This window comes from Porticoccaceae bacterium LTM1, assembly GCA_030252795.1.
Lineage (GTDB): Bacteria > Pseudomonadota > Gammaproteobacteria > Pseudomonadales > Porticoccaceae > SCSIO-12696.
In genome coordinates, this window is the sequence record CP127080.1 from 1,728,259 (window position 1) to 1,785,929 (window position 57,671).

36 protein-coding genes, 1 tRNA gene and 5 riboswitches (2 of these 42 only partly in view) are annotated in these 57,671 nt (G+C 49.6%); of the genes, 12 read left to right on the forward strand and 25 right to left on the reverse strand.

The genetic code is table 11. The annotated features are described in order from the left end of the window. The 3 genes from QP938_07555 to QP938_07565 all read right to left on the reverse strand — a co-directional run. Positions 1 to 27 carry the 5' end (the start) of a paraquat-inducible protein A gene (locus QP938_07555; GenBank protein ID WIO73168.1) on the reverse strand. The gene continues 459 nt to the left of window position 1, outside the view, so only the first 27 of its 486 coding nucleotides appear in the window; the start codon lies at positions 25 to 27; its stop codon lies beyond the left edge, outside the window. After that, positions 27 to 677, reverse strand: coding sequence for a tRNA isopentenyl-2-thiomethyl-A-37 hydroxylase MiaE (miaE, locus tag QP938_07560; GenBank protein WIO73169.1), 651 nt, complete (start codon positions 675 to 677; stop codon positions 27 to 29). Before miaE ends, QP938_07555 begins: the two co-directional genes overlap by 1 nt. A gap of 221 nt (positions 678 to 898) precedes the next feature. Continuing rightward, entirely contained in the window at positions 899 to 1,549 is a 651-nt protein-coding gene (locus QP938_07565) for a glutathione S-transferase family protein (protein WIO73170.1), read from the reverse strand. 473 nt (positions 1,550 to 2,022) lie between these two features. Between QP938_07565 and acnB the strand changes: the two genes are divergently transcribed. Both acnB and QP938_07575 read left to right on the forward strand, forming a co-directional pair. Beyond that, the gene (gene acnB / locus QP938_07570; GenBank protein WIO73171.1) at positions 2,023 to 4,641 is read left to right on the forward strand and encodes a bifunctional aconitate hydratase 2/2-methylisocitrate dehydratase; all 2,619 of its coding nucleotides are present in this window, start codon (positions 2,023 to 2,025) and stop codon (positions 4,639 to 4,641) included. Between the two features lie 829 nt (positions 4,642 to 5,470). After that, positions 5,471 to 7,666, forward strand: a complete 2,196-nt coding sequence (locus QP938_07575) for an Ig-like domain-containing protein (protein ID WIO73172.1) — start codon at positions 5,471 to 5,473, stop codon at positions 7,664 to 7,666. Positions 7,667 to 7,809: 143 nt separating this feature from the next. Here QP938_07575 and QP938_07580 read toward each other — a convergent pair whose 3' ends face one another. After that, complete coding sequence (locus QP938_07580; protein WIO73173.1) at positions 7,810 to 10,032, reverse strand: hypothetical protein; 2,223 nt, start codon at positions 10,030 to 10,032, stop codon at positions 7,810 to 7,812. A 1,026-nt stretch (positions 10,033 to 11,058) separates the two neighbouring features. Then, positions 11,059 to 11,142, reverse strand: a riboswitch (cyclic di-GMP riboswitch). A gap of 715 nt (positions 11,143 to 11,857) precedes the next feature. On the opposite strand from QP938_07580, the gene QP938_07585 reads away from it, so the two are divergent. Beyond that, positions 11,858 to 14,530: an Ig-like domain-containing protein gene (locus QP938_07585; protein WIO73174.1), complete on the forward strand. Its 2,673-nt coding sequence runs from the start codon at positions 11,858 to 11,860 to the stop codon at positions 14,528 to 14,530. Positions 14,531 to 14,621: 91 nt separating this feature from the next. Here QP938_07585 and QP938_07590 read toward each other — a convergent pair whose 3' ends face one another. Both QP938_07590 and QP938_07595 read right to left on the reverse strand, forming a co-directional pair. Continuing rightward, positions 14,622 to 19,220 carry an Ig-like domain-containing protein gene (locus tag QP938_07590; protein WIO73175.1) on the reverse strand — a complete coding sequence of 1,533 codons (4,599 nt, stop codon included), beginning with the start codon at positions 19,218 to 19,220 and terminating at the stop codon, positions 14,622 to 14,624. A 1,220-nt stretch (positions 19,221 to 20,440) separates the two neighbouring features. Then, positions 20,441 to 20,537: riboswitch (cyclic di-GMP riboswitch) on the reverse strand. A 198-nt stretch (positions 20,538 to 20,735) separates the two neighbouring features. Then, positions 20,736 to 23,879, reverse strand: a complete 3,144-nt coding sequence (locus QP938_07595; GenBank protein ID WIO73176.1) for an Ig-like domain-containing protein — start codon at positions 23,877 to 23,879, stop codon at positions 20,736 to 20,738. A gap of 182 nt (positions 23,880 to 24,061) precedes the next feature. Between QP938_07595 and QP938_07600 the strand changes: the two genes are divergently transcribed. After that, on the forward strand, positions 24,062 to 24,214 hold the full coding sequence (locus QP938_07600; GenBank protein WIO73177.1) for a hypothetical protein: 153 nt from the start codon (positions 24,062 to 24,064) through the stop codon (positions 24,212 to 24,214). A gap of 609 nt (positions 24,215 to 24,823) precedes the next feature. Next, a riboswitch (cyclic di-GMP riboswitch) is annotated at positions 24,824 to 24,920 on the reverse strand. A gap of 538 nt (positions 24,921 to 25,458) precedes the next feature. After that, a riboswitch (cyclic di-GMP riboswitch) is annotated at positions 25,459 to 25,549 on the reverse strand. 136 nt (positions 25,550 to 25,685) lie between these two features. On the opposite strand, the gene QP938_07605 is transcribed toward QP938_07600, so the two are convergent. The 15 genes from QP938_07605 to gspE all read right to left on the reverse strand — a co-directional run bounded on the left by QP938_07605 (position 25,686) and on the right by gspE (position 46,029). Further along, on the reverse strand, positions 25,686 to 26,576 hold the full coding sequence (locus tag QP938_07605; protein ID WIO73178.1) for a general secretion pathway protein GspB: 891 nt from the start codon (positions 26,574 to 26,576) through the stop codon (positions 25,686 to 25,688). After that, entirely contained in the window at positions 26,576 to 28,309 is a 1,734-nt protein-coding gene (locus QP938_07610) for an AAA family ATPase (protein WIO73179.1), read from the reverse strand. Before QP938_07610 ends, QP938_07605 begins: the two co-directional genes overlap by 1 nt. A 170-nt stretch (positions 28,310 to 28,479) precedes the next feature. After that, positions 28,480 to 29,274, reverse strand: a complete 795-nt coding sequence (locus tag QP938_07615) for a hypothetical protein (GenBank protein ID WIO73180.1) — start codon at positions 29,272 to 29,274, stop codon at positions 28,480 to 28,482. A gap of 371 nt (positions 29,275 to 29,645) precedes the next feature. After that, a complete protein-coding gene (locus tag QP938_07620; GenBank protein WIO73181.1) occupies positions 29,646 to 34,979 on the reverse strand; it encodes a hypothetical protein in 5,334 nt (1,777 codons plus the stop codon). A gap of 226 nt (positions 34,980 to 35,205) precedes the next feature. Further along, positions 35,206 to 35,291: riboswitch (cyclic di-GMP riboswitch) on the reverse strand. A gap of 336 nt (positions 35,292 to 35,627) precedes the next feature. Next, complete coding sequence (gene gspD / locus QP938_07625; protein ID WIO73182.1) at positions 35,628 to 37,772, reverse strand: type II secretion system secretin GspD; 2,145 nt, start codon at positions 37,770 to 37,772, stop codon at positions 35,628 to 35,630. Positions 37,773 to 37,794: 22 nt separating this feature from the next. Then, the gene (locus QP938_07630; GenBank protein ID WIO73183.1) at positions 37,795 to 38,370 is read right to left on the reverse strand and encodes a hypothetical protein; all 576 of its coding nucleotides are present in this window, start codon (positions 38,368 to 38,370) and stop codon (positions 37,795 to 37,797) included. After that, on the reverse strand, positions 38,370 to 38,984 hold the full coding sequence (gene gspM, locus QP938_07635; protein WIO73184.1) for a type II secretion system protein GspM: 615 nt from the start codon (positions 38,982 to 38,984) through the stop codon (positions 38,370 to 38,372). The genes QP938_07630 and gspM overlap by 1 nt, the downstream gene beginning before the upstream one ends. Continuing rightward, positions 38,977 to 40,110 carry a PilN domain-containing protein gene (locus QP938_07640; GenBank protein ID WIO73185.1) on the reverse strand — a complete coding sequence of 378 codons (1,134 nt, stop codon included), beginning with the start codon at positions 40,108 to 40,110 and terminating at the stop codon, positions 38,977 to 38,979. Before QP938_07640 ends, gspM begins: the two co-directional genes overlap by 8 nt. Next, positions 40,107 to 41,057 carry a type II secretion system protein GspK gene (locus tag QP938_07645; protein ID WIO73186.1) on the reverse strand — a complete coding sequence of 317 codons (951 nt, stop codon included), beginning with the start codon at positions 41,055 to 41,057 and terminating at the stop codon, positions 40,107 to 40,109. The genes QP938_07640 and QP938_07645 overlap by 4 nt, the downstream gene beginning before the upstream one ends. Beyond that, positions 41,054 to 41,773, reverse strand: a complete 720-nt coding sequence (locus QP938_07650; protein WIO73187.1) for a type II secretion system protein — start codon at positions 41,771 to 41,773, stop codon at positions 41,054 to 41,056. Before QP938_07650 ends, QP938_07645 begins: the two co-directional genes overlap by 4 nt. Further along, positions 41,770 to 42,171 (reverse strand): prepilin-type N-terminal cleavage/methylation domain-containing protein, encoded by a 402-nt coding sequence (locus QP938_07655; protein ID WIO73188.1) that lies wholly within the window; start codon positions 42,169 to 42,171, stop codon positions 41,770 to 41,772. The genes QP938_07650 and QP938_07655 overlap by 4 nt, the downstream gene beginning before the upstream one ends. Next, positions 42,164 to 42,625 carry a GspH/FimT family pseudopilin gene (locus QP938_07660; GenBank protein ID WIO73189.1) on the reverse strand — a complete coding sequence of 154 codons (462 nt, stop codon included), beginning with the start codon at positions 42,623 to 42,625 and terminating at the stop codon, positions 42,164 to 42,166. The genes QP938_07655 and QP938_07660 overlap by 8 nt, the downstream gene beginning before the upstream one ends. An 8-nt stretch (positions 42,626 to 42,633) precedes the next feature. After that, entirely contained in the window at positions 42,634 to 43,050 is a 417-nt protein-coding gene (gspG, locus tag QP938_07665) for a type II secretion system major pseudopilin GspG (GenBank protein ID WIO73190.1), read from the reverse strand. A gap of 57 nt (positions 43,051 to 43,107) precedes the next feature. Continuing rightward, positions 43,108 to 44,319, reverse strand: coding sequence for a type II secretion system F family protein (locus tag QP938_07670; GenBank protein WIO73191.1), 1,212 nt, complete (start codon positions 44,317 to 44,319; stop codon positions 43,108 to 43,110). Beyond that, positions 44,320 to 46,029: a type II secretion system ATPase GspE gene (gene gspE, locus QP938_07675; GenBank protein WIO73192.1), complete on the reverse strand. Its 1,710-nt coding sequence runs from the start codon at positions 46,027 to 46,029 to the stop codon at positions 44,320 to 44,322. Positions 46,030 to 46,169: 140 nt separating this feature from the next. On the opposite strand from gspE, the gene QP938_07680 reads away from it, so the two are divergent. From QP938_07680 to yegQ, 3 genes are all read left to right on the forward strand, one after another. Continuing rightward, positions 46,170 to 47,426, forward strand: coding sequence for a DUF819 family protein (locus QP938_07680; GenBank protein ID WIO73193.1), 1,257 nt, complete (start codon positions 46,170 to 46,172; stop codon positions 47,424 to 47,426). A gap of 54 nt (positions 47,427 to 47,480) precedes the next feature. Next, complete coding sequence (locus tag QP938_07685) at positions 47,481 to 48,380, forward strand: DUF3667 domain-containing protein (protein WIO73194.1); 900 nt, start codon at positions 47,481 to 47,483, stop codon at positions 48,378 to 48,380. 81 nt (positions 48,381 to 48,461) lie between these two features. After that, on the forward strand, positions 48,462 to 49,814 hold the full coding sequence (yegQ, locus tag QP938_07690) for a tRNA 5-hydroxyuridine modification protein YegQ (GenBank protein WIO73195.1): 1,353 nt from the start codon (positions 48,462 to 48,464) through the stop codon (positions 49,812 to 49,814). 295 nt (positions 49,815 to 50,109) lie between these two features. On the opposite strand, the gene QP938_07695 is transcribed toward yegQ, so the two are convergent. Together QP938_07695 and QP938_07700 are read right to left on the reverse strand one after the other, a co-directional pair. Continuing rightward, positions 50,110 to 50,583, reverse strand: coding sequence for a DnaJ domain-containing protein (locus tag QP938_07695; GenBank protein ID WIO73196.1), 474 nt, complete (start codon positions 50,581 to 50,583; stop codon positions 50,110 to 50,112). A gap of 47 nt (positions 50,584 to 50,630) precedes the next feature. Next, the gene (locus QP938_07700) at positions 50,631 to 51,410 is read right to left on the reverse strand and encodes a methyltransferase domain-containing protein (GenBank protein WIO73197.1); all 780 of its coding nucleotides are present in this window, start codon (positions 51,408 to 51,410) and stop codon (positions 50,631 to 50,633) included. A gap of 310 nt (positions 51,411 to 51,720) precedes the next feature. On the opposite strand from QP938_07700, the gene QP938_07705 reads away from it, so the two are divergent. From QP938_07705 to QP938_07725, 5 genes are all read left to right on the forward strand, one after another. After that, a tRNA-Arg gene (locus QP938_07705) sits at positions 51,721 to 51,797 on the forward strand. A gap of 504 nt (positions 51,798 to 52,301) precedes the next feature. Further along, positions 52,302 to 53,783 carry an aminotransferase class III-fold pyridoxal phosphate-dependent enzyme gene (locus QP938_07710; GenBank protein ID WIO73198.1) on the forward strand — a complete coding sequence of 494 codons (1,482 nt, stop codon included), beginning with the start codon at positions 52,302 to 52,304 and terminating at the stop codon, positions 53,781 to 53,783. Between the two features lie 217 nt (positions 53,784 to 54,000). Further along, positions 54,001 to 54,627: a GIY-YIG nuclease family protein gene (locus QP938_07715; GenBank protein ID WIO73199.1), complete on the forward strand. Its 627-nt coding sequence runs from the start codon at positions 54,001 to 54,003 to the stop codon at positions 54,625 to 54,627. 91 nt (positions 54,628 to 54,718) lie between these two features. Further along, positions 54,719 to 55,432, forward strand: a complete 714-nt coding sequence (locus QP938_07720) for a 16S rRNA (uracil(1498)-N(3))-methyltransferase (protein WIO73200.1) — start codon at positions 54,719 to 54,721, stop codon at positions 55,430 to 55,432. A gap of 78 nt (positions 55,433 to 55,510) precedes the next feature. Further along, complete coding sequence (locus tag QP938_07725; protein ID WIO73201.1) at positions 55,511 to 55,930, forward strand: CBS domain-containing protein; 420 nt, start codon at positions 55,511 to 55,513, stop codon at positions 55,928 to 55,930. A gap of 41 nt (positions 55,931 to 55,971) precedes the next feature. Here the strand turns inward: QP938_07725 and QP938_07730 are convergent, their stop codons facing one another. Both QP938_07730 and QP938_07735 read right to left on the reverse strand, forming a co-directional pair. Beyond that, positions 55,972 to 56,373: a GFA family protein gene (locus tag QP938_07730; protein WIO73202.1), complete on the reverse strand. Its 402-nt coding sequence runs from the start codon at positions 56,371 to 56,373 to the stop codon at positions 55,972 to 55,974. Positions 56,374 to 56,614: 241 nt separating this feature from the next. Next, positions 56,615 to 57,671, reverse strand: partial view of a hypothetical protein gene (locus tag QP938_07735; GenBank protein ID WIO73203.1) — the 3' portion only. The gene runs 308 nt beyond the window's last position; 1,057 of the gene's 1,365 nt are visible here — the last part of the coding sequence; its start codon lies off the right edge, out of view; its stop codon occupies positions 56,615 to 56,617.

Sequence of the window (57,671 nt, forward strand, 5' to 3'; positions counted from 1 at the left end):
CTCAGCCCTGGAAGGAAGACAGGCCATTAGAAATCTACTGGACCGGAGTGAAAGCGAAACTCCACATCGGGGGTTTCAATCAGCTCGCGTTCTCTTTCGCGAACCGCTTCAATGCGATCTTCAATATCGCATTCGGCCACTTTACGGGCGAGGGTCAAATAGTCCTTGTAGTGACGCGCTTCGGATTTCAGCAGCGAGTTGTAGAACTTCTCCAGTTCCGGGTCGAGGTGCGGCGCCAGCTTGGCAAAGCGCTCACAGGAGCGAGCCTCGATAAACGCACCGATAATCAGTGTATCGACCAACTTATCCGGCTCCTGGCTGCGCACCAGTTTGCGAAGACCCGCGGCATAACGTGCAGCTGAGAGCTGTGTATATGGAATATTGCGATCTTTCATGATCGCCAGAACTTGCTCAAAGTGGCGCAACTCTTCCCGAGCCAGCTTCGACATTTTGTTGAGTAGCTCAAAGCTTGCTACATAGTGCCCTTTCTTTGGCACAAAACCTTCGGCTGGCGCACTGCCATACTTCCAAATCAAAGCCTGCGCTGACTGCGCTGCCTTCAGCTCGCAATTGGCGTGATCCACCAGCAGGATTTGCGGATTTTGGAGTGCTGCCTCAATCCAGGCGTCCGGGGTTTCACAGGGAAGAAAAGCTAACAGGTTTTCGAGATCGGTCATTTACAGGCTCTGGCGATATTCACAACAAGGCGCGCAGTTTACCCGTAATCGACCGATCCGTTAACAGGCTGTTGAAATTCTATCTGCGTTGCTTCTGCGGCGTTAAAAATGGCCTCAAGTCGGTCATTTATTTCAATAAACTCCCTCTTTTCGTTCATTTTTTCCTTGCAGGAGCTGCCTCGAAAACAAATTTCAATAGCCTGTTAATCGGTAGACTTACTTCAGGATTTATTGTCAAAGAAGGTTTTCATCGTCTCGTGCATACAGGTATCCACCTCCTGAACTTTCGGCCGTTGACGCATCACTGCCAGCCAGTCGCTGTAGCCTTCCACTTCAAGCATACGATCTGTCCCGTACACTTTTTCTGTCATCATAGTTACCAGAATTCCAGTGTAGTAACAGACAATATCAGCTGCCGTAAATGTCCCTCCTGTTACATAAGGGGAAAATTTAGCCGCACGCTGAAGAGCGGGAAGCGACCGGTCGAGTGCTTCCTGAACTTCCTGTCGAGTGTAATCTGCAAGATCACCACCAAAAAACACATGGTTTAACAATCTGCGCACTGGCATTTCAACATACAAGACAAGCAACTGTACTAATTGCCTGACTTTGCCAGATTCAAAAGCATCTAATGGATATAGCGGAGGTTCCGGGTCAAGGTCTTCCAGATACTCGATAATGGCAACCGACTCGGACAGAAAGCCATTGGGCGTTTCGATGCAGGGAATCTTCCCCAACGGGCTCATCTGAAGAAATTCAGGCTCTTGACTGGGTGGGGTGCGTACTTCTTCGAAATCGATCCCTTTCTCCAGCAGCGCCAGCTTAACCATGCTGTAGTAGTTACTTACTGCAACGCCATGTAGTTTCAGCACATTAACCTCCCGGCTAGTAATCCGTGTGGAGAGCCAACTATAGCCAGTGTCTACTGAAAGCGCACACATTAATTATTTGCTAACTACCCCTGGTATGACTTCAGCCCCAAGTGGTGTTGCGATATTCACCGCTGAAATAACGGCTATTCAACCAGGCAATCTATTTGTATGGCATCAAACGTTTTAACAATGAAGAAATCACACCACCTTAAATATATATCTATTTGTTTTTGTTGTACTTTTCGCAAAAAAAATCATGCTAGACGAATGCAGAAACCCAACCTGTGCAATATCATTGAAACAAATTGTGACTACACCTAAATACACCACTACCCTGTCTTGTGAGGCGCATTTTTAGTAGAATCGGCTCCCTCAAAAACACAAATTCCAGTGGTCGAGTCAGCTCGACTGCTCAGTTGCCAGAACCCTTGGCAGCTTTCGATTACAACTGACGATACTAAAGGAGCGCTATCGTGCTTGAAGCCTATCGCGAACACGTCGCTGAACGCGCCGCAATGGACATTCCACCCAAACCGCTGAACCCGGAGCAAGTGGCCGACCTGGTCGAGCTGCTGAAAAACCCGCCGGCCGGTGAGGAAGAGTACCTGCTGGACCTGATCACCAACCGCGTACCACCCGGTGTGGACGAAGCGGCCTACGTGAAAGCCGGCTTCCTGTCTGCCATCGCCAAAGGCGAAGCCAACTCTCCGCTGATCAGCCAAACCAAAGCCGTTGAACTTCTGGGCATGATGCTGGGTGGTTACAACATCGCCACTATGGTTGAACTGCTGGACTCCAGCGAGCTGGGTGAAGTTGCAGCCGAGCAGCTGAAAAAGACCCTGCTTATGTTCGATGCCTTCCATGATGTGGAAGAAAAAGCCAAAGCCGGCAACGATTACGCAAAAGCCGTAATCCAAAGCTGGGCAGATGCCGAGTGGTTCACCAGCCGCAACAAGGTACCGGAAAGCATCAAGGTTGCCGTTTTCAAAGTGACCGGCGAGACCAACACCGACGACCTGTCCCCTGCCCCGGATGCCTGGAGCCGCCCGGACATTCCGCTGCACGCACGCGCCATGTACAAAATGACTCGCGACGGCCTGGAGCCGGAAGAGCACGGTGCTACCGGACCGATGCAGCAAATTGCTGACATCCAGAACAAAGGCTACCCGGTTGCTTTCGTGGGTGACGTTGTGGGTACCGGTTCTTCCCGTAAGTCCGCCACCAACTCCGTACTGTGGTTCTTCGGTGAAGAACTGCCGGGTGTTCCCAACAAGAAAGGCGGTGGTATCTGTATCGGTGGCAAAGTAGCCCCGATCTTCTACAACACCATGGAAGACGCCGGCGCACTGGTATTTGAAGCGCCTGTAGACGACCTGAACATGGGCGACATTATCGAAATCCGCCCATACGACGGCAAAATCCTGTCTGAATCCGGTGAAGTTATCTCCGAATTTGAACTCAAGTCCGACGTACTGCTGGACGAAGTTCAAGCCGGTGGCCGTATCAACCTGATCATCGGTCGTGGCCTGACTGCCAAGGCGCGTGAATCACTGGGTCTGGAAGAGTCCGACCTGTTCCGCAAGCCTGTTGCTCCGCAAGACAGCGGCAAAGGCTTCACCCTGGCTCAGAAAATGGTTGGTAAAGCATGTGGCGTTGAAGGTATTCGCCCCGGCACCTACTGCGAGCCGAAAATGACTACTGTTGGCTCTCAGGACACCACTGGCCCGATGACCCGCGACGAGCTGAAAGACCTGGCTTGCCTGGGCTTCTCTGCCGACCTGACCATGCAGTCGTTCTGTCACACCGCCGCTTATCCAAAGCCGGTAGACATCGACACCCAGCACACCCTGCCGGACTTCATCATGAACCGTGGCGGTGTTTCCCTGCGTCCGGGCGACGGCATCATTCACAGCTGGCTGAACCGCATGCTGTTGCCGGACACCGTTGGTACCGGCGGTGACTCCCACACCCGTTTCCCGATGGGCATCTCCTTCCCTGCCGGTTCCGGTCTGGTGGCTTTCGCTGCCGCTACCGGTGTAATGCCTCTGGATATGCCGGAGTCCGTACTGGTTCGCTTCAAAGGCAAAATGCAGCCAGGCATCACCCTGCGTGACCTGGTACATGCGATTCCTTACTACGCGATTCAGGAAGGCCTGCTGACTGTTGAGAAGAAAGGTAAGAAGAACATCTTCTCCGGCCGCATCCTCGAGATCGAAGGTCTGGAACACCTCACCGCCGAGCAGGCGTTTGAGCTGTCCGACGCCTCTGCAGAGCGCTCTGCCGCAGGTTGCACCATCAAACTGAGCGAAGACTCCGTTGCCGAATACCTGCGTTCCAACATCACCCTGATGCGCTGGATGATTGGCGAAGGCTATGGCGATGTTCGCACCCTGGAGCGCCGCGTTCGCAAGATGGAAGAATGGCTGGAAAACCCGAGCCTGATGGAAGCCGATGCCGACGCCGAATACGCTGCCGTCATCGAAATTGATCTGGCCGAAGTTACCGAGCCGGTTGTTTGTGCACCTAACGATCCAGACGACGCACGTCTGCTGTCTGAAGTAGCTGGCGACAAGGTAGACGAAGTGTTTATCGGTTCCTGCATGACCAACATCGGTCACTTCCGCGCTGCCGGTAAGCTGCTGGATCAACACGCCAAAAACGGTACCCCGACCCGTCTGTGGATCTGCCCGCCCACCAAAATGGACGAGCACACCCTGATGGAAGAAGGCTACTACAACATCTTTGGTCGCGCCGGAGCTCGCACCGAGATGCCAGGCTGCTCCCTGTGTATGGGCAACCAGGCTCGTGTGGCGCCAAACAGCACCGTGCTGTCTACCTCCACCCGTAACTTCCCGAACCGTCTGGGCGATGGTGCCAATGTGTACCTGACCTCTGCAGAACTGGCTGCCATTGGCTCTGTTCTGGGCAAACTGCCGACTCCGGCCGAATACCTGGAATACGCCAAGGACATCGACTCCATGGCCAGCGAAATCTACCGCTACATGAACTTTGACCAGATCGAGTCTTTCCAGAAAGGCGCCGAAGAAGGCAAGCGCATCGCCGCGGAGCAGATTGTAGAAGTTGTGGCGTAAGCCTCCCTACTCTGCACAATATTCCCGCTTCGGCGGGAATAAAAAGCCCCGCTTTTGCGGGGCTTTTACGTTTTAGGTGTCGCCGCCACGAGCCAACAATACGCCCTTTACCCACCGGAACAGGCCAGCCCTCATATACCCACAAATCGGGCAAACCTGTTCCGGTAGGTAAAGGGCTCGCTTGGGTGCTATTGGGCGCTCATCATCCCGCCCAAAGTAGCGCTTTCCCTGACCTGACAGGTCACGACGATTTGTCAGTATTATGAGGAGTGGCCTGTCAGGTCAGGGAAAGAGCGGGCTCGCTATTCAACAACTCATAACACAATAACCAAGATTGTCGCCTTCGACACCTAACGCGCTTTGCGCTTGAGTCTTCGTTCTGGTTTGATAATGGCGACACCATGCTGGTGCGGTTTCAGTATCGAACCCAACTCCACATATACTCATAAATGGTTGATTTAGCCTTAACAAAGAACCATTTGTTCTAACAGCAACAAAAATGAGACATGGGTCTCAAAACACCCCACCCTGATCACTTTTTGTCCAATTGGTCACCGTAATCACCCTACTATCGTTTACTTATCCACAGGCAACTGGTTAATATTCGACCACCTGATCGACTTGCAGTGATCAGGATTCTGATTTTGGGGTCCATGCCCCGCTGTTGTAATTCAGAAAAAAATGCAAAACGAAGTTGCTCTCTCGACGTAGCCATCTGGCAAAAATGTTGTGCCTCCACTCCTTTAAAGAGTCATGGGCGCCAGATGGAAAGAGATGAAGCTGTTGTATGCAGGTCAATACCTGCCCGATGTAGCTTGGGGTGTTATACATGAAAATTCGATCTGGCCTTTTGGCGGGCTGGCGCGCGGCTGCACGCCTGGTTTCCGCAAATGTTGTTCGCAAAACCTCTGTTTCAATATTTTCACTCGCGTTGCTCGCGCCTGCGGCACAAGCTCATGACCACGAACATGAGCAAAACGGCGTCGATTTCCGCTCTCATGTGATCAAACACTTCAGCGAGTCCAGCACTCTACAAAAGAAGCTGGTTGCCAAAAAGCTGACCCAAGGCAATGGTCGTTGGGCTGAGTTGAATGGCACTATAGAAGTGTTTTACGAAGATCACAGCGATCAAAGCCACTCGCGTCTGGTTCAGTTTTTAACAACAGACCAAGGCGAGCGCATTCAGATTCTCACCAGCGATGAACACCCCGCGTTTGCCAACGGCACTCAGGTAAATGCTCGCGGACTGCAGGTTGAAGATACAGATCAGGACCTGATCTACCTGGCTCTGGACCCGGAGTCCAGCAGCACAACCAGCACCTCAACGTCTTCCCTGGCCCAAACTACTGGTGATCAGAAAACCCTGACCATCATGGTGAATTTTAACGACAATACAAGTCAACCGTTTACCAAAGCACAGGTGGAAAACGCTATATACACCGAGGTAAACCAGTACCTGTACGAAAACTCCTTCGGCAAACTGTCTATCAGCGGTGCAGTTACCGGTTGGCACACCATCAATGTTTCCAGCACCAACTGCGACACCAATACGATTCGCAGCGCTGCCAATACTGCCGCCACAAACAGCGGATATAACATCGCCAATTATCAGCGCATCATGTACCTGTTCCCCAAGAACAGTTGCAGCTGGGCTGGCTATGCATCCGTTAGCGGCTCACCGTCGTATGTCTGGCTGAACGGAAAGATTGACATGCATACTGTCGGACACGAAATTGGCCACACTCTCGGTCTGATGCACGCTCATGCCCACGAAGCCGACAACGAGGTAATCTCAAACAACGGTGTTACTTACGAATATGGTGACACCCTGGACATCATGGGTACCAAGCCAACCAACCTTAATGCTTTCAATATGGAGCTGTTGAACTGGTTTGATAACGGTGATGTCCAGCCAATTACCAACACCGGAAGCTATCAGCTGGATTCTTATGGCACTACCAGAAGCGGTCTGCCAAAAGCACTGCGCATCTCCCGTGGTACTGACGCATCTGGTGCCGAACAGTGGATGTACCTGGAATATCGCACCGCTGTTGGCTACGACAGCATCATGGACAGCGACATCAACTACGACAGCGCCAACTACAACAACGGTGTAGTGCTGCGTCTCGGTACCAATGGCAACAGCAACAGCAGCTTCCTGCTGGATGCTACGCCAAACAGCTCTTCTTTCTACGATTGGACAGACACTGCCCTGGAAGCTGGAAACAGCTTTACCGACCCAAAAACCGGCACCACAATCACCGTAGTATCTGCTGATGGCAACCGCGCCACTGTTGATATCAACCTGGGCAGTAGCAACCCGGATCCACTCCCGGTTTGTGAGCGTGCAGTACCGTCTGTATCCCTGCAAGCTATCAGCGGGACTACCGCTGCACCTGGCCAGGCACTCAGCTACCGCCTGACTGTTACCAACAATGACAGCTCAGAATGCAGCAATGCACAGTTCAATCTTGGCGCCGCCGTTCCATATGGCTGGAGCAAATCGCTGTCAAGCTCGCAAGTGACCCTTGCGCCGGGCAGCTCTTCAAATATTACTCTGTATGTAACCTCTTCCAGCACAGCACTGGATGGTGCCTACTCAATCAGTGGTAACGCTACACACAGCACTACTGGCAGCACTCGAACTGCAAGTGCCACTTACACTGTGAAGGCTCCTGTTACTTCAACAAACAGCGCGCCGACAGCATTAAACGACTCAGCAAATACTCCGGAAAAAACTGCAGTGACAATTACTGTACTCGCTAACGACAGTGACCCGGATGGCGATGCAATCTCTGTAGTTGGCGTTAGCCAACCAAGTAAAGGCAGTGTTTCCATTAATTCAAATGGTACAGTGACCTACGTGCCTCCAAGAAAATTCACTGGTACGCAAACCTTCAGCTACACCATCAGTGATGGCAAAAAACAGGCAACCGCATCAGTAACGGTAACTGTTGCAAACTCCAGTGATGGATCTACTGGTGGTGGCGGCAAAGGTGGCGGCGGAAAAGGCGGTCGTAAATAATTACATCAATCAAAAAAAACAGGGCGACTATTCAGTCGCCCTGTTTGCATTCCTAAAGTTTAAGAAAACTTCAGCTCCTTACTGACCGTAACTTTCTGTCAGTAAGGAGCATATTTCCTGCTCAAAAGAGCAGCCTACATCCATCAGTTGGCTGGCTGCTGTTCGCAGTCCGGACAGGCCGGGCAGATCGGGCAACTGGCAGTATTGTCAGTTTGATCTGAATCCGTGATTATAGTACCTCCGGTGAAGGTGGTTTTCGCACCAACACTGGCTGTATTCTGGAACTCCACGCTGCCTGGGTTAGTCAGGACATTGAGGATGTTGTTACCGTCCGGCAGGTAAGACTGCTTGAAGGTAGCACTTTCACCAACACCCAAACTACCGGTACAGGATGTGCCAGCCGTGCAGTCAAATGTCGGACCGGCAGTTTGTACTAGCTGCATCACATCGCTGTCACCTACCAGAACTTCGCTTAATGCGGTGTCACCGGTATTGCTGACAGAGATAATGTTATGCACTCGAACAACTACCACTCCGCCCTGCTGGATCAACTCTACACCAGTTCCGCCACCAAAGTTGTCATCACACACTTTGTTCAACGTTACTGCAGGCGCAGGTGCAAATCCGCAATTGGCTGTTGCCATGGCAGAGACTGTATCAGAGGCGTTAAAGACATTGGCGCCACTGGCAGTCACTGTATTGGAGTGGGACGTTGAAGTTGTACTGGTAGTACTACCAGAGAAGATCACCCGATGTCCCGGAGCCAGGACGTTGTCAAATGCAGCATCCACGGTACCGTTCTTATCGTGGTCCTCACCAGCGATGGTCAGTGAAATAACCGTATCACTTAACATCACATTATTGAGAGCCACATTACCGGTATTCTCGGCATAACCTGAATCATCGCCACCGACTCCATCGAAGTCCTGATCAATACTGAATGTTGCTGTAGTACCATCAAAACTGGCTGTACAAGCCTTAAATACCGCTATTCCCGGTGTGCCAACTGCCGAGCAATCCGCTGTTGCTGTAGTACTGGCAACTGCTGGCTCATTAGTATCCAGGAATGTATCGACGGTAATGGTGTCACTGAAGTCAAAGCCGGGAACCGATGTGGTATCCGACAAAGTCATGGTCGAATACATACCATCGAAAGACACGGTAACTCCTGGCCCATGAGTGAATGAAATCATTCCCGTACCAATGCCGGTTAAGTCATCTGGAGCACCTGCGACTAACGCAATATCACCAGAGTCATCACACAGCAGGTCTGGATCATTGTCTTCATTCACATCAATACATGCAGCAGTAAAGGTACTTCCCGCTTCACTGTCGGTTACTTGAGTAGTAACTGTCAGCGACCCGGAATTGGTAGTTGTACCATTGAAAACAATATTGGCACCATCACCTGATGAGTTGATTGCTGCAGAGCAGCTTTTCGATGCAGCAACACCACACAGATTGAATCCGCCACCGACAAAGTCTTTCAACACCGCATCCACGGAGTGAGAAGAACGGGTTTCAGCGAGGAAGCTGGAGAAACAGCCAGACGCTTCCGGGAACAGCTCAGTGATATTAATACCGCCTTCAAACAAACCATTAATTAAAATATCACTACCGCCACCTTTTGATACACGCGGCCAGAATGGAGTAACCAAACCAGAGTTTGAAACAGCACAGGCAAGATCGTCCGCACCATTACATTCACCAAACTGACCAACAAATCTCAGGTTGGTATTGGCTGAGCCACCTTCTTCAGGATCCACAGTACCGTTGCCTTCATCCCAAACCCAAACATCCACATCAGGTATTGCACCACCTTGAGTGAACTCGGCAAGGATTAAAATGTCACCATTTTGGTGTTGTCCGGAGAAGCTTCCGTAATCTGGATCCTCTGGGTCATCAACGGGACCTACATCATCCTGGAAGAACCAGAAGCCCATTTGGGCAGTACCATTCACTGCAAAGCGATCTGCCATAAAGTAAATGATCAAATCGCCATCAGCATTTTGATATGCAGCCGCTGCGGCATCCGTCAAGTCATCCTTGGGCGGAACCGAACCGGTAGTAAATTGCCAACCTGGGATATCCAAATCATCCTTCGAGCCGCCACCAGTGAAAATCATATCGATCGAATTATCAATCGGGTCCGAGATTATCCCACCGGGGGATCCATCTGTAACAGCATTGGCACTATCTGTTCCATTGGCAATATTTTCCCAGTCATCTGGCAATCCAGCTGGACTATCAGCAGCATTACCTTCCAACTCGAATAAGCCTTCATCATGCACCGCCCAGACTAATCCGGCCAACATACAGATGGCCAGCACATAGGGCGTGCTTGATATAAATCGTTTAAGGCACATAACTAATTACCTCTTGTTAAATTGATTCCTTCCAACTAAAACCAGATTCTTTCCTTGCCAACCGTCACCAAACCTGAAATACAGCATTAGTGGCGGCTTATCCCGATCGAAAGCAAGTCAAATACAACATGGTCAAAAACCTCATATTTTGAGTGTTCTTAAATGGTTTACTGACAAGTTGCAGAACCACCAATCACAGGACCGAAACTACTGCATCCCTTGGATCAACCACTCCGACCTGACAGCTGACTGGTGGCCTGCACATACCTGTTTTTGGGGAGATGAAATGATGAGAGAGGGCTCTGAACGCGAACCTGGAAATGCTGTCCTATACTGAAGAAGCAGCCGCCCCTCCCGGCCCAAATTAAATCGGGCTGGGGATATTTATATCGCGACCAACGATCACTATCTGGCAGGATTATGAACCGTTAAAGCAGGGTGTCGGCTGCGACCTTTCTCAGTAATTCAGGAATCCAATCTTCTGCTGATTACCGATTTAACTGCACAGTGGACAAATTTTTTAAAATCTATTCACTGAATAAATCAATGTAGAATCAGGCCCTCTCTATCACTAACACTCTCCTTCAGCCCAAATACCAGGCTGAACACTTTTAATGTGTACTGGGTGTCGATTTATTTTCAGGAATAAAAAGAAAGCTTTCGAAAGTGACATCGGACAGTAAGGCCGAAATAACACATGTAACCGAAAACGCTACTCATCCAGTGAAACTAAATCCACAACCGTTAATTGCATCCCCATCGCATCAACAACTATGCGTAATTCACGTGATACATATTTCTTAACAATTTTTCTTCACTGGATCTGACTCAATGTTTCCGGTCGATTTCTGCAGGCCGAACGAGGGCAGCTTTTGATAACTGTATAAGTCACAAAAGTTTGTGATTACGGGGTGAGAAACTAACAGAAAGAACGAATTATCTGTTGGAACCTCACTGCTGCCTTACTCATCCATGATTCTGCCAAATGGCAATGGATGCAAAATCTACATTGGGTAGATCCGATCCAACGGCAGCTCGGCCAGCTTACGACAAATGTGAGGCCCCGGAGCTTTGTGCCCCTGGCTTTAGCCAGGTTTACCTTTTTCGGTTGATCGACTTAGTTATAGCAGTGGATTTAAATTTTTGCTCACAATTTCATGCTATTCAGTAAAAAAAAATGACCGGTCATCCTATCTGAACAGGGATAATTTAGTTTCAATGTAAACAGGATTTCTAAAGGAGTTTGATAGTGAAAAAGCAACGGAGATCACGCTTAAGCGGAGCTATTTAGGTCATAATCCAAAGGGCCGGGTGATAGCGAAATGCTGGAAGCCCTCCACTACCCGCCACGTATCTAATCCAATTATCTGGGCATACCAGTTTCCACATAACACCGGTATATGTGTGGCATTCAGCCGTGAATTTCAATCCACTTATACCCGGAATATTGCAAAATTGCCCAAATCAAGAACCAATTGTTCTAAAAACGCCAAAAATGAGACATGAGTCTCAAAAACACCTAATTTGGTCGTTTTTTATCCAACTGGTCACGGGAACAGGCCTATCTTCGTTTACTTATCCACAGGCAACTGGTTAATATTCGACCACCTGATCGACTTGCAGTGATCAGGATTCTGATTTTTGGGGTCCATTCCCCGCTGTTGTAATTCAGAAGAAATGCAAAACGAAGTTGCTCTCTCGACGTAGCCATCTGGCAAAAATGTTGTGCCTCCCCTCTTTTTAAGAGGTATGGGCGCTAGATGGAAAGAGATGAAGCTGTTGTATGCAGGTCAATACCTGCCCGATGTAGCTTGGGGTGTTTTACATGAAAATTCGATCTGGCCTTATGGCAGGCTGGCGTGCGGCTGCACGCCTGATTCCGGCAAAACCAGTCTCACTTAAATCCACCGCTATTGCGTTCGTCGCTTTACTTTCTATCGGCAATGTCCAGGCACATGATCATCACGATCATGGTGCTGTCGACAATCCTGGCATCGAGCAAAGCTCGAATGTTCAGGACCAAACCAAATCGTTGGTCGCCCTTCAAAAGCAATGGTTAGCTGCTAAAGGTTCGCGAAAGCAGGCCATTCAAAAGCAAATGATCGTTGAGGCTAAATCCCGCAGGGCAGAGCTTCAGGAACTAATGGCTCACGATCCCGCTGGTGCAATGCGTGCAGCAATTCCACACCAGAAACAACTCGGCATGCCTGCTGAAGTACAGGATCTGCTTGAGCAACGTCTCCAGCTTAACGGCACCGTCGAAATGCGTTACGAAGAGTATGAAGGTGGTACTCACAAGCTGCGTCACTTCCTGAATACACCAGCCGGTGACCACCTTGAACTTAAAATCAATGGTAAAACTCCTGAATTTAAGCCCGGTCAATCTATCTCTGTGAATGCCCTGGTTCTTGGCAGCGATTCGGTTGAGGATGACAGCGACGGTACTATCGCTGTTGACAGCGAAGGCTTAACGCTGGAGCTGGGCACCAGCTCTGACGGTGGCTCCAACTACGGTACGCCCTCTATTCCGGCAAACACCCTGGGTGAGCAACGCACTTTGGTGATTCTGGTGAACTTCCAGGATAAGCAGGAGCAGCCTTACACCAAGGCTTATGCCCAAGACGTTATTTTCAACCAGACCAGTGATTTCTTTATGGAAAACTCCTTCGGTCAAACCTGGCTGACGGGTGACATCACTGGCTGGCACACCATTCCGGTAAGCAGCACTTCCTGTAACACTCTGGATATTGCCAGCTACGCAAACCAGGCTGCGCAAAACAGTGGTTACAATCTCTCCAACTACACGCGCCTTGTCTATGCATTCCCTGAGAATGCCTGTGGATTCTGGGGCACTGCTACCGTTGGCCAGAACCCATCCAAGGCCTGGTTAAAAGGCAACATCGAAGTTGAGCTGGTTGCCCATGAAATGGGCCACAACCTGGGACTCCACCACTCTCATGCACTGGACTGCTCCGGCAAAACCATCGGCGATAACTGTAAATCCGTCGAATATGGCGACAGCCTGGACATCATGGGTTGGTCCCCTTCGGCTCACTACGGTGCATTCCCTAAGGAATACCTGGGCTGGTTGAACAATGGCAGTTCCAAAACCATTAAGGATGTTACCCAGTCCGGTACTTATCAGCTGGACGTGTATGCCAGCCAAACCGGCACCAAGCCTAAAGCCCTGAAAATTCTTAAGGGCATAGATGACTTTACCGGAAAACAGGTTTTCTATTACGTGGAATACCGTCAACCGGTTGGCTTTGACAGCACAATTGGCGGCAGCTGGATCGGCGGCAATATGCTCAATACCGCCAATGTTCTGAATGGTGTAATCATTCGTACCGGTTCACCGGAAGAAAGCAGCAACACAAGTTACCTGCTGGATATGACCCCGGAAACCTACCAGCTCTATCCGGAAGATCCGGCGCTGACCTTTGGAAAAAGCTTCACTGACCCGGAAGCAGGCGTCACTATTCAGGCCGACTGGGGTGATAGTTCAACTGCTTCGGTTACCGTAACTTACGGCAGCACTCAGCCATCAACCTGTACACGCGCTAACCCTACCTTAAGCCTGACTCCGAACCAGAGCCAGTGGGTACAAGCGGGTACTGCGGTTACCTTCAGCGTTACCGTAACCAACAATGACAGCAGCAGCTGCAGCAATAACAGCTTTAGCCTGTCGAACTCGGCTCCTACTGGCTGGGGATACAGTTGGTCTAAAAGTAGCTTGTCACTTGCTCCGGGCAGCAGTGCAACAGCCAGCTTGACAGTCACTTCCAGCAGCAGTGCCATCGATGGTTTTTACAACATTCCGATTACTGCCAGCAGTGGCTCATACAGCGCCAGCGGTAGTGTTACCTATGTGGTTGATAATCCGACTTCTGTCAACACAGCGCCGATTGCAAAAAATGACAGCAGCTCTACCCAACAAGGCAGCTCTATTACCATTCCGGTGCTAAATAACGACAGTGACGCTGATGGTGATACCCTGCGTGTAACCTCAGTAGCCGGCGTAAATGGCAGCGCAGTTATTAACAGCAACAACACCATTACCTTTACACCTGCAAACGGCTACAGCGGTACTGAAGTATTTAGCTATACCATTTCCGATGGCAAAGGTGGTACTGCATCTGCAAGCGTATCGGTATCGGTTGCAGCCACGTCAAATAACTCCGCACCAGTCGCTGTAAACGACTCCGCGAGCATGAGCTCAGTGAGCAATATTACTATCCCGATATTGAGTAACGACTGGGATCCAGATGGTGATGCAATTAAAGTCTCTTCCGTAACACAGGGAAGTAAAGGTTCTGTTGTTGTTAATAGCAATAACACAATTACCTACATTCCTGCCAAGAGCTTTAAGAGTAGCGACAGCTTCACTTATACCATCAGTGATGGAAGTAAAACGGCTACTGCGACAGTTCAGGTTTCATTGTCCGGTGGTTCCAGTAGCACGGGTGGTGGCAAAGGCAATGGCAAAGGTAAGCGATAAAACGCCAATGCTATAAGCTAAAAAGAAGGGCAATGAATTTTCATTGCCCTTCTTCGTTTCTGTTACAAATGTTTTGTAACAGAGTCTTTACCTAGAAAGAACTGTCATTTGGCAATTCACATCCAAGGTTGTTATCGGCATCCAGGTCAGAGGCCAGAGCTAAAATGGTTGCTCTGTCTTTGGTCGCCAGTGCCGCATTCACTTCGTTGATCACTTGCATGTAGGACCATGGGAAATCAACGTCTACATGTGTTGCGTTCAACAGTGAAGCTACCGCTGCTCGCAGCAGTATTTCCGCTGCACCAAGCAGGTTATCACCACCACCATAATTCAGCGCATCCAACAGGGTGTCGCCACCCAGGTTGTTGTTAATGACGCCATTAGGCAGGGTAAACCATGCGGTAATTGGATCTGTCGGTTGTACCAATGGATCTGTATCAGCCCAACTTCCAAGACTGTTTTTCCAGAATCCGGGGGTGCAACCCATCTCACCTGAAACTACGGTAAATGGTTCACAGGCAGCTGGGCCGGATGGATCATAGATATCATCACCACCGTAGCTGGCACTGTAAGACCACTCGCCTGCACCCGGGAAGAAGCTTGGTGTTTTCGCAACACCGCTGCCATCCAGTGCAACGTCTACCTGACTCACCAAATTGCCATCGCAAGTGAGGTTATCGAACAGTACGAAAGTCACTGTTCCAGTAGGTGTTGCGCCAGCGCCGGTAACATACGCGGTATCGTGAACCTGCACATCGGTATCAATTATTTGACCAGTAATATCGATGTGGGCCGGATCGTGAACTTCGGTCCGGATATTGGACACCAGTTTATTCACCGTCAGAACTTCACAGCTGTGACTTGATCCGTTGTAGTTTGCATCACCACTATATGTTGCAGCGTAAGACAAACCACCAGCCGCGTTAGTTACAAACGCCGAGGACTCTTCCACACCACCGTCGCCATTATCCAGGCTTACCACTTCATTAACACCTGTACCGGTGCAATCAGAAGTCGCGTAGCGGGTAAAGGTGAGCGTACCGGTAGGATCTGGCAAGCCACCAGGATCGGTTTCAGTATTGGCGAGGGAAACGGTTCCCTGGTCATGTACTGAGGTGCCGATATTCACCGCGCCACCTTGAATATCAGTGACGTGATCGCTGCCCTGGTGAATGGCGGTTGCGGTCATGGTGTCGTATTTCACTACGGTCAGCGGTTCACAATCGGCCGCACCAGACGGATTGTAATAACCGTCACCACCATAGCTGGCACTGAACGCCAACACGCCTTCAGAAGTCACCATGGACTTGCTTTCAACTGCTGTGGAACCGTCATTACTGCCATCTGAAGAGATCGCAACCGAATCAAACACGACGGGCGTGGTTTGACATTCGAGGTCACTGAACAGACGGAAAGTCACGGTACCGGTAGGATCAGGGCCTGCGCCAGACACGATGGCCTGGTCGTGAATGGAAGTCAGCACTTTGATAGTAGTTCCCTGAATATCAGTGCTGTGATCACTGCCGGCGTGAATATGAGTCAAGATATTTGAATCCAGTTTATTCACGGTCAGCACTTCACAAGCATGGCTTGATCCATTGTAGTTGGCATCACCACTGTAGCTTGCCGCGTAAGACAATCCTCCAGCCAGGTTTGTTACAAAGGCCGAGGACTCTTCCACACCACCGTCACCATTATCCAGGCTTACGACTTCGTTAACACCGGTGCCGGTGCAATCAGAGGTCGCATAGCGGGTAAAGGTGAGCGTACCGGTAGGATCGGGCAGACCACCGGGATCGGACTCAGAGTTGGCCAGCGAAACGGTTCCCTGGTCGTGCACTGAGGTGCCGATATCCACCGCGCCACCTTGGATATCAGTGACGTGATCATTGCCCTGGTGAATGGCGGTTGCAGTCATGGTGTCGTATTTCACCACGGTCAGCGGTTCACAATCGGCCGCACCAGACGGATTGTAATAACCGTCACCACCATAGCTGGCACTGAACGCCAACACGCCTTCAGAAGTCACCATGGACTTGCTTTCAACTGCTGTGGAACCGTCATTACTGCCATCTGAAGAGATCGCAACCGAATCAAACACGACGGGCGTGGTTTGACATTCGAGGTCACTGAACAGACGGAAAGTCACGGTACCGGTAGGATCAGGGCCTGCGCCAGACACGATGGCCTGGTCGTGAATGGAAGTCAGCACTTTGATAGTAGTTCCCTGAATATCAGTGCTGTGATCACTGCCGGCGTGAATATGAGTCAAAATATTTGAATCGAGTTTATTCACGGTCAGCACTTCACAAGCATGGCTTGATCCATTGTAGTTGGCATCACCACTGTAGCTTGCCGCGTAGGACAATCCTCCAGCCAGGTTTGTTACAAAGGCCGAGGACTCTTCCACACCACCGTCACCATTATCCAGGCTAACCACTTCATCAACACCGGTGCCGGTGCAGTCAGAAGTCGCATAGCGGGTAAAGGTGAGTGTTCCGGTAGGATCGGGCAGACCACCAGGATTGGACTCAGAGTTGGCAAGGGAAACGGTTCCCTGGTCGTGTACTGAGGTGCCAATATCCACCGCGCCACCCTGAATATCAGTGACGTGATCATTACCCTGGTGAATGGCGGTTGCAGTCATGGTGTCGTATTTCTCAACGGTCAGTGGTTCACAATCGGCCGCACTGGACGGATTGTAATTGTCATCGCCACCGTAGCTGGCACTGAATGCCAACACACCAGCCGAAGTCACCATCGACTTGCTTTCAACCGCAGCCGAACCGTCGTCACTGCCATCGGCTGCAATCGCGACCGAATCAAACACGACGGGTGTGGTTTGACACTCGAGATCACTGAACAGACGGAAAGTCACGGTACCGGTAGGGTCAGGGCCTGCGCCAGACACGATGGCCTGATCGTGAATAGACGTCAGCACTTTGATGGTAGTTCCCTGTATATCTGTGCTGTGATCAGCACCTGCGTGAATATGAGTCAAAATATTTGAATCAAATTTATTCACGGTGAGAACTTCACATGCATGGCTTGATCCGTTGTAGAACGAGTCACCACTGTAACTGGCGGAATAGGACAGTCCTCCAGCCAGGTTAGTTACAAAGGCTGAAGACTCTTCCACACCACCATCACCGTTATCCAGGCTTACCACTTCATCAACACCGGTACCGGTGCAATCAGAGGTCGCATAGCGGGTAAAAGTAATGGTACCGGTCGGATCGGGCAGACCACCCGGATCAGACTCAGAGTTTGCCAGAGCAACTGTTGCCTGGTCGTGTACTGAAGTACCGATATTAACCGCGCCACCCTGAATATCCGTGGCGTGATCATTTTCTGCGTGGATAGCAGTTGAAGTCATAGTGTCGTATTTCTCAAACGACACCACTTCGCAGTGCTCTTCATCCACCGGCGGGAAGTTCTCATCACCACTGTAGGTAATTCCGTAGGAAATAGATCCTGCGGTATTTTTGGTGTATCCACCCACATTATCAGCCGTAGCCGTACCACCGCCTGCTGGTGTCAAATTGGCAGTGCCTGAGTCCAGAACATTACCATCACAAGTGGCGTTGTCATAAAGTGTCCAGTCTGCAGTTCCGGTGGGATCTGGCAGGTTGGGTACACCGCTACCAATGATATTGATAAAGTCATGAACACTGCTGCCCACTTTCAAAGTGGTATTTTGAACGTCAGTCAGGTGATTTGAACCAGCGTGGATTTCTGTATCAATTACGGCCTGACACAGTGGGAACCCACCCAATACAAAGTCTTTTAACTGAGCAGTTTCGGAACGGGATGAACGGGTTTCCGCCAGGAAGCTGTTAAAACAAGGAGAATTTTCTTCACCTACCATACGCATCAGGGCTGAAACGTTAATACCACCTTCGTAGAAACTTTCAAACGGGAATGTGCCCGCACTTCCTGCCTTAGGTGTGTAAGGCCAGGGAGAGGCTTCATCACCGGCATTGGTAATTGCGCAGGCAATTTTACCGCCACTGCCATCACACTCGGCATTCGATGCTGTTAATAACAACTTCAGGTGATCCGAAATATCGCCGCCATTGAAAACCCATTCGTAGACCTTGATCTCTGGAACGGCACCTGACGCTTGCGGGTATTCAACCAATACAAGCAAGTCTCCATCCATGTGGTTACCAGTGAACGCATCAATGCCATCCAGGCCGACTCGATCCCGGAAGAACCAGAAGCCAGCAAAGGCATCACCCTTGTTGGCATAACGATCCAACCCAAAATAGATGATTAAATCATCTTCCAAATGGATGCCATTCTCCGCACCATTGATATAGGCTGCCGCATAGGCATTGGTAATATCATCTTTGTCCGGCACGGCACCATCCTTGTAATTCCACTCCGAAACATCGTTGATATCCTTTGAACCACCTTGCCAATAAATGCTTAATGGGGATATATCATCCAAAACTCCGGTAAACGCAATCGGCGTACCGCCATCATTAGAACCCCCACTGTAAAGTGTTTCCCAGTCTTCACCCGGGTCTCCACTTTCAACTGCATTTCCATCCAGTTCAAATAAGTTCAAAGCGTCTACCGCCAGAACCACTGTTGCCAACAGTATACCTGTGGCAACGACAGCACCCATAAAGGTCGAATAAATTCGCCTTATCGTGCTGCTGGTATGTCGCCATAAGGATTTCATCTTGATATCCTCTGTTAGGGCCTGTCGACACTAATTGAATGCTTACTGCTGAAAGTCATTTTTTTGACCAGCAAGGCAGAAGGAGCGCAGTGTAGTCACTCTACATAAGCGACTGATAACGTAGCTGGGCGAAAAAATGACATCAGCCCATAGGGTTGCGGCTAAAAAAGCGCCACTCTGCGTTATTCGTCGTTTATTTGCCTTCCGTTTCAAAGAAAGTACCAAACCACTCTCTTCATGCCTTGATTGGCGCTTTTTTAGTCACAACAGTAAGTATTCAATTAGTGTCGACCGGCCCTTAGTTTCGCTCTCTGTGCCGGTCGTCGGCACGGTTACCTTTCACAGTGAGCTGTCACGAAGTTTTTACCCAACCCCACGACAGCGATTCTCGATCGTTCTTTCCGTTGGCATGCGCACATACTTCTTCCCTCGATTTCGGATGCATCAACGTCAGAACTCAATGACGGGCGCTATCCAGATAGTCATGAACACTGCACAAACGCAGCGAACAATTACCTGTTTTTGAAAACTAAAAATCAGAGGGAAGCGTTTAATCCAGGTATGGAGAAAACGCATAGTGAAGGACAAACCGGAAGGTTATACCCTATACTCAATAGGCGCAGCCGCCCCTATCGCGTTATTAGGATAACGCGAAGACTTAGTCTCGCAGGCCAACGAGTCGATCTTGCCGGATGACGCTCCCAGGTTTGCAGGGTGTCGGCTGCTGTTTGACTATGTTTTCAATCTGTTGCGGCTAAACGTTCCTGTTCTGTCCTTTCCTCCTGATTCTTAGTGCCAGCTCATAACTTTTTAACAGTCTTGAAAAAGGCTGACGCAGAGTAAATAGCTGTAGCGGTAAGAAATTCAGAACGAATTGGAGTTTGGCCTGGTGTTGTAAAACACCTAGAGAGGCAGTGGCAAATATTAACGCCCACTCCAAACGCTCATCTCACGCTCTGCGTCAGCCGATTCAGGACTCTTTACCATAGCCCTATCGATGATCGTATTAGCGATCAATAAACCTTTTCCATCCCCGTTTACAGCTCTCAAGAGGCGGATAATTCAAGATCTATTGGACAAGTTGTTGTAGGCTTCACGCCACTTTTAATCCATAGACACCATAACGTACGGATTTGCATGGGTGAGGATTTAGAGAAAATACTGGATAGACAGCTTTCAGATAACTCACCCGCTGCATCGCAAATTAATGCGACTTACCCTTCAGCAGCTCGGCGAGCTTTACCACCAGAACAGATCTGGTGAAGAGGCTCCGTGGCTTTGTGTCACCGCTTTTCAGCGGGTTTACTTTTTTCGGGAAAGCCCATTAGGTATAGCAGCCGTTTACACTCTATTCCAGAAATCATTTACCGATCTATCAGAAAAAATCGCCAGTCATCCGAATTAAACCGATAGAGGATTCCATCCTGAAGTACATCGGCCGCATAAAAAAGGGCAATGAAAAATTCATTGCCCTTCTTCGTTTCTGTCACAAATACTCTGCAACAGGTTTTTTACCTAGAAGGAACTGTCATTCGGCAATTCACATCCAAGGTTGTTGTCGGCATCCAGATCAGAGGCCAGAGCTAAAATAGTTGCTCTGTCTTTGGTCGCCAGTGCCGCATTCACAGCGTCAACAACTTGCTGATAGGTCCATGGGAAGTCAACACCACTGTGCGTTGCATTCAGTAATGAAGCTACCGCTGCCCGCAGCAATATTTCTGCTGCGCCAAGCAGGTTATCACCACCGCCATAATCCAGCGCATCCAACAGGGTGTCGCCACCCAGGTTGTTGTTAATTACGCCATTTGGCAGGTTAAACCATGCAGTTACCAAGTCAGTGGGTTGTACCAGTGGATTGGTATCTACCCAACTTCCAACGCTGTTTTTCCAGAATCCCGGAGTGCATCCCTCTTCACCAATTTCAATCACGGTGAAAGGTTCGCAAGCGGCAGGGCCAGATGGATCATAGATATCATCACCACCATAGCTGGCACTGTAGGACCACTCGCCCGCTCCCGGGAAGAAGCTTGGTGTTTTCGCAACACCACCGCCATCCAGGGCAACATCTACCTGACTGACCAAATTACCATCGCAGGTAAGGTTGTCGAACAGTACGAAAGTCACTGTTCCGGTTGGAGTTGCACCAGCGCCGGTAACATACGCGGTATCGTGGATTTGTACGTCAGTAGTCACTGTTTGACCAGTAATATCGACGTGAGCCGGATCGTGAACTTCGGTCCGAATATTGGACACCAGTTTATTCACAGTCAGGACTTCGCAACTGTGACTTGATCCGTTGTAGTTTGCATCTCCACTGTAGGTTGCAGCGTAAGATAAACCACCTGCTGCGTTGGTTATAAACGCAGAGGACTCTTCCACACCACCATCACCATTATCCAGGCTAACCACTTCATCAACACCAGTGCCGGTGCAATCGGAAGTCGCATAACGGGTAAAGGTGAGCGTACCGGTAGGATCTGGCAAGCCACCAGGATCGGTTTCAGTATTGGCAAGGGAAACGGTTCCCTGGTCATGTACTGATGTACCAATATTCACCGCGCCACCTTGGATATCAGTGACATGATCATTGCCTTGGTGAATGGCGGTTGCGGTCATGGTGTCGTATTTCACTACGGTCAGCGGTTCACAATCAGCCGCGCCAGACGGATTGTAATTGTCATCGCCACCGTAGCTGGCACTGAATGCCAACACACCTGCTGAAGTCACCATCGACTTGCTTTCAACCGCTGCGGAACCGTCGTTACTGCCATCTGCTGCGATCGCGACGGTATCAAATACTACTGGAGAAGTTTGACATTCGAGGTCACTGAACAGACGGAAAGTCACGGTACCAGTTGGATCTGGACCTGCACCGGATACGATGGCCTGATCATGGATGGAAGTGAGAACCTTAATAGTAGTTCCCTGAATGTCAGTGCTGTGATCGCTGCCTGCGTGAATATGAGTCAAAATATTTGAATCAAATTTATTCACAGTCAGCACTTCACATGCATGGCTTGATCCGTTGTAGAACGAGTCACCACTGTAACTGGCGGAATAAGACAATCCTCCTGCCAGGTTGGTGATAAAGGCTGAAGACTCTTCCACACCACCATCACCATCATCCAGGCTAACGACTTCATTGACACCTGAACCAGTGCAATCAGAAGTTGCATAGCGGGTGAAGGTAATTGTGCCGGTAGGATCTGGCAAACCACCTGGATCGGTTTCCGTATTAGCAAGGGAAACTGTGCCCTGGTCATGGACGGATGTGCCAACATTCACCGCACCACCTTGAATATCCGTGACGTGATCATTTCCTGCGTGGATAGCTGTTGATGTCATGGTGTCGTATTTTTCAAATGACACCACTTCACAGTGCTCTTCATCCACTGCCGGGAAGTTGACATCACCGTTATAGGTTATGCCATAGGAGATTGAGCCCGCGGAATTCTTGGTATATGAACCCACATTATCCACTGACGCTGTTCCATCTCCGTTTCCGGTTATGCCAGAAGTTCCGGATAACAGTACGTTGCCATCGCAAGTTCCGTTGTCGTACAGGGTCCAGTCAACAGTTCCTGTTGGATCCGGCAGGTTCGGCACGCCTGAACCAATGATATTGATAAAGTCATGAACTGCACTGCCCACTTTCAAAGTGGTATCCTGAACATCCGTTACGTGGTTTGTACCAGCGTGGATTTCTGTATCAATCACAGCCTGACACAGTGGGAATCCACCCAGTACAAAGTCTTTCAACTGAGCAGTTTCGGAACGGGATGAACGGGTTTCAGCCAGGAAGCTGTTAAAGCAAGGAGAATTTTCTTCACCTGCCATACGCATCAGGGCAGAAACATTGATGCCACCTTCGTAGAAGCTTTCAAACGGGAATGTGCCTGCACTTCCTGCCTTGGGCGTATAGGGCCAGGGAGAAGCTTCATCACCGTCATTGGTAATGGCACAGGCAATTTTACCGCCACTGCCATCACACTCGGCATTCGATGCTGTTAATAACAACTTCAGGTGATCCGAAATATCGCCGCCATTGAAAACCCATTCGTAGACCTTGATCTCCGGGACGGCACCTGACGCTTGCGGGTATTCAACCAACACAAGCAAATCGCCATCCATATGATTACCGGTGAACGCATCAATACCATCCAGACCAACTCGATCCCGGAAGAACCAGAAGCCGGCAAAGGCATCACCTTTGTTGGCATAGCGGTCCAAACCAAAATAGATGATCAAGTCATCTTCCATGTGGATGCCATTATCCGCACTATTAATATAAGCTGCAGCATAAGCATTGGTAATATCGTCTTTGTCCGGCACGGAACCATCTTTATAATTCCACTCCGAAACATCGTTGATATCTTTTGAACCACCTTGCCAATAAATGCTTAATGGGGATATATCATCCAAAACTCCGGTAAACGCAATCGGCGTACCGCCATCATTGCCACCGGAATTATAAAGTGTTTCCCAGTCTTCACCTGGGGCTCCACTCTCAACTGCATTTCCATCAAGTTCAAATAAGCCCAGGCCATCTACAGCCAGAACCACTGTTGCCAACAGTATACAAGTGGCAACGACAGCACCCATAAAGGTCGAATAAATTCGCCTTATCGTGCTGCTGGTATGTCGCCATAAGGATTTCATCTTGATATCCTCTGTTAAGGTTAAACTCTCTGTGCCGGTCTCGGCACAATTACCTTTCACAGTGAGCTGTCACGAAGTTTCTTGATTACAACCCCACGACAGCGATCACCGATCGTTCTCTCCATCTAGACTTGATCATGTAAATTCCCTTTGGATTTGGTTGTTCTTTCGATATGAACAACGTGACGAAATCCATCCAAGCAGTCGACAACGCCGGTAAATACAGCGAAGAATTACTTGAATCCCATGGACTAAGTCATCAGGAGAGAACATCTACACCGGTACGGCGTGATACTCTGGAGAAGGACAAACCGAACGGTTTTACCCTATACTGAAAAGGCGCAGCCGCCCCTATCGCGTTATATCAATAACGCGAAGACTAAAGTGTCGCAGGCCAACGAGTCGATCTTGCCGGATGACGCTCCCAGGTTTGCAGGGTGTCGGCTGCTGCTTAACTCTGTTTTCACTCTATTACGGCTAAACGTTCCTGTTCTGTCCCTTCCTCCTGATTCTTAATGCCAATTGATTAAATTCTCTATCAGACTGATAAAAGGCTGGCGCAGAAAAAATGCCTGTAGCGGTAAGAAATTCAGAACGATTTGGAGTTTGGCCTGGTGTTATAAAACACCTAGAGAGGCAGTGGCAGATATTAACGCCCACTCCAAACGCTCATCTCACGCTCTGCGCCAGCCGATTCAGACTCTTTACACAGTCCGATCGTTGATCGTATTAGCGATCAATAAACCTTTTCCATCCCCGTTTACAGCTCTCAAGAGGCGGATAATTCAAGATCTATTGGACAAGTTGTTGTAGGCTTACTCGCCACTTTTTAATCCATAGATACCTTAACTTACGGATTAGCATTGGTGAGAAAATAGAGAAACTACTGGAATTACAGCTTTTCAGGAAACTCACCCGCTGCATCGCAAATTAATGCGACTCCCTTCAGCAGCTCGGCGAGCTTTACCACCAGAACAGTTCTGGTGAAGAGGCCCCGTGGCTTTGTGCCTCCGCTTTTCAGCGGATTTACTTTTTTCGGGAAAGCTATCTATGTATAGCAGCCGTTTACTTGCGCTGCCAGAAAATAATCGCAGCTTAGCCAGCAAAAAGTACCAGTCATCCTTATTAAAAGGACAGTAAATTTAAAACAGCTAAATTTAGACATCGGCTTTTAAAAAGCAGAACTACTTCTCAATTACCAGGGGAGTTTTGTGCAAAAGTTAAAAGACTGACGCAGAGTTCGACCGGATGAACGTGAGAACTGCTAGACATCGGCTCAAGTACAGGGAGGTAGGACGTCCACTGGCGATGGGGGGTCGCCGGGACCAATCCCTGATTTGCTGATAGGGGTTGTCACTTGACACCGATGCCCTACTCACACTCTGCGTCAGTCTGAACCAATTAACCTTGCCTGTTTAAACGACTACTCATCTCCACCAACGGTATATAACCGAAAGTGTTTACAGGCGCGCTGATTATGACTGGATTACTTCGCTGATAATGGCAATTGCCATCAAGTGGCACAGTAAACCCGCACTAACAAACGCTGCATAAAGTTCAGTTGACGTGCAACTTATCCTTCGGCAGCTCGGCGGGCTTTCCATGGTGAAAAGCTCCGTGGCTTTGTGCTCCTGCAGGAGTAACTTCCCACAGGGTTACTATTATCGGGATAGTCAAAGATATGTATAGCAGGCGCTGTTTTTATCGTCCAGAAAGTTTTAAAGAGTTCTTCAAAAAGAGAGACCATCAGTGAAACGACGGTCTCTTTTATGTACTTGATTTATGCATTTGAGCTAGCTGAAATTTCTAATTCACCGGAACCCTGAATTTATATTCCCTGTATTGAAAAACCGCCCCTTTTTCGGTAATTTCCAGAAGCTTTACTTCCGGGTAAACTGTACTTCCCTCTTTTCTTACCCAACCGTCAATTTTCACCATGCGGTTTTCAGGAGTTGGGGAATAAAGATGCACCGAGTAACGAATCTCCGGAATTTTTTGCTGAATCTCAAAAGGCAAAGCCCTGTAGTGTGGAATTGCTTCTACTACTAGTTCTTCGACTGTTTGCTCAGGAGGCTCACTGGAAACCACCTCGGAACCAGCTGTTTCCTGCCCAATAGAATCTACCTCATCTGACTGTTTGATTTGGTCTTGCTGAGGAGTTGTTGCAGGATTTATTGGTTCTTCAGTTTGAGCGATTTTCACCACTGGCGGAGTAACATCGCTTGGCACAGTTTCAGAAACAACTTCCTGCTCAACTTTTTCTGGCCCAACTTTCTCTGGCACACCAATGGTTTGCGTCTGGGTTGAGGTATCTTCAATTATCGGTTGTGTTGCTACCTCTATAGAATAAGTATCCGGAGTTGCTTGCTCCTCCGGACCTGAATCAATTGCAGTTGATCCAACGGTATCAGCTAATGACTGAACATCGTTTAAAGTGGAATCGGATTCAGTCACCCGAGTATCAGTAATAGAATTCATTGGTTCTGGCTGACCTTCCGGACTGTATCCGGCCAGCCACCACCCCCCTGCCATGGCAATTGCCAGCAAAGGTAAAACGATAACCACCCAGCGCTTACCGCCCGATTGCGGCTCCTCCGGTTGGGTATTACTGAGTACATGCACATTGTCCAAGCCGGGAACATCACTCTCTTCCCTTTGCTTTTGCGACTTTTCCAATGCGTCCAGAATGTACGACATTAATGCTGTTCCTTATCAAACAATTGGGGGCTATTTTCAGTGTGCTGGTTATTGAGAGCAATAATCGTCAGAGGGCCGACGACACCGTCCGGTATTAGACCGTGATCTCGCTGAAAAATTTTGACACGATCAACCATTGACTCATCATATCGCAAAGCTGGTGCTTCATCGCCAAGTGCGTTGCTTAACCACCCCACTGATTCACCCGCCGCCCCCTCTCTCAGAGGAAATCTGTATCCTGGAGGCAACCGCCACAAAACAAGAAAGTCGCCATACCACCAGCGCCGCAGCTCCTGCCAGGTGACCGTTTGAGGCTGACCATTAATCACCACTGTGGCAGTGCTATCAGTCATCCCAGCCAACGCTCCAAGATAAGAAGAACCGTCTTCTGTAAAGAGTGTAAGCAGTGCCGGGCGATTTATTTGTTTCAATGTCTCGGTATTACCCTGCTGGTAAAGGCAGGACACCCCCTGGGATTCTACAAAATCGCATAGACCAGCTGCCGTAGCTGGCATTTGCGGTAATTCCCAGAGGTTGAGAATCGTCTGGTGCGCTTGCTCCGTGACTCCGGGAGCCGTTGGAATCTGGGGGGCTAAGATATTGGTCGTTTGGATCTGCTTTGGAGGCGATTCAGATGCACTTAATGCATCATCTGTTTCCATTGACTCCTCTTCTAACGCTGGGCTCAAGTCTTGTTCAAATCCACTTTCGGATTTCTCTGGTTGATCCTCATTCACCTGATCAACAACATCAACAGGAGATTCCTGCTCAGAAATGGATTCGTCACCAAAATAGCGTTCTGTAAATGTCTGGCTTTCAAAATGATTAGCTCGATAGTAATAACTGGCCGCAAAAGCGCCAGCCACCAATAACAATGCTGCAATACTCCATCCCCATCGGGCAATATGATTTGGCTTAACCGCTTTTGTACCAAGAACCTCTGAGGCAGCTCTTTCAATTGTATTGCCTGTAGCCAGGTTGCCCTGGCCAACAAAAACTCCCAGCAATGCCCTGTCACAGATAACATTAATCAGCCTTGGTACACCCTTGGTGTATTGCCACAGTTTGCTGTAGCACTCCCTGCTGAATAGCTCGTTTTTCCCGCCGGCGACTTTCAGTCGATGATGAACATAGTCACGAATATCTTTTTTCCTGAGGGGACCAAGGTGAAAACGTGCTGTGATACGTTGTGCCATCTGCCGCATTCCCGGTAAGGCCAGTTTTTCACGCAACTCGGGCTGCCCTACCAGTATGATCTGCAACAGTTTCTTTTGGTTTGTCTCCAGGTTTGTCAGCAAGCGCAACTGTTCGATGAGGGACAAATCCAGGTTTTGGGCCTCATCCACCATCAGTACAGTATTGCGCCCTGCGCCATGAGACTTTAGGAGATGATGATAGATATGGTCCACAAGCTTCTTTAAGGACGCATTCTCGTCGTACTGAACACCCAGCTCATCACAGATGGCTGCCATAAACTCCAGCGTGGAAAGCTTGCTGTTAAGCACATAAGCAACATCAGTGTGTTCTGGAAGCTGTCCTAACAGGCAGCGACATACCGTGGTTTTTCCTGCTCCAATCTCACCAGTAAGCAATACGAAGCCCCCATTGCTGCTTACCCCATATAACAGGTGCGCCAAAGCTTCCCGGTGACTCTGCGTTAGATAGAGATAACGCGGATCCGGCGAGATTGAGAACGGTGGCTCTTTCAGTTTGAAGTAGGATTCGTAGTACATATCTTCTGTTATTGTGTCCGGTTAACAGAAGTCTAGTCTGCCTGTAAGTAAAGTTCCTTACAATTCAGGAAGCCGAAAAGTTATTTAGACCAGAGGATTAGAAGACAATTGAGACAGATAGGTAAAAGGGCTCCATCCATGATTGACAGAGCCCTGGCTTATGGTCGCCATTATTCGACTATATCTGCGTCGATTACACCACCTTTAGTGGCACGTACTTGTTGTGCTGTAACCATTGTCTTGCCCAAAAACGCTTTGGCATAGGCACTGGCTTCAACAGTACCACCTTCAGATACTGACAGCTCGTTAATATCTACTTTCGCAAGCGCACCAGTAACAAAGAAGGCAACCAGATTGTACTCACCCTGATCCATATTAGGCAGAACGAAGTTGAAGTGATGGGATGCCAAGGTAGACAGTGCCAACCCGATTTCTTCATCGGTAACCACACACTCTGTTGCCACATCTATAACACCGTCAGGCTCATCACCCAGTTCGCCACCGCCCAGAGTATCCTCACAAGATTCGATTACACCCCCCAACGTAGCGCTGAGTTCCTGAACACGTGCAGAGAGCATTACAGGTCCTGGAGCAGCGATTGCTGCTGTACCATTAGCTCCATCTACCGGAACGGCAAATACAACCACCGCTGCTCCACCACCGGCAATTGCTTTTGCATCACCGCCATTCCTGCCTTTGATAGAAGTATCGGTAACAATACCAACTTCTGATGAAACACCAATCAAAAGCTCTTTATCCTGAGGTACCTTCAGGGTAGCCAGTGTATAACCAGTACTCAGATCAAACACCAAGCTGTCCTGGGTGGCACCATCAATAACTACAACCGAGACTAGTGATGGCCTCTCATCGGTATAGGTCGCCGCAAATTTTGCTGCCGGTCCAGCATTTGCAAAATCAAATACCAGCATTCCTGCAATCAATAACACCCATTTAAGCCTTTTCATAAATCCTCCTGATTCCCCTAAAAGGTTCCGAACCAGGCGCCTACTCACCCGGAATACATCGAGAATTTTTAGGTGGATTAAATTAAATAATGCCGCGATTAATTCTTATTACAATCATGGCAATTCACTTGAAACAGCTCACCCCATCACCGAATTACGAATCAGGACTCATCAAGTGCAAGGAAAAAACTAGGACACATTTCACGGTATAACAATATTTATTTTGACTAAAAATAAATAAATATTTTTAAACTATATATTTTTTGCACGAGAGAAAATATTGCATAAAAATGCAATATAAAAGACTATTCTTTTTTAAATCAAAGGGTGCATCGGCATAAAACCGATGCACCAAAACTGCAAACCATTACTTATGGATTGGGTGGAGAAAGATTCCCCCCGCAATCAAGCAACGGATCATTCTCAACATATTGACCCAATATACCGTGGTAGTAGAGCGCATTTTCAGCGTCTTCTATAGTACCTTTACCCTGCTTAATGGCTTTGTTGGAGAGGTATTCTCCTGTTCCATCAAAGCCTATATTACCCAGCAGCATTTGTGCTGCTTCAGCTGCATCAGCCGCATAGTCACAGGGGTATGCACCAGCAGTCTGGTTTGCAATAAAGGCAAGCAGGTAGCGACCGACTTTATAGGCTGGGTCAGATGAGTGATTAACGGATTTATTTTTTCCACCTTTAGTCGCGTTTTGATCCGCAGAACTCAGTACAAGCACTGCTTCTTCGCAATCCGCGTCGGGCAGAGAGCCGTCATTCAGATACTGGTCATAAGCATTACCTGAAGAGTCACCGTCCAGTTGCAGCAAGCCGATGAATATACCGGTTTCATATACGTGGATCGGATTGATCGGATTTGGTGATCGACTGTAAGCCTCAGTCAGCACTTCATCCAGTGAATAATGACGTACATCTATAAAACCATTTTTGTTGTCTTCATACTCTTCAGCAGCCTTGCCGAATTGGTTGCCGCTGCTGCAGGAACTCCAGTTTTTCCAATAACCGGGAGTTCTTGCATCACCAAGAGGTGTGCGGTTGTCGACAACGAACAAGATGGAGCCATTCGGTTCAACCTGGAAGTCAACACAGCGATTACCCAAATCATCTGGTTCTGGCCCACCATTGTCATCAGGGTTGTATACCTCTAATAACGCTCCGGTTTTCTCTCCTACAAACGGGAGACTCATTCCATTGATTGACCAAAGCGATACGGCACCAGCTGCTATACCAGTTTCACAAATGGTGTAGGTTTGATTTGGAACCAGCCATTTTTCACCTGGAGGATTTGGGTGTCCAAAATCAATATCCGGAGTACTGCTATCCATCAGGTTATTGGCATCGGGACCGTTCAGGGTAAATGTGAAGGCTTGTGTGGTTTCAATACCTATCAACTTTTTAATCAGGTCCACATCACCTCGTTTAGTATTCACAAATCGACAGGTAATGGTTTCACCGGGACCAACATCAATGCTGTCGATGGTTTCACCGTTATCACAAGTGGCACTGGTCAAGTCCCACTCTGATGGTACGGTTTCAGTGATTGAATATGGGCCTGGAATGATCAAGCCGGAATCATCACTGGCAACACCTGGTTCTCCCACAACAGTGGTAGTTAAGGTATTACCGCTCAGCAAATTAAATCCAACCGGAACAAAGTCGAAGCTGCCAACATCACCGATTGTTTCTTTCTCGATAATGATCTTGCCGCGTTTGACGTTGTGGAAGGTGCAGGTCACCACTTCGCCCGGACCTACGTCGATGTTGTCCACCGGACTGCCGTCATCGCAAGTCGCGCTGGTCAAATCAAAGGCCGGGGTCGGGTCGCTTTCGCTGACGCTGTAGCCACTGCCCGGAACAACCAATCCACTGCTCAGGATATCGGCGTTCTGGGTCACACCACCCACGGTGGTAATGCTGCCGCTGACATTGCCGCTGAAGCTGAAAGTGCCATCACCGCCCTCGGTGGTTTTCACCACGAGGATCTCGCCGCGCTTGACGTTGTGGAAAGTACAGGTGACCACTTCGCCCGGTGACACGTCGATGTTGTCCACCGGACTGCCGTCGTCACAGGTCGCACTGGTCAGGTCAAACGCCGGGGTCGGGTCGCTTTCACTGACGCTGTAGCCACTGCCCGGAACAACCAAGCCACTGCTCAGGATATCGGCATTCTGGGTTACACCACCCACTGTGGTAATGCTGCCGCTGACATTGCCGCTGAAGCTAAAGGTGCCATCACCGCCCTCGGTGGTTTTCACCACACGGATCTCGCCGCGCTTGACGTTGTGGAAGGTACAGGTGACCACTTCGCCCGGAGCAACGTCGATGTTGTCCACCGGACTGCCGTCGTCACAGGTGGCACTGGTCAGGTCAAACGCCGGGGTTGGATCGCTTTCGCCCACGCTGTAGCCGCTGCCCGGCACGATGGGTCCGCTGCTCAGGATGTCGGCGTTCTGGGTGGCGCCACCCACGGTGGTGATACTGCCGCTGACACTGCCGCTGAAGCTGAACGTGCCGTCACCGCCCTCGGTGGTTTTCACCACGCGGATCTCACCGCGCTTGACGTTGTGGAAGGTACAGGTCACCACTTCACCCGGGCCGACGTCGATGTTGTCCACCGGGCTGCCGTCGTCACAGGTGGCACTGGTCAGGTCAAACGCCGGGGTCGGGTCGCTTTCGCCGACGCTGTAGCCGCTGCCCGGTACGATGGGTCCGCTGCTCAGGATATCGGCGTTCTGGGTGGCGCCACCCACGGTGGTGATGCTGCCGCTGACACTGCCGCTAAAGCTGAACGTGCCGTCGCCGCCCTCGGTGGTTTTCACCACGCGGATCTCACCGCGCTTGACGTTGTGGAAGGTACAGGTCACCACTTCGCCCGGACCTACGTCGATGTTGTCCACCGGACTGCCGTCGTCGCAGGTCGCACTGGTCAGGTCAAACGCCGGGGTCGGGTCGCTTTCGCTGACGCTGTAGCCACTGCCCGGAACAACCAATCCACTGCTCAGGATATCGGCGTTCTGGGTCACACCACCGACGGTGGTAATGCTGCCGCTGACATTGCCACTGAAGCTGAAGGTGCCGTCGCCGCCCTCGGTGGTTTTCACCACGCGGATCTCACCGCGCTTGACGTTGTGGAAGGTACAGGTCACCACTTCGCCCGGACCTACGTCGATGTTGTCCACCGGACTGCCGTCGTCGCAGGTCGCACTGGTCAGGTCAAACGCCGGGGTCGGGTCGCTTTCGCCAACACTGTAGCCGCTGCCCGGCACGATGGGTCCGCTGCTCAGGATGTCGGCGTTCTGGGTGGCGCCACCCACGGTGGTAATGCTGCCGCTGACATTGCCACTGAAGCTGAACGTGCCGTCACCGCCCTCGGTGGTTTTCACCACGCGGATCTCACCGCGCTTGACGTTGTGGAAGGTACAGGTCACCACTTCGCCCGGACCTACGTCGATGTTGTCCACCGGACTGCCGTCGTCGCAGGTCGCACTGGTCAGGTCAAACGCCGGGGTCGGGTCGCTTTCGCTGACGCTGTAGCCACTGCCCGGAACAACCAATCCACTGCTCAGGATATCGGCGTTCTGGGTCACACCACCGACGGTGGTAATGCTGCCGCTGACATTGCCACTGAAGCTGAAGGTGCCGTCGCCGCCCTCGGTGGTTTTCACCACGCGGATCTCACCGCGCTTGACGTTGTGGAAGGTACAGGTCACCACTTCGCCCGGACCTACGTCGATGTTGTCCACCGGACTGCCGTCGTCGCAAGTCGCACTGGTCAGGTCAAACGCCGGGGTCGGGTCGCTTTCGCCAACACTGTAGCCGCTGCCCGGCACGATGGGTCCGCTGCTCAGGATGTCGGCGTTCTGGGTGGCGCCACCCACGGTGGTAATGCTGCCGCTGACATTGCCACTGAAGCTGAAGGTGCCGTCACCGCCCTCGGTGGTTTTCACCACGTGGATCTCACCGCGCTTGGTGTTGGTATAAGTACATGTAACCTCTTCACCTGGTGCGAGGGTAATTGAAGATTCTCCAGTACCTTGGTTGGTAGTGATGTTACTGTCGTCAGTACCATCACCGCCATTGTCGGTAACTGAACAGCTGAGGCCTGTAAGATCCCAGCCGGTTTCTCCATCTTCAGTTACGGTGTAGGCACCTGGCATCAATACCTGCTCATTTGTGCCGCCAGCGTCAGTCAAACTGAAGCCACTATAACCACTACCTGTGGTAGTGAAGCTGAATGATTGTGGGTCCGCAGCTGGCAAGGTCACTTTATCGACAATAATTTTACTTAACTGTGTATTACCAAAATCGAGTGAAGCTGTTTTGCTGCCACTACTAATGGTGACCGGATACTCGCCTGTGCCACAATCAGCATTTGAGTCACTATCTGGCTGTGGTTGTGTCTGGATCCACTTATCTCCTTGACCTGTGCAATCCTCTTTAACGACGTAATCGCCATCAGGAAGATTTGCAAAAATGCCAAATCCTGGATCACTTAAATCATTATTGGCTGTAATCAATGAGGAAATCGGATTATTCAAATCGCTTGCAGAATAAAGATTAAATGTCCAACCATTCAGACCTACTTCCGGATCGCCATCAAACTGGCGGTTCGAATTCAAATCGTAGTATTTGAATACATCAATAAAGCACTCGATGGGAAGCGGCTCAGGACCAGACAGATCTTTAATATCAGCGGTCGGCGACAAAGAGGCTCGACTCTTGGCATGAACTGAACCAAACCCAGGACAACCCACTCCCTCTGGCATAAGAACCGCCAAATTAATAGCCGCCTCGAAGAATTCAAACTCTTCGATTACACCATCAGCTGTACCGCCTTCATCGTAAGAAATATAAGGATCTGGAAAGTCCGTTGCAATTTCTGTAAAGGCATCCGCATTCATTGTGGCAACACCATATCCCGAAGTTGGTAAAATGGCGGCATTCGCAAGGAAGCGATAGTAGAAACCAGTGAAATTATTATTTTCACCATAAGTTGGGCAAGGGTCAGTACCAATCTCAATCGTATCGTCTTCATTTCCTTGTCCAGGTGTTACCTTACAGACGTTATTATTCAATGAATTTTCAGGATCATAGATAGCAATCAGAACCTGCAGATCAGTTTGTGGGTCCGTGGGATTACCAGACAATTCAAATCCCACCAGAATGTCACCGACTGTTCTTTCCGGGCCTCCGTGACTGACTCCATTCTCGTCAATGATTCTGGCCCAGGGCTTTTGATTAATTTCAAAATCCAGTGCAAATGTACCTTCGTCTTTGGTTCTTTCGCCCGCAAGAAAAAGGAGTTCATCCGCTGGCACTCCAGGAGAGACATCACCCGGCGCAGCTGCCCAAGCAAGGATATTGGTCAATTCAACTTGCGCGCCACCTACCTGGGATTCACCAATAGTCCAGTTTTCAGGATCCTTAAACTTCCCTCCCTGTATGAACACGGTGGTGTCAGGCTGGGCATCTGAGTGTGGGTCTGCCAGGAATACTGCTTGATTATTCGAGGTTGTGTACGCATTGGACCAATCTATCAACCCCAAAACCGGAGGATCCCCCAAGGAGTCGCCTACAGCAATGTTACCTTCAATCTCAAATTTGGTCTGGGGCTCAAGATCCCCATGGGTTGCTATATGGTCTGCAACCGCAACAAGTGCAATTACCAGAAAAATGCCTAAAAGGGACATAGACATAACCATGTGTCTATGAACAAATCCTGCCACCCGCTTCATCTCAAAACTCCTTGGATCGTCCTGATCCGATACAGATACGTTTCAACCAATCAATCGAAGGCCGTGCGCATAAAAAACACACGCACAGAAACACATCGACAGATTCGCCGAGTTCAAAGTTACAAAGGGGTAAATTGCGTAATGCCGGTCGCCATTACCCCAAACATTGCGTTTGGATACCTGTGGCAACTCGGCCGCTTCAATTGAAGCCCGGAGCTTTGCGTGGTTAGCTAATCAAAAAATCAACTAACTTTGCCTTTTAACAAACAGGGAGTTTATATTTAGTTGAGATAAAAGATTATCACAAGATGGTTTTTTTAATTCCTTCAACTCCAGTCACTGACTTTGTATAAAAACCAACACCTCAATATGTAAGCCAGACCAACACCAAATTCACAACTCACTGAATATAAAGAACATTACAGAAGTCAACTTATATAAAATGACCTTAATATTTCATTTACTTATTATAAAAATACCGACGAACGGTTTCTAACACCAGCTGAAACTCACCTTAAAACTCCTATTTAAAACCCTACATTTTTTGTGCAAATAATAAAAAGGCCCGCAGTTGCGAGCCTTTTTGTTTACAGAAAGAAGGTACTACTTCAGTGAAGACAAATCCACATCCTTAAGCTTGGCCTTGTACTCCTCGGTTACATCACGAGCTTCTTTCGGGTTACTGATTGCTGTTGGAGTAATCATCACAACCAGCTCTGTTTTGCTTTTCGTTGTGGATTTACTGCTGAATAATAAACCAAGCCCGGGAATATCCTTAAGGAAAGGCACACCATTTTCAGAGACTTTTTTATCTTCACGTATAAGCCCACCCAGAACAATAGTTTCTCCACTCTGTACAGCCACATTTGTATTTATTTCGCGTTTGAGAATTGTAGGAGAGTCAATGTTTGAAGATGTTGTTGTGCTTACATCATCCACCTTCTGGGTGATATCCAGAACCACCATACCACCGGCATTTACCCTTGGAGTAACTTCAAGAGTCACGCCGGTATCCTGGTACTGAATCTGACTGGTGACATTGAGTCCAATATTGTCATTTATATTGGTGGTACTGCTTGTATTGCTGGTTTCAGACGTACGAATAGGTACCCTGTCACCAACTGTAATCAGCGCCTGGTGATTGTCCAAAACCATCAACGATGGTGAAGACAGTACATTAAGGCGTGAGTCTCCAGCTATAGCATTTAGTACTGCGCGAGTACCTACAGCGTCAAATACCGCATAAGTGAAATCTACAGGATCATCCAGAACACCATTCAGGGTACTGACTATATTGCCATCACTATCCCTGGTTACTACTCGGCCATTCGCAGGAATATTCAAACCTCCACGGCCGGTTTTGTCATCAAAACTGTTTTTGAAGAACCATTGCAACCCATATTCCAACCCCTCATCTAACGTCACTTCAACAATGGACGCTTCAACCAGTACCTGTAGGGGTTGAACATCCAGCTTGGTTATGGCTTTTTCAATTTCTTCATAATCAGAGGGTGTCGCCATGATCAAAAGAGAGTTGCTCTCCAGATCAGGGATAATGGTAACCTCACCAAGTTCCACACTGGACAGTTGCTGATTCTGTCGATCTCCCTGTTCTGCGGCGCCATCGCCCTCAGCATTTGGTTGTGGCCTGGCCGCTTCTCTTTGGGCAGCAGCTACTGCATTTCGCCTCCCCCCTTCGAATAACTGATTAAGCAGATCGGCAAGGTTATCGGCCCGGGCGTGCTGTACGTAATAAACATACATATTTGCACCGTGTGGATTTTGGGCCTGATCCAGTCGTTCTATCCAGGTTTCTACATCGCTCAGGTATTTTTTCTGGGGAGTAATTACCAGTAATGCATTGAGGCGCTCAATCATGGTGAAACGCACCAAACCAGCCAATGGCCCCTCGGCACTATCCCCAAAGATTTGCTCGAGCTCTGTCTGCATAGTACTGGCATCTACATTTTGCATTCGGAACAGGCCAACAGACATGCCTTTTAACTGGTCGACGTCAAAAATCTGGATAGTTTGTCGCAAGTTGTACAGGTCACTGTGTGTACCCGCCATTATCAGCATATTCCGCGATGGGTCAGCTTTTACGACTGCCTTGGTCGACTTGACTGGCTCCAGGATTTTGACCATTTCTTTAGCACCGATGTAACGCAAAGGTGCAATCAAGACCTGATACCCACGATCTGCATTCAACTTCGTGCTTGGAGTAAGTCCTGTAACCCCACCTTCTCCTGTCGGTACAATCTCATAAAAATCCTGCCCCTTTATCAAAGCGGCATTGTTCATGGACAACAGGTTTTCAAGAACCGGGATCAGGGAGTCGCGACTGATGGGACGGGTTGTACGCATGGAGACAGTGCCAGTGACCGCCTGGCTCATTGCGTAATTTACACCCATGATATCGCCGAGAACCGTTTTCACAACTTCCGAGATCTCTGAGTTCTGGAAGTTGAGCGTTACCTCCCCTTCCGTGTCATTCGGCATCGTGTTGTTAGCAATGTGATAATTGATCAGGTTTCCACTGCCTTCATAGATCTCTTTTAATGGCACCGAAGGCTCTGCCGCCTCAACGGCTGACGTATCTGCGGCCGGCTGCGTGGAAACCTGAGCGGCATTCTGCGCGGATCGCTCTGGTGCTGCGGAGGCTTGTTGCTGGGTGCCCATTTGGGAACAGGAGAGTGCGGATAATGCCCCCAAAACACCAATAATTTTCATACAACCAACCGTTTTCATGCTTTTCTCCTTTTGGTCAGTCTTAATCTTGTTTTTGCCCAGTGTCGTTATCTCTGGCTCTTGGCTGTGGCCTGCGTACAGGAGGTGGCATATCGGTTACTAATCGAAACTCCTGCTCCTCACCATCCAGGCTTAGCACTACCGTCTCCGGTGTAATTCGGTCGACGCGCCATTTCTCCAAGAACATTCCTACCTGCAACTGTACCCGGCCTGTATTCCCAGTTTCTGATTGAGATCCATTTTTGGCAGTAAAGTAAGCGTAGGTCTCATTTCCGGTATTCACAACTCCGGTTAGATCCCAGCGGGACTCTACATCATTGTCTGTGCCAGTCTCTGCAGAAACAAATCTCGGCTTACGATCCCAACTGAATAGAGACCTGTCTACGACACCCTGAAACTCTTCAACGACTGGCATTGATTTCAGCTCTACGGCTTGATAGTTCTGATAAGGGTTATGATTTTCGGTATTAGTGTTTCCGCCCAGTAAACCACCCGAAAACTGAATCAACGCTATTTCAATGACCAATGTCATTAGGCAAATAAGCAACAGTAGAACCAATACTGAAGTAAGCGGATTTTTTTGATTGGCAATACTCATTAGTTCGCCTCCTCTGTTTGTGCGGAGGCATAGCTGACAAGATCCATTGCAATAGTCATGCTGAAATTGGTTTGAGGCGTATTATTACCACGACGTCGACGAGAGATTACTCGCAAAGTTCGCTCGCTGACTGAATCAATCTTCAGGTTTTCGATAAAAATAATTGGCTGTGCAGATTCGATGGAATGAAGCAGGTTCAACAGATTAGTCACCTCCCCCCGTACCTGAATTCGCAACCCCATTGCCTGGGTGCCATTCAGCGGTTGCGCCTGATATTGCTGTGAGCTGACACTCTGCGCACCACTCTGGCTGACAAACTGGTTGATTAACTGCTGCATTTGGGCGCTGGCAAGCGCTACTTTTTCAGCTTCAAAGAACAGCGAGGTATCCTTTGTATCCTTTTCTAATTGCTCTAGGGTTTGGTCGATATAGGACTCATTATCCAAAAGGCGTTCATAACGGCTCAAACGACTGGAGAGATCTTCAACTTCTTCCAGTCTTTCGCCGTAAGAATTGGTTACCGGAGCGATTAACCAGGCCCAAACCAACAGAATGATCACGGCTAAAATGGCCAATGCCAGTGATCGTTGCATAACGGGTGACAGATTATTCATTGCCACCTCCGTTATTGGTAACCAGATCCAACTTTATCTGGAAGCGATCTCGATTGGTTGCCTGGTTACGTGTTGTGGAAGATTCAAAATTTACGTTTTGAAACATTGGAGAAGCTTCCAACAAAGCAATCAAAGCCGACGCCTGTTGCGACTCCCCTTCCAATTTAACGTTTTTCTCGTTGATCTCCACACTTGATGTCCAGGTGTCGTCTTCGATAATCCGGGTCAGTTCATCCAAAACTGCTAATCGACTTGGAGTGGTGTTTTTACGCTCTATCAGGTTTGCCCCTACATCCACTTGCTGGATTAACTTCGCCTGCTTGGCTGATACGGCCCTGGCCTCGGCTTCTATGGCATCTATCTCATTAACAAGCGCTTGCTTGCGTTGTTCAAGTTGAAAGTGGGGAATTACAAACACTGCGGCAAAGGCTATCAGCAGAAAGATGAACAGGCGACGATTCAGTTGATTCCAAACCGGCTGAGCGATTGGACGATCCGTTTCGGGCAGCATATTCCAGCTACTGGACTGCGGCCGATTCAATTCACCGGTTATTGATTTAGGTGGCAATATTGCCGACGGGCTCAATCCGAGTACGGACAGGTTACGATTGATTAAACCAGCAACTCGATTCGGCGATGCCACGAGTTGAACCTTGACCTTGTCGTGCTCCGGGTGCCGGGAAATCAATTGGTATCCTACCATTGCCTGACCCGGCCTAAAGGGAGTAAATCGATCCAGCTCAAATTCCACAACACTGCTCAAGTTATCTGCCGTCGCCAATGGCAAAACAACCTGGTGATTTAAAACATGAGAATCATCCAGCCGAACCAGAACCCTGGTTTGTCCCGACATTCCTTTTAAGAACTGTTGGCGTATATCAATCAATTTTTCTTCAGAATCATTCAACAGGTCACAAACTGCCAGCAAATGAACTTCACTATTTTTGTAATGATCTATACGACAGGCTGAGTCCGAGCACTCCACTGTTAACGTTTCTACGGTGGGTGAAAATCGCTGCAGCAGTTTGTCGGGCAACAAGGCTTTCAGTTGACCCAGCCACCAAATCATCGCATTGTTCAGCGCCGTAGACCCCTGAAGTTGTTTTTTTAATTGTTCAATCATCATTCGTTGTCAGCGTCCAATTCCTGTACTTCAAAAGAACCAAGAGTCAATTCGTATTCAGGCTTTATGTAAGGTTTCCAGGCCAGAATCTCCAAAGACGCCTGATTGCGCCCTCTGCGTACTCTAAGCGTAGTTGTTACTCCAGACTGTTTCCCTTTCTCCGTAACACCAACTGCATCCATGGTATAGATAACACCTCGGGTTCTGCTCATGAACTGTCGATCAATTTGCGGCACTGATGGCATGGGAAGACCATCTTTATGCGCTTGTCTGCGCTGATCGATATAACTTTCCAGCATTCCTACGGAGTCGTCCGACAATGCCATCAATACAGGTAAAGGGGCCACCTCAGGGTTTACCCCCTGTGATCTTGCATATACGGTCACGTATGGCCTGACTGCATTAAAAATCTCCTGATCCATCCCCAAAACCTGCTTCAACTCATCCACACTGGTGAATAATGCGTCCTTTGCACCATAACTTAAGCCCGCCTTCAGGTAATCGGCATCTTCCACGCCATTTAATCGAACCAGGTCATCCTCATCCCTGTAATCCGCAATAGCCGCAGCCAATTGTTCGCTCTTTTTTTCGTCTACGGACAGACTTTCAAATAATCGAGTCAGTAGCAACTCGTTAGCTGCGTTGATATCGATTTTGCCATTTTCATCCGTCACCACTACATCCACTTGACCGTCATCCACCTCAACTGTTATCAGCTGACCATCTCCAAGTAAACGGTTGGCTGGCAGAGGATCCAGCAAATTTAATATCACTAGCCGAATGCCACCGTCTGCCAGATATCTGGCCTGAACACCACCAGCAAATGCCTCCAGACTATTGGTGGTTTGCCGACTGGATGCAGATAGCCCGGCCACCAGCACAGTCAGCAGTACCAATACCCAGAGTACTGCGATTAGTGCGTAGCCTTTTTTCTGACGAGGCAGTATCACTCATTATCCCCTGCTATCAACCGCTGTCTGGCAAAGCGAAATGCAGCCACCAGAGAACTCAGTTTTTCGCCCGATGGACCTGGTGTTTGATACAACACGCCTACTTCTACCAGTTGCGGCAGTAAATAACCCGGCTCCCAATCAGAGACCCAATCCAAGTGATCGTTTTCATCTTTTTGCAGATACTGGAAGCTGATTTCCTCAACATCAGTGGCGATGATTAATTCATTTTTTTCACCACTATCGGGATCGCCATAGAATTCATCAAAATTTTCATTTTCAAAGTCGACAACCTGAGTTATTCCACCCTCACCATCCAGCTCAATCACAGCGTCGTCATTGAAGGTTTCATAGCTCATCACCAATTCACGCTGTTGCTCTTCGTTCAGTCGTAATTCAAGCGTCCACCAATACAGGGTTCCATCGCTGTTATATCCGGGAAATGGTGCGACAAAACTGAGTTTTTGTTCGGAGCCGGTAAACGATACTATTCGCTCCCCAGTGCTGTTACGCAGTCTGAAAAATCGTGCCGAGGATAAATGATTGCGAATTTGTTGATTCACCAGATACTGATGCTCCGAGCCATCTTGCCTATCACCGATTCGATTCCAGGCTTTTGACGTTAAATTCAGTGAGCTGGCCATCAGCACGGCCATTACCCCCATAATCACAAGAGCGATCATGAGTTCGACAAGGGTAAAGCCGCGACATTTCACAGCTCACCTCCAATACGAACCGTGCTCAGGCGATAATGGCGTTTTTTGCGATCGCCCCAGCTTACATCGACGCTGTATATAAATGCGTCATAATCGGCATCAAAGCCCTGCTGTTTGATAAATAAGGGGCTGTCTAACGGCAGACGATAGGCTTTCACCATGCCTTTCCAGTAAAAAGTGTCACCCACCCTGCCAGAGCGGGTTGCCGCACCCGATTCTTCGGCAATCAGCAGTGCCAACTGGGTTTCAGCAATATCTATGGCCTGATAGTAGTGCTCACTGACATGGGTAATTTTGGCAGAACTGCTCACGATACGCAGAATAATGGCAAGGCTGACACTGAGAATGGCCAGTGCCACCACGACTTCGATCAAGGTAAAACCACGCCATTTATTCATGGATTTTTACCTCACCGGTCAACCACAACACCTCTATTGATATTTGCTGGCTTTCCGAGGTAACCGTTATTTCGCCGCCATTGGATGTACCATCCGGGTAAAACAAAATGGCACTGGAAGGCAACTGTAATTCTCCCGGATGCTGATCGGCCCTCAAATCCAGGGTAATTCCATCACTGACGTAAACCTCTTTATCCATCGGTTCCAGTCTGTACCGGGTACCGTCCGGTGCCACATGGAATGCGGCAATCGAGCTTGTTGTCAATGATTCGGATCGAACGCTACGCAAGCTGGAGGCGATTTTCCTGACATCACTTTTCAGGTTGGCACTACCTACAGCGGAAGTAATATTTGCCCCAACCAGAGTGAGGGTCAACGCAGCAATCGCCAGTACTACCAACAACTCCAGTAGCGTGTAGCCGTGATGCTGATTGATTGAATGCGCTGACTGCATGACACTTTTTATTCCCAGCTGACAATATCCGCATCATCACCTGTACCACCTTCGCGATTATCTGCCCCTAACGAATAGAGGTCGTAATCACCATGTTCACCCGGTGAGCGGTAAACATACTCGTTGCCCCAGGGGTCCTCTCGAATCACTTTTTTCTTGAGGTAAGGGCCATTCCAGAATCGGGCATTTCCCGGCTTTGAAACCAACGCATCCAGCCCATCCTGAGTGGATGGGTAGCGTCCCATGTCCAGATGATAAAGATCCAGGGCTGTGGCAAATTCTTCTATTTGGAGTGCGGCAGTTTTGGTTTTTGATCCGCCGACCTGCTTTAAAATTTGAGGCCCAACCAAACCGGCAAGAAGACCTAGAATCAACAGAACCACGAGCAGTTCAATAATCGTAAATCCTTTATTTCTGTATTGCATAAAACACTCCGAAGCTTGTATTAGAGGCACACTCAAAATACGCCATTTGTTATTTGATTAAATTGCTAATTCATTAATTCCCAAAATTGCTACCAGTACTGAAATAATGATGAAGCCGATCAACAAGCCCAAACCAATAATCATGGCTGGCTCTACCAGTGCTAATGCGCGCTTCAAGGCAATAGAAACCTCTTCATCGTAAACCTCTGCGACTTTCAGCAGCATTTCATCCAGCTGGCCAGTCTCCTCACCCACCTGAATCATCTGCAACGCAAAATCAGGAAATACCTGACTGGCAATCATTGGCCCGGCCATATCACTGCCATCTTTAACCTGAGAGGTCACTTCGGTCAGGTGACCCGCCATGACCCGGTTTTGCAGAGCCTCCCGAGCAATATTCAAAGCACCCAATAACGGAACGCCTCCGCGCAAAAGCGTACCCAGACTGCGGCTAAAACGAGCCATCTCCACTTTTTGGGTTAGATCCCCCAACAAACGATTATTCAAAACCCGCTGATCCCAACGGCGGCGCCAGGCATCGTCCGATTTCTTTTGGCGGATATAAAAAACCATCAACAAAAGTACGATCAGTAACACCCATCCGTAATCTCGAAGCCATTGACCGGATGCCATTACAAATGCTGTAGCTGGCGGCAGACTCGCCCCCATATCGGCAAACAGGCTGGCAAACTCTGGCAACACCACTACTGTGATAACAATCAACGCAATAATGGCAACCACTAGCAACACTGCCGGATAAATCAATGCAGACACTAACTGCTCTTTCAAACCACGTGCTTTATCGAGGTAGACAGATAAGTCTCTAAGATTTTCAGACATCGCCCCGGACATCTCTGCCGAGCGAATAAAGTTTATATAAAAGTTACTGAACAGCCCCGGAAACTGCTGAAGTGCTTTTGATAGCGTAGAGCCGCCGCGCACCGACTCCTGAACTTCACTGACCATATTGTGTAACGCATCGTGACGACACACCGAGCGAATGATTTCCAGTGAACGATCCAACGGTAAGCCGGCACCGGTAAGAATAGACAACTGACGGGTAAACTCCGTCAGATCATTGGCGCGAACTTTACTGCCGCGACGCTGGGTTAGCACGGCACCGACCTTAGTCCCCTGCTGTTGCGCTGAAATTGGAATCAGGCCACTGCTCTGTAGCTGTGCAATGACTTCCGCCTGCCCACCCGCAGACATCTGGCCGGTACGAATTTCCCCCTGTGGCGTAACCGCTTTGTAGTCAAAAACCGGCATTTACCCCTCCTGGGTCACTCGCACCACTTCTTCGATGCTGGTGATGCCCTGCAGGGCTTTTTTACAGCCATCTTCAAACAAGGTATCCATACCTTCCTCTCGTGCCACTTTTTCAATCACGCTGGCACCGGCGTGTTGCAATACCAGTTCGCGAATACGTTCGCTGATCACCAACTGCTCGATAATGCCGGTACGACCTTTATAACCAGTACCACCGCAGGCCTCACAGCCGACACGTCGGAACAGCTGCACCGGCTGACCATCAGTAAACTGGTCGAGCTTCAGTTCAGACACCAATTCCGGTCTTGGGGTATAGGTTTCTCGACACTGTTTACAGAGTACTCTAACCAGACGTTGCGCCAATACCGTATGAAGCGTGGAATTCAGCAAGTAGTCCTCCACCCCCATCTCCAGTAAACGGGTAATACTGCTGGCGGCGTCGTTGGTGTGCAGGGTCGATAGCACCAAGTGGCCGGTCAGGGAGGACTGAACACAGATTTTGGCGGTCTCCAGGTCACGCATCTCCCCCACCATGATCACATCGGGGTCCTGACGCATAATCGACCGCAATGCATTGGCAAAGCTGAGCCCGATCGACGGATTCACCTGAATCTGGTTGATCCCCTCCAGGTTGTACTCCACTGGATCTTCCACAGTGATAACTTTGCGCTCTTCGGTATTCAGGCTGTTCAGTGCGGTATAGAGGGTCGTGGTCTTACCGCTACCGGTAGGGCCGGTCACGATGATCATGCCGTGGGGCATATCCAGCGCTCGAATGAACTGCTTCTTGAGTTTGTCGGTAAAGCCGAGGCTGTCAAAGTCCAGCGCCACAGACTCCCTTTTCAACAGACGTAGTACCAGGCTTTCACCATACATGGTGGGTACTGTGGACACGCGAATATCAATATCCGCGCCCTGCACCCGCTGGTTTATACGGCCATCCTGGGGTAAGCGGCGTTCAGCGATATCCAGTCCCGCCATAATCTTGACCCGCGATATAATCGCCGGGGCCATTTGCAGTGGCGGAGAATGCTCGTCGCGAAGCACACCATCCACGCGCTGGCGGACTTTCAGTTGATTTTCAAACGGTTCTATATGTATGTCCGATGCGCGCTCATCCACTGCACGCTGGATAATCTTGTTTACCAGTCGAATGACCGGTGCCTCACTGGCCATATCCCGCAGTTGCTCTACATCCTGTTCAGAGAAATCGACACTTTCGCGATCGGCTTTATCGGTAGCTGCGCTGTATAGGCGATCCAAAACACCTACCAGCTCGGAGGCGACCCCGATACCCGGCTGCACTTTCATTTCCGTGGCCATCTCTATGGCCTTGATCGGGTAACTATTTTCGGGATTGGCCATTGCCAGGGTGATAACACCATCGGACTCCGAGATCGGCATCACTTGCTGATCCTTCAAAAAACGCAACGGCAAAAGCTCAGGGAGCACCGGAGTTGTAGGGAATTCAGATGTTTTAAAGAGTTTCAGATCAGTCAGTTGCGCAAGCTGTTCGGCAATAGTGCGCTCAGACACCATACCCAGCCGTACCAGCAAAGTACCAATTGAATCCTGTTCCAGTTGCTCCTGACGAATTCGTCTGGCACGTTGCAGATCTGCTTCCTTAATTGCACCGATTTGCAACAAACTGCGTTGAAGTTGCTCATCCAGTGATGGCGCTTGAGTCAAAGTGTCAGTTTCAGTTTCCATTCGCTTCTCGGATCAGATTCTATCCAAAACCATAGATCATGGCGTTGGATTATCAACAGAATATGACAGCCATATAGGGTTCCCATTCCCAGCCGACACAATTAAGCTAACACGCTTTGCTTTGAAATTGGGGAAAAATAATGAATGAAGCGTCAACTGCGCTGATTACCAGCGACGCTGTAACTTTGGGGATACTGGCTCTGTGCCTCGGCTTTGTGTTCTACACATCCAAGTGTGGTTCGGACAAGTGGAACCGGTTCTATCGAGTAATACCGGCACTGCTGGTTTGCTACCTGCTGCCCTCATTGCTCAATACCTTTGGGGTTATCGACAGCAAAAGCTCTAATCTCTACTACGTCGCCTCACGCTATCTGTTACCAGCCAGTTTGGTGCTGTTAACTCTCAGTATCGACCTGAAAAAGATCGTCGCACTTGGCCCCAAGGCGTTGATCATGTTTGGCACAGCCACTTTGGGTATTGTTGTGGGGGGGCCAATCGCCATTTTGCTGGTTGGCATGATCTTCCCCGACATCATCAATACCGACCTGGTATGGAAAGCCCTTTCAACCGTTGCTGGCAGCTGGATCGGCGGCGGCGCCAATATGACCGCCATGAAAGAGCTGTTTGAAGTGGACGACAACATGTTTGGCGCCATGCTGGTGGTCGATATCATTGTCGCCAATATCTGGATGGTGGGACTTCTGTGGATTGCCAGCCGCGCCGATAAGATTGACGCCCGTCTTGGCAACGACGTTTCAGCCATTGAAGATCTCAAGGCCACCGTTGAGAAGTTCGAAAAAGACCATGCACGTATTCCGCAACTGCAAGATCTTATGGTGATCCTTGCAATTGGTCTCGGTGCAACAGGACTCGCTCACTTTATCGCCGACCTGATTACCCCATGGCTTGGCTCCTTACACTCTTCGGTAGTTCGGGACCTCAACCTTGATTCGCCCTTCTTCTGGCTGGTAGTCATCGCCACAACGATTGGCCTGGTGCTCTCGTTCACTAAAGCCAAGCTGCTTGAGGGTGCAGGTGCCTCCAAAGTGGGATCGGTATTTATCTACTTCCTGGTAGCAACCATTGGCATGAAGATGGACTTGATGGAGATCTTTAAGCCTGAATACGCCACCCTGTTCCTGGTTGGCCTGGTATGGATGGCTTTCCACGTTGGCCTGCTGTTCCTGGTTGGTCGCTGGATTAAATCACCTATGTTCTTCCTGGCCGTGGGCAGTAAAGCCAATGTTGGTGGTGCCGCCTCTGCTCCGGTAGTTGCCGCAGCATTCCACCCTTCATTGGCTCCTGTGGGTGTCTTGCTGGCTGTCCTGGGATATGCACTGGGCACCTACGCCGCCTGGTTCTGTGCCCAGTTGATGAGATTGGCAACCGGAGGTTAATTTTCTCTGTGCGGCACTGCCACCAGTCAGTGCCGCATCTGCTAAGCTCGATGCATGTCCGAAAAACTTGAACTGGAAAGACACTGCGAAAACTGTGGCACCTTGTTGCAGGGTGAGTACTGTCATCGTTGCGGACAGGAAGTTATTCACAATCGTCGCTTCTTTGGCGGCGTAATACTGGATCTGCTCAATACTTTTTTCAGCTACGACTCCAAAGTTAACCGCACTTTTCTTCCCCTGTTCTTTAAACCGGGTTTCCTGACCCGTGAATACATGGCTGGTCGCCGCGCCCGCTACATTCTTCCCTTTCGGTTGTATCTATTCACGAGTGTATTCTGCTTTATTCTTTTGTCTTTCCAGGATGATCTGCTGAAGTTCGATGTCACTCCTGAAGATACCGCATCTCAGGAAGATGCCTCATCTCAGGAAGATACTTCATCTCAGAAAGAGACCTCACTGGGAGATACAATAACCTTTAAAGCTGACTCCGATCTTTCACCAGAATTTGAAGCAAAACTGGAAAAACTCTCGGAAAAGTCCGCCAGTGAATTGGTCAATTTAACCCTTGAGGCAACGCCAAAAGTACTGTTATTGCTGATGCCAATTATGGCCCTGGTACTAAAGCTGTTTTACCTGCGTTCACGAATCTACTTTGTCGATCATTTTGTGGCGGTGCTGCACTGCCAGAGCTTCCTGTTCTTGATGCTCTCACTGATTATGCTGATTTCCTACCTGGGCGCAGCTATTCCTGTTTTCCCGGACTGGACACTGAATATCGTTATAACGGGCATCCTTCTTTGGGCTCTGATTTACCTTCCCATGGCGCTAAAGCAGGTCTATCGACAATCCACCGTCCTGACGGTAGTTAAATACCTGCTCCTGCTCATTATCTATGGCACCCTCTCGATTCTCACCATTATTGCTGCGTTCGGCTGGAGTCTGTTCTGGCTTTAAAGCTGATTTAGATCAATTTCCCCACACCGGTCCTGTGGCAGTATTCGCGCCTTTTTGATTTTCTGTGCGATTGCTGACTCTATGAACAAGCCACTTATTGCCCCCGAACTGCTCTCTCCCGCTGGTACCCTAAAAAACATGCGCTATGCCTTTGCCTATGGTGCTGATGCCGTATATGCCGGCCAGCCGCGCTACAGCCTGCGGGTTCGCAATAACGAGTTCAACCACCTCGATATCATGGCAGACGCTGTGGCCGAGGCCCACTCCCAAGGTAAACAGTTCTTTATTGCCAGCAACATCTCGCCCCACAACAACAAGGTGCGCACCTATCTGCGAGATATGGAGGATGTCATCCAAATGCGCCCCGATGCGTTGATCATGTCAGATCCGGGTCTGATTATGATGGTGCGGGAGAAGTGGCCCGATATGCCCATCCACCTGTCAGTGCAAGCCAATGCCACCAACTACGCGACGGTTAAATTCTGGGGTAAACAAGGAGTAAAGCGGGTAATTCTGTCCCGCGAACTGTCACTGGATGAAGTAGCAGAGATTCGCGAAGAGTGTCCGGACATGGAGATCGAAACCTTCGTCCACGGCGCTCTCTGTATCGCCTATTCAGGTCGATGCCTGTTGTCCGGCTACATGAATAGACGCGACCCCAACCAGGGCGCCTGCACCAACGCCTGTCGCTGGAAGTACAACGCCCAAAGTGCCGAGCAAACCGAGACCGGTGACATTATTTGCAAAGAGAGTGTTGCCACCACTGAACCGCAAAACTGGCAACCGGATGAACAGGCTCCAATTATGCTGCTGGAAGAAACCGGTCGCCCTGGCGAGCTGATGCCGGCATTTGAAGACGAGCACGGCACGTACATTATGAATTCAAAGGACCTGCGTGCAGTCCAGCATGTGGAGCGATTTGTGCAGATGGGTGTGCACTCACTGAAGATCGAAGGCCGCACAAAATCCCACTATTACGTCGCCCGTACCGCTCAGGTATACCGCCGCGCCATTGACGCCGCCGTTGCGGGCAAGCCGTTTGATATGAACCTGATGGTGGAGCTGGATCACCTCGCCAATCGAGGCTATACCGAAGGCTTTTACCGTCGTCATGTACCGCAGGAGTACCAGAACTACACCCAGGGAGCATCGACCAACCCGAACCAGCAATTTGTCGGAGACATTACCCAAGCGGATCCAGATTCCGGTTGGCTGACCGTAGAAGTAAAGAACCGTTTTGAAAGCGGTGATTTGATGGAGCTGATTACACCCCAAGGAAACCTGAGCTTTAAACTCGATGGCATGGAAAATCGCAATGGCGAAGCTATCAGTTGTGCTCCTGGTTCCGGCCACATCGTTCGCGTTCCAGTCCCGGAGCAAATTCAGTTACCCGAAGATGGTGGGTATGGATTGTTGATGAGGCATATTGTCTAGCAGCTTGTTGACAAGCCATATGGTGCGCACGGCGCACCCTACTGGCAAAATAAATTGCACCCAAGCAAGCCCTTGCCCAACCGGAACAGGTTTGCCCGATTTGTGGGTATATGAGGGCGGGCCTGTTCCGGTTGGGCAAGGGCGGGTTTTGGCACTTAAAGGGGGACGGGCAAGTAATGCGTCATGCTCTTTTGTAGCTGTAAGGTGTAATTTCTATCGTCATCCCCGCGCAGGAGGGGGATCCATATCACGGCAATGCTATTCTGGATTCCCGCCTGCGCGGGAATGACAAGACCTATTTCTTCAACAACAAATCCTTGGCCTGGTTAATCCGTGCTGCCAGATAGTCGTTCCCCCCACGGTCCGGATGCAGCTTTTGAATCAACTGCTTGTGCGCTTTAATAATCGCCTCCTTATCAGCTCCGGGCTGCAGGCCAAGAATCTGCCAGGCCTCCTGCTCAGTCATTTCACCGCTTGAAGACTTTGCTTCAGTTTGGTCCTGCTGACCACGCTTAAGAAAGCCCAGAAATGGCAGAACTCGAACAGCTGTATTAAATAAAAACTTAAACGCCGGTATCGCCGCGGTTATAACGGCAGCTATCCAATGAATTCGTCCGGTTGCAATTAATACAATAACAATCCCCAACACGCCCCAGAAAACAGAACGCCACATAAAGCGTTTGCGCTCTGCCGGTGGCAGTTTTTTCAAAGTAAACCACCAATACCAGGCTAGAAACAGGGCAATCAAAAGCAAAATAATTCGGGGCATAACGTCACTCTAAAATTTTCAGGAAGTGTATCAACATTTGGGTAACACTACGGTGTTTTGCGGCGACACAAAAAATGGATGTAGCGTCCAAGCCCAATAAACGGTTCCTGATTGGAGTGGAGCAACTCCATCTCCCTCACTGCTTCCGGCAAGCTATTGCCACCACGTGGGTCGCGCACATAATCGTTAAACACGCGAATCCCGCTTTTCACCATTACCTCAAACCCCTGTTGATGCAGCCAACGTTCAACTTCGCTGGCGGTCAGTGGGTTTGGTGGAGTAAGACTGTTCGGGTCGCCAGCAAAATCATTACTGATCGCCTTATTGAAATTACCGCGAATCAAGTTGCGGTAGACCAGGGCATCGCGGTTGTAGAACGTCAACGACAGCCACCCCCCCTCTTTGACCAAGGCATCCAACACCTGAATCGCTTCCGACGGATTTGCCAACCACTCCAGTACAGCGTGACACATCACCAGATCAAACTGGTGCGGCAGTAACGTTGGCAAATCCTGTAAAGGGCTATGATGCCAACCTATTTTGCCCTGCACGCCGGATTCCCGGGCAGTCTGCTGCGCCAGTGACAACATCTCCTCGGAGATATCATTAACTTCTACCCTGTGACCCGCCTTTGCAAGGCGAATGGCTATCTGCCCAAGTCCCGCCCCTACATCAAGGACTGTACGAGGCTTAGAAAGAAAGTCCGGCAGAGACTCACTTATATCGCGCCACAATACATCCAGGCGTATCTGCCCTTTTATGCCGCCGTAAATCTTGCGGGCAAAATGCTCTGAAATACCATCAAAACTGCGATCACTGGTTGCCATTAGACACCTGCTCAAAAATCAACCAACCGATTGATATTGTTAAAAAATTTGCGGTTTAACCTTAGGTAAGTAGAATAACCCTTCTGCGCCAAACATTCCGCCCCGATGGCACAGCTGGATAGCGCGGCCCCCTCCTAAGGGGCAGGTCAGAGGTTCGAGCGCCGAACGAAGTGAGGCACGGCGCAAGAGCAAAGCGCAGGCGATCCGAAGGACGAGCCGCAAAGCGGCGAAGCAATCCTCATCAATTTAATTGATGAACTAGAAACAATTAAGTTTTACTTTGCAGCGGATTACCGATGCAAATTTCAAAGCCCCGATGGCACAGCTGGATAGCGCGGCCCCCTCCTAAGGGGCAGGTCAGAGGTTCGAATCCTCTTCGGGGCGCCAACTTTACCTTTAAAATCAATAGCTTACATAAAGCTTGGCACACTTAAGTCACAAACCAAAAATAAGTTATTGATTTTAAAATTAAAAATCTGAATTTATCAAATCAGCCCAAATTCACCTCTTCTTCGGGGCGCCATAAAAACAAAGGGCCACCTGCAAAGGTGGCCCTTTGTTTTTATGGCGCCCCGAAGGACAAGCCGCAAAGCGGCGAAGCAATCCTCTTCACATGTCAGTAGAACTGAGATCCTTCGCTCCGCTCAGGATGACAGTCGTGAAGATTAAACTTATCCCCTCCCCCTTTATCCCCGCTCAATCAATCACTTTAACGATATAAACCACATTTTAACCAAAGTTTTATCGATTATAACCATTTTATCCATTCATTCTGACCAACCCCATTCCTAAAATGGAATGCAAAGCGCTGCATGTGCGCACCCGAAAACTACTTTGATAAAGCTAAGAAGCAAAGGCCATTGGCCTTGCGATAAGAAGGGGTAACAGAAAGTGTCGATTATCAACAAACTTGAACAACTGCGTGCCTGCGGCGGTAGCCGTCTTACCAATGGCCTGGAAAACGCCATCATTGAGCAATTCAGCGCCAAAGATCCTCACCTGGAGCGCGCTGTCGATAATGCACTTGTCGCTGCCACCCAAATCCAAAACGAATTCCCTGGCCTGCTGGACAAGGACGAAGCCCAACTAATCGAAGAGTTACAACAGGGCTACCTCAATTTCTATCAGGCTGACGCCCTCAATCCCTATGTTGCTCTTGGCGCATCCGGCCCCTGGATTGTTACCAGCAAAGGTGCTGTGCTTTACGACACAGGCGGTTACGGCATGCTCGGTTTCGGACACGCACCTGATGTGGTTCTGGAAGCCATGAACCAGCCGCATGTGATGGCCAACATCATGACCCCCAGCGTCAGCCAAATGCGCCTGATGCAGACCTTGCGCAACGAGATTGGTCGCAGCCGTGACAATGGCTGTCCGTTTGAAACCTTCTTGTGTCTGAACTCGGGTAGTGAAGCGGTCTCTATCGCAGCGCGTATTTCCGATATCAACGCCAAGCTGATGACCGATTCTGATGGCCGTCACGCAGGCAAGCCGATCAAGCGTCTGGCACTGAAGGGCGCTTTTCATGGCCGCACAGACCGTCCTGCTCAGTACTCTGACTCCAGCATGCCGGTATACAAAAAATACCTGGCCAGCTTCCGCTCCAATAATGACCTGATCACCGTTCCTGCCAATGACTGCGAAGCCCTGCTGGCAGCCTTCCGCTGCGCTGATGAAGAAGGTGTATTTATCGAATCCATGTTTATGGAGCCGGTAATGGGCGAAGGTAATCCTGGTATGGCTGTCACTCCTGAGTTCTACACTCTGGCTCGCGAACTGACCCATGCCCACGGCTCTCTGCTTCTGGTGGACTCCATTCAGGCTGGTCTGCGCACCAATGGCTGCATGTCCATCGTCGACTACCCGGGCTTTGAAAAACTGCCGGCACCGGATATGGAGTCCTATTCCAAGGCGATCAACGGCGGTCAGTTCCCGCTATCGGTACTGGGTGTCAGTCACCGAGCTACCGAGCTTTATCAAAAAGGCCTTTACGGCAACACCATGACTACCAACCCTCGTGCGATGGATGTGGCAGTAGCCGTACTGAGTAATATGACCGAAGCTCGTCGCGCCAATATCAAAAAAGCCGGAAAAGAGCTGATCGAGAAGTTCACCAGACTGAAAGAAGAGCTTAACGGCCCAATCACCAATGTTCAGGGTACAGGGCTGCTGTTCAGTGTTGAACTGACCGGCGAATACAAGAGCTACGGAGCCAACTCTACCGAAGAATACCTGCGCACCAAGGGTATCGGCGTAATTCATGGTGGTGAGAACTCACTGCGCTTTACCCCATGGTTCGATATCAGCAGCGAAGAAATTGATTTGCTGGTAGCTGCCACCAAAGATGCCCTGCTGAATGGCCCTAAGCGCTAATCAGCAATACCATCGTGCTTTAAAAAAAGAAGGCAAATTCGCCTTCTTTTTTTTCGTCCTTGCGCTGTACAAAAAAACACCACACAACACTCAGGACCCCATAAAAAAAGGGGAATTTCAAGTCTTACATTTTTAATTAGCCTCCTTATAATGCGCGCCCTTTGGGTGGTACTACACCACCAGATTAATTCGCTGTTACGCTGTACCGAGGTTAGTTTTGATCGTTTTTACCATCATCAATGAAGTCACCGATCAGGTGTATGTGGCCACCACCGGAAAGACCCCTAAAGCGCGCTGGAAGCAATTTGTCGATGCCGCGTCACTGGGTATCAAAGCAAAGATTTACGACGACATTCTCGAACACGGTGCAGAGAGCTTCTCCGTTGCCGAATTTGGGGTGGCTATGGATCGCGAGCATTCAAGAGAGTTGCTCGATGAGGCCATGGAACAGTATGACGCGATCAGTCTGCAGGGTGTGAAAACATCTCTGGACACCATTGTCGGTGAAACCCCGGTGCGAAAAGCTACTCCTGCAAAAGCCCCAAAACCAAGCTCAATGGATCTTGTGAAGCAAGCTTTGATGTCTGCCGGCACAACAGGCACTGCTGTAGTTTCACAGGCGAAAACAGCGGCCAAGCCAAAAAAAGCGGCTGCACCCAAAATCTCTACAGGCCGCGCAGCATCCAGCAGCAAAGAAAAGCGCATCAAGGAGCTGATCGCCCAGGAGAAACTGGCTCGGGAAACGGCGCAGAAAGCCAAAGCCTCTGCAGAAGCGGACGAAATGGCTGCCATCATGGCGAAAATCGACTCGCGCGCCACCTCTTCATATCGCCGTGGGCGTTAAAGCCCCTAATGGTTGTAGTCAAAGAAGGGCTTTCACATAGAGAGCCCTTTTCTTTCTGTCTGGGCACCACAACGACTATAATGCCGCCCTTATGAACCTGCTGCTTCTCGAACAAGATGATTTCACCTCTGCCAACCGGGTACAGATTACCGGTCGGCGGCTTCAGCATATGCGCGAAGTTCATCAGGTGGTTGAGGGGCAGACACTTAAGGCAGGTTTAATCAATGGCGACATGGGCGCCGGCACCATTACATCGGTGTCACCATCCGCCGTGGAAATGGAGCTGGAACTGACCACACCTCCTCCAGCGCCCCTACCTCTTACCCTGGTTCTTGCACTGCCGCGCCCCAAGATGATGCGCAGGGTACTGCAAACCATTGCTACCATGGGTGTAAAACAGGTCTACCTGATCAACAGCTATCGCGTAGAAAAAAGCTACTGGCAAAGTCCATTTCTGTCACCAGATGCCATTCGCGAGCAACTGATATTGGGATTGGAACAAGGCTGCGATACAGCCTTACCGGAAGTTCACCTCCATAAGCGCTTCAAGCCTTTTGTGGAAGATGACCTGCCAGCCATTGTCGGCGACAGTACCGCTCTGGTGGCCCATCCTAAAGGCAACAACCCCTGCCCTATCAACATCCAGCAGCCGACCACACTGGCGATTGGCCCCGAAGGCGGGTTTATTCCGTACGAAGTGGAAAAGCTGGAAGAGGCTGGTTTCCAGGCAGTGACGCTGGGAGCAAGAATCTTACGGGTGGAAACAGCTATTCCTACCCTGTTGAGTCGACTTTACCCACTCTGATCCGCATCAATTCGCTTCACTGACAATCCGCTACACTGTTACTCAAAAGAGAGTGAATCGTATAAAAAGGATTGAACAATGCCCAAGCAAACCATCCCCACACTCGGCGAGGTGATGACTGCCAGCCCCACCACCATCGATATCAACGCCACACTCTCTCAAGCCAAGGTATTGATGGAGCAACTTGGGGTTGATCATCTGCCGGTGATGGACAATGAAGTAGTGGAAACCATTGTGTCTGATCGGGATATCAAACGCTTCACCCTGCCCGCCCACGAGTTGCGCGAGGATGAAGAGCCACTGGTACGTGATATCACGCCGGTTCGCGCCAGCCTGGCAGATTTTAATGACCCACTGGACCGAGTGCTGGACGTGATGCACGACCGCCATGTCAGTGCAGTGATTGTTCTAAAGGAAGGCGAGCTGGCGGGAATATTTACCGAAACTGACGCATGTGGATTGTTGGCCAGTTTGTTACGGGAGACAGCCTCCAAGTAGCCTGTATTGCGCATTGCTTCAAGCGGGCTACATAAATGCCGTTAATTCATGTGCTCTATATCCCCTTCTATTTTCACCCAGGGATGCTGCCTCTCTTCATAAATTGAAATTGTGGGTGGTGGGAAATCCTGGTCCGCAAACGCTCCAACCGGAATGGAAACAACGTTCGGGATTGAGTCGAATTGATAAAAAAGCGTGGCACCGCAATCCGGGCAAAAATCGTAGCGAATTCGATTTCCGCTATCCGCAACTCGCGAGTATTGATTGCTGTGACCGGAAATGGATACATCACTTTTATCAAATCTCGCCTGAACCCCAAACGCACTGCCGGTTCGTATCTGGCAAGCAGTACAGTGACAGACGGCGATACGTACGGGCTGGCCACTGACAACCGCAGTAAGTTGGCCGCAATTGCAGGTGGCTTTACGCTCTTTTGGGTTCATGTGAGCGGCTCTCGTCAGTTGTTGCTGTGGAAGTATAGAGCAATGATTAACGTCAGCAATTCGAGAATCAAATAGTAAGGGATTCTTCGTCGCGGCACTCCCCGTAATGTTGGAAGTACTTGTCATCCCCGCGCAAGCGGGGATCCATGTCGAAAAATACTCGAAATTGTGGATTCCCGCCTACGCGGGAATGACGATACTTCTGAAGTGAACCGCATTACCGCATCAGCGGGCTTTTTTATCAGGCTTCTTTCATTGCCTCGAATTCATTTTCGTAGAAGAATTTTTCTTCCCCCAAAGCTGGCTGAAGATGATTGAGCCAGGTGGCGTTTTCGTCGTATTTGGCAAAAAATGGACGCTGTACCCAGTCGTCATTCCTTCCCTGAATAAAGCGTAATACAAATACTTTCTCGCCATTGATCTCGGTAATACCAGAAATTTCCACCTTGCCGGGATCGGCACTCATGGATGGACCACGCACAGTACGGGCAATACCGGAAACTTTACGCATGGCCTGACGATAGATGTCATGGGCCTTATACAGCGGTACTTCAAAATAGTGTCGAGCACCGGTATCGCGCTCCACAAACATGTAATACGGAATCAGGCCCAACTCAACCTGCTTCTGCCACATTGTGGCCCATACTTCTGCACTGTCGTTGATATGACGCAGCAACGGGGCCTGGGTACGAATCACCGCACCGGTCTCGCGAATACGCTGAATCGCTTCGCGACAGATATCGGTATCCAGTTCACGCCAGTGGTTAAAATGCGCCATAAATGCAAGGTGCTTGCCGGATGCAATCACTTTACGAAACAACTCCAGAACCTCTTCTGCATCGGCATCGGTAACAAAGCGATATGGCCAGAAGGTCAGTGATTTGGTGCCGATGCGGATGGTGCGAACATGATCAAATTCAGGTTCCAGCAATGGCTCCAGATAGGCTTTGAGGTTTTTCGCCTTCATCACCATCGGATCGCCACCGGTGAACAGAATATCAGTCACATCCGGATTGGCGCGCAAGTGATCCATCAAGCCCTCTGCCTCTTTGGCTGCAAAGCGAAGGTCGCTGTCGCCAATAAACTGGGCCCAACGGAAGCAAAACGTGCAGTAGGAGTGACAGGTCTGCCCCTGGCTTGGGAAGAACAGTACGGTTTCACGATATTTGTGCTGGATGCCGTCAAGTTTCTCCCCTTCCGCTTCCGGTACGTTCAGGTCCATTTGACCTGCCGGGTGCGGGTTGAGCTTCTCACGGATTTCAGCCACCACTTCGGCAATGGCTTTCTTGTCGGCACCA

Bases quoted from the DNA above. Each gene is read 5' to 3' on its own strand.
- miaE (WIO73169.1), bottom strand. From the start codon at position 677: ATGACCGATCTCGAAAACCTGTTAGCTTTTCTTCCCTGTGAAACCCCG.
- QP938_07575 (WIO73172.1), top strand. From the start codon at position 5,471: ATGAAAATTCGATCTGGCCTTTTGGCGGGCTGGCGCGCGGCTGCACGC.
- QP938_07580 (WIO73173.1), bottom strand. From the start codon at position 10,032: ATGTGCCTTAAACGATTTATATCAAGCACGCCCTATGTGCTGGCCATC.
- QP938_07585 (WIO73174.1), top strand. From the start codon at position 11,858: ATGAAAATTCGATCTGGCCTTATGGCAGGCTGGCGTGCGGCTGCACGC.
- QP938_07590 (WIO73175.1), bottom strand. From the start codon at position 19,220: ATGAAATCCTTATGGCGACATACCAGCAGCACGATAAGGCGAATTTAT.
- QP938_07595 (WIO73176.1), bottom strand. From the start codon at position 23,879: ATGAAATCCTTATGGCGACATACCAGCAGCACGATAAGGCGAATTTAT.
- QP938_07605 (WIO73178.1), bottom strand. From the start codon at position 26,576: ATGTCGTACATTCTGGACGCATTGGAAAAGTCGCAAAAGCAAAGGGAA.
- QP938_07610 (WIO73179.1), bottom strand. From the start codon at position 28,309: ATGTACTACGAATCCTACTTCAAACTGAAAGAGCCACCGTTCTCAATC.
- QP938_07615 (WIO73180.1), bottom strand. From the start codon at position 29,274: ATGAAAAGGCTTAAATGGGTGTTATTGATTGCAGGAATGCTGGTATTT.
- QP938_07620 (WIO73181.1), bottom strand. From the start codon at position 34,979: ATGTCCCTTTTAGGCATTTTTCTGGTAATTGCACTTGTTGCGGTTGCA.
- gspD (WIO73182.1), bottom strand. From the start codon at position 37,772: ATGAAAACGGTTGGTTGTATGAAAATTATTGGTGTTTTGGGGGCATTA.
- QP938_07630 (WIO73183.1), bottom strand. From the start codon at position 38,370: ATGAGTATTGCCAATCAAAAAAATCCGCTTACTTCAGTATTGGTTCTA.
- gspM (WIO73184.1), bottom strand. From the start codon at position 38,984: ATGAATAATCTGTCACCCGTTATGCAACGATCACTGGCATTGGCCATT.
- QP938_07640 (WIO73185.1), bottom strand. From the start codon at position 40,110: ATGATGATTGAACAATTAAAAAAACAACTTCAGGGGTCTACGGCGCTG.
- QP938_07655 (WIO73188.1), bottom strand. From the start codon at position 42,171: ATGAATAAATGGCGTGGTTTTACCTTGATCGAAGTCGTGGTGGCACTG.
- QP938_07660 (WIO73189.1), bottom strand. From the start codon at position 42,625: ATGCAGTCAGCGCATTCAATCAATCAGCATCACGGCTACACGCTACTG.
- gspG (WIO73190.1), bottom strand. From the start codon at position 43,050: ATGCAATACAGAAATAAAGGATTTACGATTATTGAACTGCTCGTGGTT.
- QP938_07670 (WIO73191.1), bottom strand. From the start codon at position 44,319: ATGCCGGTTTTTGACTACAAAGCGGTTACGCCACAGGGGGAAATTCGT.
- gspE (WIO73192.1), bottom strand. From the start codon at position 46,029: ATGGAAACTGAAACTGACACTTTGACTCAAGCGCCATCACTGGATGAG.
- QP938_07680 (WIO73193.1), top strand. From the start codon at position 46,170: ATGAATGAAGCGTCAACTGCGCTGATTACCAGCGACGCTGTAACTTTG.
- QP938_07685 (WIO73194.1), top strand. From the start codon at position 47,481: ATGTCCGAAAAACTTGAACTGGAAAGACACTGCGAAAACTGTGGCACC.
- yegQ (WIO73195.1), top strand. From the start codon at position 48,462: ATGAACAAGCCACTTATTGCCCCCGAACTGCTCTCTCCCGCTGGTACC.
- QP938_07695 (WIO73196.1), bottom strand. From the start codon at position 50,583: ATGCCCCGAATTATTTTGCTTTTGATTGCCCTGTTTCTAGCCTGGTAT.
- QP938_07700 (WIO73197.1), bottom strand. From the start codon at position 51,410: ATGGCAACCAGTGATCGCAGTTTTGATGGTATTTCAGAGCATTTTGCC.
- QP938_07720 (WIO73200.1), top strand. From the start codon at position 54,719: ATGAACCTGCTGCTTCTCGAACAAGATGATTTCACCTCTGCCAACCGG.
- QP938_07725 (WIO73201.1), top strand. From the start codon at position 55,511: ATGCCCAAGCAAACCATCCCCACACTCGGCGAGGTGATGACTGCCAGC.
- QP938_07730 (WIO73202.1), bottom strand. From the start codon at position 56,373: ATGAACCCAAAAGAGCGTAAAGCCACCTGCAATTGCGGCCAACTTACT.